48 protein-coding genes and 1 tRNA gene (2 of these 49 running past the window's edge) are annotated in these 57,371 nt (G+C 67.2%); 28 read left to right on the forward strand and 21 right to left on the reverse strand.

Annotation, left to right across the window (positions count from 1 at the left end; translation table 11 throughout):
* The 7 genes from MKD50_RS23630 to pgi form a co-directional block, all read left to right on the forward strand.
* Positions 1 to 851, forward strand: the 3' portion of a protein-coding gene (locus tag MKD50_RS23630; RefSeq protein WP_252668901.1) for an amidase. The gene continues 514 nt to the left of window position 1, outside the view; only the last 851 of its 1,365 coding nucleotides appear in the window; its start codon lies beyond the left edge, outside the window; it ends in the stop codon at positions 849 to 851.
* A 124-nt stretch (positions 852 to 975) separates the two neighbouring features.
* Positions 976 to 1,941, forward strand: a complete 966-nt coding sequence (locus tag MKD50_RS23635) for a TRAP transporter substrate-binding protein (protein WP_115706822.1) — start codon at positions 976 to 978, stop codon at positions 1,939 to 1,941.
* A gap of 87 nt (positions 1,942 to 2,028) precedes the next feature.
* A complete protein-coding gene (locus MKD50_RS23640) occupies positions 2,029 to 2,580 on the forward strand; it encodes a TRAP transporter small permease subunit (protein WP_115706821.1) in 552 nt (183 codons plus the stop codon).
* Positions 2,580 to 3,890, forward strand: a complete 1,311-nt coding sequence (locus tag MKD50_RS23645; RefSeq protein WP_115706820.1) for a TRAP transporter large permease — start codon at positions 2,580 to 2,582, stop codon at positions 3,888 to 3,890. The genes MKD50_RS23640 and MKD50_RS23645 overlap by 1 nt, the downstream gene beginning before the upstream one ends.
* Positions 3,891 to 3,936: 46 nt before the next feature.
* Positions 3,937 to 5,244 carry a D-amino acid dehydrogenase gene (locus tag MKD50_RS23650; RefSeq protein WP_240074453.1) on the forward strand — a complete coding sequence of 436 codons (1,308 nt, stop codon included), beginning with the start codon at positions 3,937 to 3,939 and terminating at the stop codon, positions 5,242 to 5,244.
* 7 nt (positions 5,245 to 5,251) lie between these two features.
* Positions 5,252 to 6,841 carry an NAD(P)H-hydrate dehydratase gene (locus MKD50_RS23655; protein WP_252668903.1) on the forward strand — a complete coding sequence of 530 codons (1,590 nt, stop codon included), beginning with the start codon at positions 5,252 to 5,254 and terminating at the stop codon, positions 6,839 to 6,841.
* 239 nt (positions 6,842 to 7,080) lie between these two features.
* Positions 7,081 to 8,724: a glucose-6-phosphate isomerase gene (pgi, locus tag MKD50_RS23660; protein ID WP_252668905.1), complete on the forward strand. Its 1,644-nt coding sequence runs from the start codon at positions 7,081 to 7,083 to the stop codon at positions 8,722 to 8,724.
* A gap of 3 nt (positions 8,725 to 8,727) precedes the next feature.
* Here pgi and MKD50_RS23665 read toward each other — a convergent pair whose 3' ends face one another.
* A complete protein-coding gene (locus MKD50_RS23665; protein ID WP_115706816.1) occupies positions 8,728 to 9,426 on the reverse strand; it encodes an ABC transporter ATP-binding protein in 699 nt (232 codons plus the stop codon).
* On the opposite strand from MKD50_RS23665, the gene MKD50_RS23670 reads away from it, so the two are divergent.
* The gene (locus MKD50_RS23670; RefSeq protein ID WP_252668907.1) at positions 9,425 to 10,111 is read left to right on the forward strand and encodes an arylesterase; all 687 of its coding nucleotides are present in this window, start codon (positions 9,425 to 9,427) and stop codon (positions 10,109 to 10,111) included. The genes MKD50_RS23665 and MKD50_RS23670 overlap by 2 nt on opposite strands.
* 72 nt (positions 10,112 to 10,183) lie before the next feature.
* Here the strand turns inward: MKD50_RS23670 and MKD50_RS23675 are convergent, their stop codons facing one another.
* Together MKD50_RS23675 and MKD50_RS23680 are read right to left on the reverse strand one after the other, a co-directional pair.
* Positions 10,184 to 12,118: a SurA N-terminal domain-containing protein gene (locus tag MKD50_RS23675; RefSeq protein ID WP_252668910.1), complete on the reverse strand. Its 1,935-nt coding sequence runs from the start codon at positions 12,116 to 12,118 to the stop codon at positions 10,184 to 10,186.
* Positions 12,119 to 12,418: 300 nt separating this feature from the next.
* Positions 12,419 to 12,495 (reverse strand) — tRNA-Asp (locus MKD50_RS23680).
* 388 nt (positions 12,496 to 12,883) lie between these two features.
* Here MKD50_RS23680 and MKD50_RS23685 point away from each other — a divergent pair.
* The 6 genes from MKD50_RS23685 to MKD50_RS23710 all read left to right on the forward strand — a co-directional run bounded on the left by MKD50_RS23685 (position 12,884) and on the right by MKD50_RS23710 (position 18,838).
* Positions 12,884 to 13,969 carry a LacI family DNA-binding transcriptional regulator gene (locus MKD50_RS23685; RefSeq protein WP_252668912.1) on the forward strand — a complete coding sequence of 362 codons (1,086 nt, stop codon included), beginning with the start codon at positions 12,884 to 12,886 and terminating at the stop codon, positions 13,967 to 13,969.
* A gap of 84 nt (positions 13,970 to 14,053) precedes the next feature.
* On the forward strand, positions 14,054 to 15,076 hold the full coding sequence (locus MKD50_RS23690) for an ABC transporter substrate-binding protein (protein ID WP_240074445.1): 1,023 nt from the start codon (positions 14,054 to 14,056) through the stop codon (positions 15,074 to 15,076).
* A 55-nt stretch (positions 15,077 to 15,131) separates the two neighbouring features.
* Positions 15,132 to 15,965, forward strand: a complete 834-nt coding sequence (locus MKD50_RS23695; RefSeq protein WP_062799089.1) for an ABC transporter permease — start codon at positions 15,132 to 15,134, stop codon at positions 15,963 to 15,965.
* Between the two features lie 8 nt (positions 15,966 to 15,973).
* Positions 15,974 to 16,894: an ABC transporter permease gene (locus MKD50_RS23700; RefSeq protein WP_115706810.1), complete on the forward strand. Its 921-nt coding sequence runs from the start codon at positions 15,974 to 15,976 to the stop codon at positions 16,892 to 16,894.
* Positions 16,887 to 17,972 (forward strand): ABC transporter ATP-binding protein, encoded by a 1,086-nt coding sequence (locus MKD50_RS23705; RefSeq protein ID WP_115706809.1) that lies wholly within the window; start codon positions 16,887 to 16,889, stop codon positions 17,970 to 17,972. Before MKD50_RS23700 ends, MKD50_RS23705 begins: the two co-directional genes overlap by 8 nt.
* Complete coding sequence (locus MKD50_RS23710; RefSeq protein WP_252668914.1) at positions 17,969 to 18,838, forward strand: phosphodiesterase; 870 nt, start codon at positions 17,969 to 17,971, stop codon at positions 18,836 to 18,838. Before MKD50_RS23705 ends, MKD50_RS23710 begins: the two co-directional genes overlap by 4 nt.
* A gap of 68 nt (positions 18,839 to 18,906) precedes the next feature.
* Here MKD50_RS23710 and MKD50_RS23715 read toward each other — a convergent pair whose 3' ends face one another.
* The 13 genes from MKD50_RS23715 to MKD50_RS23775 all read right to left on the reverse strand — a co-directional run bounded on the left by MKD50_RS23715 (position 18,907) and on the right by MKD50_RS23775 (position 35,250).
* A complete protein-coding gene (locus MKD50_RS23715) occupies positions 18,907 to 20,406 on the reverse strand; it encodes an aldehyde dehydrogenase (RefSeq protein WP_252668916.1) in 1,500 nt (499 codons plus the stop codon).
* Positions 20,403 to 21,305, reverse strand: a complete 903-nt coding sequence (locus tag MKD50_RS23720) for a DMT family transporter (RefSeq protein ID WP_252668918.1) — start codon at positions 21,303 to 21,305, stop codon at positions 20,403 to 20,405. Before MKD50_RS23720 ends, MKD50_RS23715 begins: the two co-directional genes overlap by 4 nt.
* A complete protein-coding gene (locus MKD50_RS23725; protein ID WP_252668920.1) occupies positions 21,302 to 22,549 on the reverse strand; it encodes a Zn-dependent hydrolase in 1,248 nt (415 codons plus the stop codon). The genes MKD50_RS23720 and MKD50_RS23725 overlap by 4 nt, the downstream gene beginning before the upstream one ends.
* A 31-nt stretch (positions 22,550 to 22,580) precedes the next feature.
* A complete protein-coding gene (locus tag MKD50_RS23730; protein WP_252668922.1) occupies positions 22,581 to 23,654 on the reverse strand; it encodes a histone deacetylase family protein in 1,074 nt (357 codons plus the stop codon).
* A 33-nt stretch (positions 23,655 to 23,687) separates the two neighbouring features.
* Complete coding sequence (locus MKD50_RS23735; RefSeq protein ID WP_115706803.1) at positions 23,688 to 25,400, reverse strand: thiamine pyrophosphate-binding protein; 1,713 nt, start codon at positions 25,398 to 25,400, stop codon at positions 23,688 to 23,690.
* Complete coding sequence (locus MKD50_RS23740; protein WP_252668924.1) at positions 25,397 to 25,729, reverse strand: cupin domain-containing protein; 333 nt, start codon at positions 25,727 to 25,729, stop codon at positions 25,397 to 25,399. Before MKD50_RS23740 ends, MKD50_RS23735 begins: the two co-directional genes overlap by 4 nt.
* Positions 25,726 to 27,195 (reverse strand): NADP-dependent succinate-semialdehyde dehydrogenase, encoded by a 1,470-nt coding sequence (gabD, locus tag MKD50_RS23745; RefSeq protein ID WP_252668926.1) that lies wholly within the window; start codon positions 27,193 to 27,195, stop codon positions 25,726 to 25,728. Before gabD ends, MKD50_RS23740 begins: the two co-directional genes overlap by 4 nt.
* A 35-nt stretch (positions 27,196 to 27,230) precedes the next feature.
* Positions 27,231 to 28,493 (reverse strand): 4-aminobutyrate--2-oxoglutarate transaminase, encoded by a 1,263-nt coding sequence (gabT, locus tag MKD50_RS23750; protein ID WP_252668928.1) that lies wholly within the window; start codon positions 28,491 to 28,493, stop codon positions 27,231 to 27,233.
* A gap of 52 nt (positions 28,494 to 28,545) precedes the next feature.
* Positions 28,546 to 30,183, reverse strand: coding sequence for an ABC transporter ATP-binding protein (locus MKD50_RS23755; protein ID WP_252668930.1), 1,638 nt, complete (start codon positions 30,181 to 30,183; stop codon positions 28,546 to 28,548).
* 31 nt (positions 30,184 to 30,214) lie between these two features.
* Positions 30,215 to 31,054, reverse strand: a complete 840-nt coding sequence (locus MKD50_RS23760) for an ABC transporter permease (RefSeq protein ID WP_115680127.1) — start codon at positions 31,052 to 31,054, stop codon at positions 30,215 to 30,217.
* Entirely contained in the window at positions 31,051 to 32,055 is a 1,005-nt protein-coding gene (locus tag MKD50_RS23765; RefSeq protein ID WP_252668932.1) for an ABC transporter permease, read from the reverse strand. Before MKD50_RS23765 ends, MKD50_RS23760 begins: the two co-directional genes overlap by 4 nt.
* Before the next feature lie 157 nt (positions 32,056 to 32,212).
* Entirely contained in the window at positions 32,213 to 33,817 is a 1,605-nt protein-coding gene (locus MKD50_RS23770; RefSeq protein ID WP_115706799.1) for an ABC transporter substrate-binding protein, read from the reverse strand.
* Positions 33,818 to 33,894: 77 nt separating this feature from the next.
* A complete protein-coding gene (locus MKD50_RS23775) occupies positions 33,895 to 35,250 on the reverse strand; it encodes an ArgE/DapE family deacylase (RefSeq protein WP_252668934.1) in 1,356 nt (451 codons plus the stop codon).
* Positions 35,251 to 35,409: 159 nt separating this feature from the next.
* On the opposite strand from MKD50_RS23775, the gene pdxR reads away from it, so the two are divergent.
* Both pdxR and MKD50_RS23785 read left to right on the forward strand, forming a co-directional pair.
* Positions 35,410 to 37,005, forward strand: a complete 1,596-nt coding sequence (pdxR, locus tag MKD50_RS23780; protein WP_172582633.1) for a MocR-like pyridoxine biosynthesis transcription factor PdxR — start codon at positions 35,410 to 35,412, stop codon at positions 37,003 to 37,005.
* A 133-nt stretch (positions 37,006 to 37,138) separates the two neighbouring features.
* Positions 37,139 to 38,572, forward strand: coding sequence for an FAD-binding oxidoreductase (locus tag MKD50_RS23785; protein ID WP_252668936.1), 1,434 nt, complete (start codon positions 37,139 to 37,141; stop codon positions 38,570 to 38,572).
* 249 nt (positions 38,573 to 38,821) lie between these two features.
* Here the strand turns inward: MKD50_RS23785 and ppk1 are convergent, their stop codons facing one another.
* Positions 38,822 to 40,945 carry a polyphosphate kinase 1 gene (gene ppk1 / locus MKD50_RS23790; RefSeq protein ID WP_252668938.1) on the reverse strand — a complete coding sequence of 708 codons (2,124 nt, stop codon included), beginning with the start codon at positions 40,943 to 40,945 and terminating at the stop codon, positions 38,822 to 38,824.
* A 137-nt stretch (positions 40,946 to 41,082) separates the two neighbouring features.
* Positions 41,083 to 42,033, reverse strand: coding sequence for a GlxA family transcriptional regulator (locus tag MKD50_RS23795; RefSeq protein ID WP_252668940.1), 951 nt, complete (start codon positions 42,031 to 42,033; stop codon positions 41,083 to 41,085).
* 175 nt (positions 42,034 to 42,208) lie between these two features.
* Here MKD50_RS23795 and MKD50_RS23800 point away from each other — a divergent pair, with 175 nt between their 5' ends.
* Positions 42,209 to 43,012 (forward strand): SDR family NAD(P)-dependent oxidoreductase, encoded by an 804-nt coding sequence (locus MKD50_RS23800; RefSeq protein WP_252668942.1) that lies wholly within the window; start codon positions 42,209 to 42,211, stop codon positions 43,010 to 43,012.
* 99 nt (positions 43,013 to 43,111) lie between these two features.
* Entirely contained in the window at positions 43,112 to 43,333 is a 222-nt protein-coding gene (locus tag MKD50_RS23805) for a DUF2798 domain-containing protein (protein ID WP_115706793.1), read from the forward strand.
* Here the strand turns inward: MKD50_RS23805 and MKD50_RS23810 are convergent.
* Complete coding sequence (locus MKD50_RS23810) at positions 43,330 to 44,730, reverse strand: aminotransferase-like domain-containing protein (protein ID WP_371925388.1); 1,401 nt, start codon at positions 44,728 to 44,730, stop codon at positions 43,330 to 43,332. The two genes, MKD50_RS23805 and MKD50_RS23810, sit on opposite strands and share 4 nt — an antisense overlap.
* Before the next feature lie 150 nt (positions 44,731 to 44,880).
* Between MKD50_RS23810 and cyoA the strand changes: the two genes are divergently transcribed.
* The 9 genes from cyoA to MKD50_RS23855 all read left to right on the forward strand — a co-directional run bounded on the left by cyoA (position 44,881) and on the right by MKD50_RS23855 (position 53,567).
* Entirely contained in the window at positions 44,881 to 45,891 is a 1,011-nt protein-coding gene (gene cyoA, locus MKD50_RS23815) for a ubiquinol oxidase subunit II (RefSeq protein ID WP_252668943.1), read from the forward strand.
* 1 nt (position 45,892) lies between these two features.
* Positions 45,893 to 47,869 (forward strand): cytochrome o ubiquinol oxidase subunit I, encoded by a 1,977-nt coding sequence (gene cyoB, locus MKD50_RS23820; RefSeq protein WP_252668944.1) that lies wholly within the window; start codon positions 45,893 to 45,895, stop codon positions 47,867 to 47,869.
* A gap of 3 nt (positions 47,870 to 47,872) precedes the next feature.
* Entirely contained in the window at positions 47,873 to 48,514 is a 642-nt protein-coding gene (cyoC, locus tag MKD50_RS23825; protein WP_252668945.1) for a cytochrome o ubiquinol oxidase subunit III, read from the forward strand.
* On the forward strand, positions 48,511 to 48,888 hold the full coding sequence (cyoD, locus tag MKD50_RS23830; RefSeq protein WP_115706788.1) for a cytochrome o ubiquinol oxidase subunit IV: 378 nt from the start codon (positions 48,511 to 48,513) through the stop codon (positions 48,886 to 48,888). Before cyoC ends, cyoD begins: the two co-directional genes overlap by 4 nt.
* A 26-nt stretch (positions 48,889 to 48,914) precedes the next feature.
* Positions 48,915 to 50,621, forward strand: coding sequence for a nitrite/sulfite reductase (locus MKD50_RS23835; RefSeq protein WP_252668946.1), 1,707 nt, complete (start codon positions 48,915 to 48,917; stop codon positions 50,619 to 50,621).
* A gap of 28 nt (positions 50,622 to 50,649) precedes the next feature.
* On the forward strand, positions 50,650 to 50,883 hold the full coding sequence (locus MKD50_RS23840) for a hypothetical protein (protein WP_252668947.1): 234 nt from the start codon (positions 50,650 to 50,652) through the stop codon (positions 50,881 to 50,883).
* Between the two features lie 154 nt (positions 50,884 to 51,037).
* Positions 51,038 to 51,883, forward strand: a complete 846-nt coding sequence (locus MKD50_RS23845; protein WP_252668948.1) for a MipA/OmpV family protein — start codon at positions 51,038 to 51,040, stop codon at positions 51,881 to 51,883.
* A gap of 124 nt (positions 51,884 to 52,007) precedes the next feature.
* The gene (locus MKD50_RS23850) at positions 52,008 to 52,799 is read left to right on the forward strand and encodes a transporter substrate-binding domain-containing protein (RefSeq protein WP_252668949.1); all 792 of its coding nucleotides are present in this window, start codon (positions 52,008 to 52,010) and stop codon (positions 52,797 to 52,799) included.
* Between the two features lie 309 nt (positions 52,800 to 53,108).
* On the forward strand, positions 53,109 to 53,567 hold the full coding sequence (locus MKD50_RS23855) for an Lrp/AsnC family transcriptional regulator (protein ID WP_240074431.1): 459 nt from the start codon (positions 53,109 to 53,111) through the stop codon (positions 53,565 to 53,567).
* 11 nt (positions 53,568 to 53,578) lie between these two features.
* Here MKD50_RS23855 and ftrA read toward each other — a convergent pair whose 3' ends face one another.
* Positions 53,579 to 54,619, reverse strand: coding sequence for a transcriptional regulator FtrA (gene ftrA / locus MKD50_RS23860; protein WP_336247204.1), 1,041 nt, complete (start codon positions 54,617 to 54,619; stop codon positions 53,579 to 53,581).
* A 235-nt stretch (positions 54,620 to 54,854) separates the two neighbouring features.
* On the opposite strand from ftrA, the gene MKD50_RS23865 reads away from it, so the two are divergent.
* Positions 54,855 to 55,202 (forward strand): DUF3088 domain-containing protein, encoded by a 348-nt coding sequence (locus MKD50_RS23865; RefSeq protein WP_252668950.1) that lies wholly within the window; start codon positions 54,855 to 54,857, stop codon positions 55,200 to 55,202.
* A gap of 188 nt (positions 55,203 to 55,390) precedes the next feature.
* Here the strand turns inward: MKD50_RS23865 and MKD50_RS23870 are convergent, their stop codons facing one another.
* Positions 55,391 to 57,371, reverse strand: partial view of a molybdopterin guanine dinucleotide-containing S/N-oxide reductase gene (locus tag MKD50_RS23870; protein WP_252668951.1) — the 3' portion only. 353 nt of this gene lie beyond the right edge of the window; only the last 1,981 of its 2,334 coding nucleotides appear in the window; its start codon lies off the right edge, out of view; the stop codon is at positions 55,391 to 55,393.

Raw genomic sequence — 57,371 nt, forward strand, 5'->3', positions numbered from 1 at the left:
CCGCGCTCGGCAGCGACACCGGCGGCTCGATCCGCATCCCGGCCGCGCTGTGCGGCATCACCGGCTTCAAGCCCACCGCGCGGCGCGTGCCGCTGGCCGGAGCCTTGCCGCTGTCGTACACGCTCGACACCGCCTGCGCCATGGCGCGCACGGTCGGCGACTGCATCGCGGTGGACAGCGTGATTGCAGACAGCGCGGTGCTGCCGCGCGTGACCGATCCCGCCGCAACGCGGCTGGCGATCCCGCGCCAGCTGCTGCTGGACGATCTCGACCCCGTGGTGGCGCGCGCCTTCGACCGCGCCCTGGGCCGGCTGTCGGCCGCCGGCGTGCGGCTGGAGCATGTCGACCTGCCCGAGCTCGGCGAACTGGCCGCGCTGAACGCGCACGGCGGCTTCAGCGCGGCCGAGGCCTATGCCATCCACCGCCACCTGCTGGCGGCCCGCCGCGACCGCTACGACCCGCGCGTGGCGTCGCGCATCGACCGCGGCGCCGGCATCAGCGCCGCCGACTATATCGACCTGGGCCGCGCCCGGCTGGACTGGATTGCCCGCATGGAAGCGCGGCTGGACGGCTTCGACGCGGTGGTCTGCCCCACCGTGCCGATGGTGGCGCCCGAGATGGCGCCGCTGCGCACCGATGACGCACAGTTCTTCCGGGTCAATGCCCTGCTGTTGCGCAATACCTCCGCTTTCAATTTCTTCGACGGCTGTTCGGTATCGATGCCGTGCCACGCGCCGGACGAGCTGCCGGTGGGCCTGATGCTGTCGCACGGGCCGATGCGCGACGCCAGCCTGCTCGGCACGGCGCTTGCTTTGGAACGCATCGTGCAGCCCTTAGCGCGCGCCGACTGAGCCCGCCGTCGCGCCGTTGATCTTGCGCCATGCGCCGGACCCGAGCCAGACCCGCGCGTGGCACCAGGTAGTACGCAACCCGCTGTACAACCGCGCCCCCGCGCGCACACCAGGAGAGATCGAGATGCGAGTCAAGGCAATGATCGCGGCCGCGCTGATGCTGGCCGCCGTGGCGGCACAGGCGGACACCAAGTGGGACCTGCCCACCGGCTACCCAGTCGCCAACCTGCACACCGAGAACCTGCAGCAATTGGCCAGCGACGTGGACAAGGCAACCGGCGGCAAGCTCAAGATCGTGCTGCATCCCAACGGATCGCTGCTCAAGGCCAACGAGATCAAGCGCGGCGTGCAGACCGGCCAGGTGCAGATGGGCGAGATCCTGATGTCGCTGCTGGCCAACGAGAATCCAATATTCGGCGTCGACGCGGTGCCGTTCCTGGCCACCAGCTATGCCGATGCCTACAGGCTGTGGCAGGCGTCGCGCCCGGTCACCGAGAAGGTGCTCGACAAGCAGGGGCTCAAGCTGCTGTACGCGGTAGCCTGGCCGCCGCAGGGCATCTACGCCAACAAGCCGATCAATTCGGCCGCCGACATGAAGGGCCTGAAGTGGCGCGCCTACAATCCCGCCACCTCGCGCATCGCCGAGCTGGTCGGCGCGCAGCCGGTCACGATCCAGGCCGCCGACCTGGCGCAGGCGCTCGCCACCGGCACCGTCAACTCGTTCATGTCGTCGGGCGCGACCGGCGTCGACACCAAGGTGTGGGAGAGCGTGAAGTACTTCTACGCCGTCGATGCCTGGTTGCCCAAGAACATGCTGGTGGTCAGCAAGAAGGCCTTCGCGGCGCTCGACAAACCCACACAGGATGCCTTGCTCAAGGCCGTCGCCGACGCCGAGAAGCGCGGCTGGCAGGTGTCGGAACAGAAGACCAGGGAGTACCTGGCCACGCTCGCCAAGAACGGCATGACGGTGCAGCAGCCGTCGCCGCAGCTCAAGGCCGACATGCAGAAGCTCGGCCAGACCATGGTGGACGACTGGGCCAAGAGCGCGGGCGCCGACGGCAAGGCCATCCTCGACGCCTACCGCAAGTAAGCCCGCGGGCCCACTAACTCCTGCGCCTGCAACGCGGCCGCGCCGGCCGCGTTGCAGGAAGCCCCTCCTTCCCCTGCGCTGCCCATCATGCCAACTGCCCCCTCTTCCAAGCGCTGGCTCGACCGCGTGCTGGACCTGTTCGCCGCGCTCGGCGCGCTGTGCATCCTCGCCGTCTGCGTGATCATGATCCTGATGTCGCTGTCGCGCGAAACCTCGGTGATCTTCAAGGGCGGCGACGACATCGTGGCCTGGCTGTGCGCCGCCTCCGCCTTCCTGGTGCTCGGCCAGACCTTCCAGCACGGCGGCATCGTGCGTGTGGAAATGCTGCTGTCGGCGCTCGGCCCGCGCCGGCGCTGGCTGCTGGAACTGGTCTCGCTGACCATCTGCCTGGTGTTCGCCGCCTATGCAACCTGGGCGCTGGGCAGCTTTGCCTGGCAGAGCTGGGAGATCGGCGATGTCTCGCAGGGCCAGATCGTGATCCCGTTGTGGATACCGCAGAGTTTCGCCGTGCTGGGCTGCGCGGGATTCCTGCTGGCGGTCGCCGACGAATGGCTGCGCGTGGTGCGGCGGCAGAAGCCGCGCTACCAGCTGGCCCAGGAAGCCAAGCTTGCCGCCGGCGATTTCGGGGAGACGGTCTGATGAGCACTGTCGTGGTTGCACTGATCCTGCTGCTGGTGCTGATCGTCTTCCTCGCGCTGGGGGCGTGGATTCCCGTGGCCATCGCGGTCACGTCGTGGCTCGGGCTGGTGGTGTTCTCGGACCGCGAGGCCCTGGTCAGCCTGGCCAATGCGTGGTGGTCGTCGAGCGCCTCGTACACGCTGGCGTCGCTGCCGCTGTTCGTGTGGATGGGCGAGATCCTGTTCCGCACCCGGCTGTCGGAGCAAATGTTCAGCGGGCTGTCGCCATGGCTGAGCTGGCTGCCGGGGCGGCTGATGCACGTCAACATCCTGGGCTGCGGCATCTTCGGCTCGGTGTCGGGCTCGTCGGCGGCCACCTGCGCCACCATCGCCAAGTCGGCGCTGCCCGAACTGACGCGGCGCGGCTACGACGAGCGCATCACGCTGGGCTCGCTGTCGTGCGCCGGCACGCTCGGCATCCTGATCCCGCCGTCGATCACGATGGTGGTGTACGCGGTCTCGGCGGACGTGTCGATCATCCGCGTGTTCCTGGCCGGCTTCATCCCGGGGCTGCTGCTGATGCTGCTGTTTTCCGGCTACATCGTGGTCTGGGCGCTGGCCAACCCGGACAAGACCCCGGCGTCGGAGCACTTCAACTGGCGCGCGCGGCTGGCGTCGATCCGGCAGCTGCTGCCATGCATCGTGCTGATCGCCTTCATCACCGCGATCATGGTGACCGGCTACTCCACCGCCACCGAAGCCGCGGCCTATGGCGTGGTCGCGTCGCTGGCGCTGGCCTGGGCCGGTGGCTCGCTCACGCGCGCGGCATTCTGGGACAGCCTGATGTCGGCCACGCGCCTGACCGCGATGATCATGTTCGTGCTGGGCGCGACCTCGTTCCTGTCGGTGACCATGAGCTTCACCGGCATCCCGCGCGCGCTGGCCGAGTGGGTGGCCGCGCTGCAGCTGTCGCCGTGGGCGCTGATCGCGGTGCTGACGGTGATCTACATCGTGCTCGGCACGGCGCTGGACGGCATCTCGATGATCGCCCTCACCACCGCCACGGTGCTGCCGATGGTGCAGGCGGCCGGCTTCGACCTGGTCTGGTTCGGCATCTTTATCGTGCTGCTGGTGGAGATCGCCGAAGTCACGCCGCCGGTCGGCTTCAACCTGTTCGTTTTGCAGAGCATGACAGGCAAGGACAGCAATTACATCGCGCGGGTCTCGCTGCCGTTCTTCATGATGATGGTGGTGGCGATCGCCATCGTCACGATCTGGCCCGGCGTGGTGACCTGGCTGCCCGACGCGGTAATGCAGCAGGAGGTCAAATAGCCTTGGCCGAGACGGCAACGGACACGCGAGGGAGGTTCGCGCAGCGATGCACGTGATCGTCATCGGCGCCGGCGCGATCGGCGTCAGTTCCGCGTGGTACCTGCGCCAGGCCGGCTTCGACGTGACCGTGCTCGAGCGCCGCGGCGCGCCGGCGCAGGAAGCCAGCTTCGGCAATGCCGGCGTGATCGCGCCCGGCTATGTCACGCCCTGGGCCGCGCCCGGCATGCCGGCCAAGATCCTGCGCACGCTCTTCGCGCGCGAGGCGCCGGTGCTGTTCCGCCCCGCCGCCGACCCGGCGATGTGGCGCTGGATCGCGCGCTGGCTGCGCGAATGCCGGCTCGAGCGCTACCGCGCCAACAAGCTGCGCATGCAGCGGCTGGCGTTCTACAGCCGCGCCTGCCTGCACCGGCTGCGCAGCGAGCTGGAGATCGACTACGAGCAGTCGCAGGGCTACCTCCAGCTGTTCCGCACCGCGCGCGACCTGGACCTGGCCGGCCCCGCCATCGCCCTGCTGCGCGAGAATAACGTGCCGCACCGGCTGGTCAGCGCCGCCGAATGCCGCCAGATCGAGCCGGGCCTGGCCGCCGGCACGCCGCTGGCTGGCGGGCTGCACCTGCCCGAGGATGAATCCGGCAACTGCCCGATGTTCGTGCGCGCGCTGCACCGGCATGCGCAGGCCGCGGGCGTGTCGTTCCGCTTCGACACGCAGGTGACGCACCTGCGGCCCGGCCAGGCCGGCAAGCTGGAGCTCGAGCTTTCGGACCCCGGCGGCCAGGGTGCGGCGGAAGTGCTCGGTGCCGAGCGCGTGCTGGTCGCCGCCGGCGCCGACAGTGCCGCGCTGCTGGGCCCGCTGGGCCTGCGCGTGCCGCTGTATCCGGTCAAGGGCTATTCGGTCACGGTGATGATCCGCGACGAACTGCAGGCCCCGCTGGGCGCGCTGATGGACGAGTCGTACAAGGTCGCGATGACGCGCATGGGCAATCGGCTGCGCGTGGCCGGCACGGCGGAACTGGGCTCGCGCCGGCTCGACCTGCGCCCCGCCGCGCTCAACACGCTGGTCAAGGTCGCGCGCGACTGGTTCCCGGTGGCCGGCAACTACCAGGAGGCCACGCAATGGGCCGGCGCCCGGCCGATGCTGCCCGACGGGCCGCCGCTGATCGGCCCCACCGCGGTGCCCGGGCTGTTCCTGAACCTCGGCCATGGTTCGACGGGCTGGGCGATGAGCTGTGGATCAGGCAAGATTGCGGCTGACCAGATCGCCGCCAGCGCTGGCGCTTGCGCCGGCCGCGGCGGTCCGGACATCGACATGGAAGGCCTGCTGCCCGACCGCTACGGGCTGGGGCCAGCCAATTGAGCCCGACATGACCCGCCCTGCCGCCACCGTCATCACGCCCACCGACCACGAACAAGACTGGCTTGCCCTCGATGCGGCCGCGCCGGCCCCGGTGCCGCTCTACCACGTGGCCGCGATCCGCCGCCTCGAGCACGCCGCGCTGGCGCAGCTGCCGGTCTTCACGCTGATGTCGCGCGCCGGCACGGCGGCGGCGCGCTGGCTCGCCTGCCGTGCGCCCGATGGCCCGCTGCTGTTCCTGGCGGGGCCCGGCAACAACGGCGGCGATGCGCTGGTCGCGGCCACGCAGCTGCACCGCGCCGGGCGCGCCGTGCAGGTCTGGCTCGCCGCCGATCCGCAACGCCTGCCCGCCGATGCCGCCACCGCGTGGCAGCAGGCGCAGGCCGCGGGCGTGCCCTCGAGCGTGATGGCGGAGGTGGATGCCGCGCACGACGCGCACTGGCCCGCCGGCACCGCCGCGATCATCGACGGCCTGCTAGGCATCGGCCTGAACCGCCCCGCCGACGGCCGCATGGCGTGGTGGATCGCCCAGCTCAACCGCACCGCGCTGCCGGTGTTTGCGCTGGACATCCCCAGCGGACTCTCTGCCGACACCGGCGCCGGCGCGCCCGCTGTGCGCGCCCAACGCACGCTGACCTTCATTGCCGCCAAGCCCGGCCTGCTGACACTGGACGGGCGCGACTGCGCCGGCGCGGTCGAGATCGCGCCGATCGGCCTGGACTATCCCCCACGCGAAACACCGCAGGGCCTGGTGAACGGCCCCGCGCTGTTCGGTGCCACGTTGCCGCGCCGCCGCCATGCCAGCAACAAGGGCACGCATGGCGCGCTGGCCGTGATCGGCGGCAACCTCGGCATGACCGGCGCGCCGCTGCTCGGCGCACGGGCGGCGCAATGGCTCGGCGCGGGCAAGGTGCATATCGGCTTCCTGGCGCAGCCGGCTCCGCTGGTCGATCCGCTGCATCCGGAGCTGATGCTGCATGCGCTCGACGCACTGGCGCTCGCGTCGATGTCGGCGCTGGTGATCGGGCCGGGCATGGGCACCGATGCCAACGCCCGCCAGCAGTTGGCGCGGCTGCTGCAGGCCACGACGCAGCCGCTGGTGCTGGATGCCGATGCGCTGAACCTGCTGGCCTCCGATCCCGCCTTGGCCGGTGCGCTGGCCACGCGCGGCGCGGCCACCGTGATGACGCCGCACCCGCTGGAAGCCGCGCGGCTGATGGGCGTGCCGGTGACCGAGATCCAGCGCGACCGCCCCGCCGCCGTCGCGGCGCTGGCCGCGCAATGGCAGGCGGTGGTGGTGCTGAAGGGATCGGGCAGCGTGATCGCCGCGCCCGACGGCAGCCCGTGGACGCTGAATCCGACCGGCAACGCGGCGCTGGCCAGCGCCGGCACCGGCGATGTGCTGGCCGGCATGCTGGGCGCGCTGCTGGCGCAAGGCATGGCGCCGCTGGCCGCGGCGCAGGCGGCAGTGTGGATCCACGGCCGTGCCGCCGATGTGCTGGTCGAACAAGGCACGGGTCCGGCAGGCGTCATGGCAAGTGAACTGTATGCGCCGGCACGCGGCGTATTCAACCAGTTGCTGAACGCAGCGCAAGCGTAAGGCAAGCACGCGATTCGCGTTCCGGCGCATACCGGCGGCGCGCGCCGCACCTGCCGTCAGACAACGACTGATACCGGCGCGGCGCCGCGGCTGTTATGTTGCAAGTGGTAACGATATGACGCCGCCGCAAGCCTCGATGCCGCGATCACCGGCGATATACTTACCGCTCCGTCTTGCAAGCCGGCAATGCCACGCGGCTCGCGCCCCGCAACCCCGCTAGTCCTGCACGCCAGTCCTGCATGCCCACTGACCTTCACGCCTGGAACGCCCTGCTGCGACACCATGACACCCTTCGCGACGCCCAGATGCGCGACTGGTTCGATCGCGAAGGCGCACAGCGCGTCGCGCAATGCTCGGTCGAGGCCGCCGGCCTCTATCTCGATTACTCGAAGAACCGCATCACGCCGCAGACCATGAGCCTGCTGATGCAGCTGGCGGCCGAGGCCGGCGTCACGCGGCGCCGCGACGCGATGTTCGCGGGCGAGCATATCAACACCACCGAAGACCGCGCGGCCCTGCACGTGGCGCTGCGCGCCACCGCCGGCGCTGGCTACAAGGTCGACGGCGAAGCCGTGGTGCCGGCCATCCAGCAGGTGCTGGCGCGCATGCGCGATTTCTCCGCGCGCGTGCGCAGCGGCGCCTGGAAGGGCGCGACCGGCGAGCGCATCACCGATGTCATCAACATCGGCATCGGCGGCTCCGACCTGGGGCCACGCATGGTGTGCCGGGCGCTGTCGCATCTCGCCGATGCGGATGGCAACACCGCGCCGCGCATGCACTTCGTCTCCAACGTCGACGGCACCGACCTGGCCGAGACCCTGGTGCGGCTGGATCCGCAGCGGACCCTGGTGATCGTCTGCTCCAAGACCTTCACCACGCTCGAGACCATGGCCAACGCGCACAGCGCGCGCGCGTGGTTTGTCGCCGGCGGCGTGCCTGAGCCGGACCTGGCCAAGCACTTCGTCGCGGTCTCGACCAACACCGAGGCGGTGCGCGAATTCGGCATCGACCCGGCCAATATGTTCGAGTTCTGGGACTGGATCGGCGGGCGCTTTTCGCTGTGGTCGTCGGTGGGCCTGTCGATCACGCTGGCGGTGGGCTTCGATGCCTTTGCCGACCTCCTCGCCGGCGGGCGCGCGATGGACGAGCATTTCCGCAGCGCGCCGCTGGAGCGCAACATGCCGGTGATCCTCGGCATGCTGGGCATCTGGTACCGCAATTTCTGGAACCTGCCCACCAGTTGCATGGCGCCCTACTCCACCTCGCTGGAGCTGTTCCCCGCCTTCCTGCAGCAGCTGGAGATGGAGAGCAACGGCAAGTCGGTGCAGCTCGATGGCCAGCCCATCCGCACGCATACCTCGCCGGTGGTGTGGGGCACGGCCGGCACCAACGGCCAGCACGCCTATTTCCAGCAGATCCACCAGGGCTCGCAGGTGGTGCCGGTGGATTTCGTCGCGCCGCTGGTGCCGCCGCGCCGGCTGCCCGGCCATCACGCCAAGCTGCTGGCCAATTGCTTCGCGCAGGCCGAGGCGCTGATGCGCGGACGCAGCGCCGACGAGCTGCGCGCCGGCGGGCTGAAGGACGAGGTGCGCATCGCGCATATGGTGTTCGACGGCAACCGCCCCAGCAACACGCTGCTGATGGAGGACCTGACGCCCAATGTGCTGGGCGCGCTGATTGCGCTGTACGAGCACCGCACCTTCGTGCAGGGCGTGGTGTGGCGCATCAACTCGTTCGACCAGTGGGGCGTCGAGCTGGGCAAGATCCTGGCGCGGCCGATCGAGGCCGAACTGGCCGGCACCGCCACCGGCCAGCACGATGCCTCCACCGCCGCGCTGATCGCGCGTGCCCGCGCGGTGCTGCAGGCGGGCGCGGCCAGCTAGCCGCTAGACCTCAAGGCCGAGCCATTCGTCGCTGGCCACGCGGCCGGCGTCGATGGTCAGCACGCGCCCGCAGCGCGACGCCACCGAGCGGTCGTGCGTGACCAGCACCAGCGTCGAGCCGGCATCGCGGTTCAGTTCGAACATCAGCGCGATCACCGCTTCGCCGGTGGCGGTATCGAGGCTGCCGGTCGGTTCATCGGCGAACAGGATGTCAGGGCGCGCGACGAAGGCGCGCGCCAGCGCCACGCGCTGCTGCTCGCCGCCCGACAGCGTGCGCGGGTAGTGGCCCAGGCGCGCGCCCAGGCCCACGCGCTGCAGCATGTCGACCGCGCGCTCGCGCACCTGCGCGGTTTCGCCGCGCAGCTCCAGCGGCAGCATCACGTTTTCCAGCGCGGTCAGGTGGCCCACCAGCTGGAACGACTGGAACACGAAGCCGACATGCCGGCCGCGCACCGCGGCGCGCTGGTCCTCGTCCAGCGCGTACAGGTCCTGGCCCTGCAGCCGCACCGTGCCGGTGCTGGGCAGGTCCAGCCCGGCCAGCAGCCCCAGCAGCGTCGACTTGCCGGATCCGGACGCGCCCACGATGGCGAGCGTTTCGCCCGGCGTGACGGAAAACGTCACGTCGTGCAAAATCGTCAGCGAACCGGTCGTGTCGGCCACGGTCTTTCCAAGGGATTCGACTGCAAGAATGGAAGAAGACATGGATATAGGGATCCGAGGGAAAAAGCGCAGGCTGCTGCTGGCAGCCGGCATGACGCTGGCGATTGCGGCTGCCGCAGCGGTGCGGGCCCAGGCTCCGGCCAAGACCGCGGCCCAGGCCAGCGCCCCCGCGCTGCTGGTATTGGGCGACAGCCTGTCGGCCGAATACGGCATCGCGCGCGGCGCGGGCTGGGTCAGGCTGCTGCAGGACCGGCTGCGGCAAGAGCGCTTCGATTATAGCGTCGTCAATGCGAGCATCAGCGGCGAGACCACCATCGGCGGCAAGACCCGCCTGCCCGAACTGCTCACGCGGCACCGCCCCGCCGTCGTGGTGATCGAGCTCGGCGCCAACGACGCGCTGCGCGGCTTGCCGCTGCAGTCCACCGAGGCCAACCTGCGCAACCTGGTCACCACGGCGCAGCAGGCCGGCGCCAGCGTATTGCTGATCGGCATGCGCATCCCGCCCAACTATGGCCAGGACTACACCGAAAAGTTCGTCTCGCTCTATCCCCGGCTGGCGGGCGAATACAAGGTGCGGCTGGTGCCCTTCTTCCTCGACCAGGTGATCGCGCGGCAGGACTGGTTCCAGCCTGACCGCATCCACCCGACCGCCGCGGCGCAGCCCGCATTGCTCGACACGGTGTGGCCGCAGCTCAAGCCACTGCTCAAGCGCAGCGCCGCGAAGTGACCATAAAAAAACCCCTGCCTGGCAGGGGTTTTTGTTCTCGGCATGGGCTGCGTAGCGCCGGCCTGGCGCGGATCACTCCGCGCCCTGCTCCTGCGTCGCGCCCGCCGGCGTCAGCAGCTTGACCTTGGAGCGCGCCTTCAGGCTTTCATAGAAGGCCTGCAGGTCGGTCTGGCCGGCCAGCTGCGCCAGCTGCTGCGCCTCGGCCTGGCGGCGGGCCGGATCGGCCTGCGCCGGCTGGCTGACCTTGGTGATGCGATAGACCGCATAGCCCTGCGCGCCCAGGTCGACACCGACCAGCGCCGGCAGCTTGGCGGCATCGGCGCGCATCACGGCTTCCACGGCCTGCGGCGTCATGCCCTCGGCCTTGGGGCGCGACACCGTCTGCGCCGGGCCAAAGCCCTCGGCACTGTCGGCCTGCTTCAGCGCGGCCAGGCGCGCCTCGCCATCCTTGCGCGCCAGTGCCGCCGCCTGCTGGGCGATATAGCCCTCGCGCACCTGCGCTTCCACCTCCTCGAACTTGCGCACGGTCGCCGGGCGGTACTCGACGATGCGCGCGGCCACCAGCGTGTTGGGGGCGACCTGCACCGCTTCGGTGTTGCGCTTGTTCTTGATCGCGTCGTCGCTGAACAGCGCCTTGAGCAGCTTCTCGTGGTTCAGCGGGCTCTGCGCGCCCAGCGCCGGATTCGGCTGGCGCGTGACGTGGTCGGCGGTCTGGATGGTCAGCTTGAACTTGTCGGCGGCGGGCTTGAGGCTGTCGGCCTGCTCGTAGACGGTATTGCCGAAGGCATCGGCCTGCTCGGCAAACTTCTTGTCGGCGAACTGCTTGCGCAGCTCCGCTTCCAGCTCGGTGCGCACGGCCTCGAGCGGCCTGGTTTCCGCGGGCTTGGTGCCGGTCAGCTTGATGATGTGGTAGCCGAAGTCGGTCTCGACCACGTCGCTGATCTGGCCTTCCTTGAGCGCGTACATGGCGTCCTCGAACGGCTTGACCAGCGCGCCGCGGCCCATGAAGCCGAGGTCGCCGCCCTTCTCGGCCGAACCCGGATCCTGCGAGTTCTTGCGCGCGACGTCGGCGAAGCTGTCCGGATGCTTGCGCACTTCTTCCAGCAGCTTGGTCGCCTTGTCCTTGGCCGCCTGGCGCTGCGCCGCCGGCGCCTCCTTCGGCGCGCTGATCAGGATGTGGCTGGCGCGGCGCTGCTCGTCGACGCGAAAGCGCGCGATATTGCTCTCGTAGTACGACTTCAGTTCTTCCGGCGTCACCGCCTGCGACGCGGCCAGCGCCTCGCCCGACAGCACCAGGTATTCCACCTTGGCCTGCTCCGGCACCGAGAAGTCCTGCTGGTGGCTGTCATAGTAGGCCTTCAGCGCGGCGGCGTCGGGCTGCACCTTGGCGGTGTAGCCAGCCGGCTTGAACAGCAGCGCCTGCACCTCGCGCTGCTGGTCGCGCACCGCCATCAGGCGCTCGATCAGCGACTTCGGTACGAACGCGGTGGCGGCAATCGACCCGCCCAGCTGCTGCGTGGCCAGCTCGAAACGCATGCGCGCATCGAACTGCTCGGGGGTCATCCCCTGCGACTGCAGCAGTTGCAGGTATGCCTTGTCGTCGATCTTGCCATCCTTGCCGCGCGGCAGCTGCGCGATCGCAGGCAGGTTGCTGATCTCTTCGAGCAGCCTGGCGTCCGACACCGTCAGGTGCTCGCTGGTCACCGCATTGGCCAGCACGCGCTGCTGGATCAGTTGCTCGAGCACGGTCTTGCGCGCCTCCGGGCCTTCGAACTGGCGCGGGTCATAGTTGGCGCCCAGGATCTGGCGCGCGCGCTCGCTCTGGTCGCGCACCACGTTGTCGACCTCCTGCACGCTGATGGCCCGGCCGTCGACCTTGGCGGCATCGTGCGAGCTGTCCATGAAGCGCGAATAGCTTTCCACGCCGAAGAATACGAACGACGGGAAAACAAGCACCAGCAGCAGCAAGAGCATCAGGCGCCGGTTGTTGCGTACGAAATCAAGCATGCGGATTCGGGTAGTGGATTGGCACGAAAGACAAACTCCGCGATTCTATCAGGAGCCGGTGGGCAAGCGCCCTTTGTGCAGGGTGGCGAACATGGCGCAGCGAAGCCAAGGCGCAAATGAAAAACGCCCGCGATGCGGGCGTTTCTTGATACTGGCGGAGTGGACGGGACTCGCCCACGTCCCGCGGGCCGCGGCTGCGCTGGCAAGCGCAGCCCTTCGATTCCCGCCGGAAGCCGCGCAGGCGGCTTCCTCCACTCCGCAAAAATGAAAAACGCCCGCGATGCGGGCGTTTCTTGATACTGGCGGAGTGGACGGGACTCGAACCCGCGACCCCCGGCGTGACAGGCCGGTATTCTAACCGACTGAACTACCACTCCTGTGTCGGTGCCTGCTGCAGCCCACTTTCGTACCTGCGCTGCAGCAGAGAGGCCGAACTATAGCGTATGTTCCCGGGCCAGCGCAATACGGGGCCACGTTTAAATTTGGTCCTCGTGCGGGCCTCCATCAAGTTAGCCGCGACCACTCAAGCGAGGGCTCCGTGGCGCATCCCTCGCCATTAGTGTCATCCCGCTGTCACTTGCGCCCCGCACAATTGCCCTCATGCGGCCTTCCAGGCCACTCGCATGGCCCCGCCGGCGGTTTTGCGGCGCACCGCACCAACGGTTGTCCTTGACACCCGTTTTTTTGCGGCTTGAATGAAAACGTTTTCATTTTTTTCTGCACCGACTCCTGCACAACTCCTGCACTGATTCCGATTCCTGCCCAATGCGCCGCAATGCCACCGCCCTCGCCGCTCCGCCCGCGCCATCCAATGGCGCGACCCTGGTGAATGTCGCCAAGGCCGCGAGCGTGTCGCTGGCGACTGCCTCGCGCGTGTTCAGCAATCCGGAGCTGGTCCGCCACGACACCGCCGAGCGCGTATTGCAGGCGGCGGGTGAGCTTGGCTTTCGCCCCAACCTGCTGGGTGCCAAGCTGCGGGCCCAGCGCTCGCGCATCGTGGGGGTCATGCTGCCGACGCTCGAGAATGCAGTGTTTGCCGAATGCTGGCGCGGCATCGAGGAGGCCGCGCTGGCGCAAGGCTATTCGCTGATGCTCGTGACCAGCCGCTACGACCCGGCCCGCGAACGCGAGCGGATCGAATACCTGCTGCGTCACCGCGTCGACGGCATGGTGCTGACGGTGGCCGATGCCGCCCGCAGCGCAGTGCTGGACCAGCTGGATGACGAAGGCGTGCCTTATGTCCTTGCGTACAACCAGGGAGCGCGCCGGGGCAAACGCTATTCGGTATCGGTGGACAATCGCGTCAGCGCGCGCGCCGGCGTCGAGACGCTGATCGCTGCCGGGCATCGGCGCATCTCGGTGGTATCGGGCGCCTTCGTCGCGTCGGACCGCGCCAGGCAGCGCCACATGGGTTACCAGGACGCGATGCGCGCGCATGGCCTGCCACCGTTGCCGCCGCTGTCCCTGCCCGCCCATACGCCCACGCACACGCCGGCGGAGGTCGAGCGCATCCGGCGCTTCGTCACAGCGCCATCCGCGCCCACCGCGCTGTTTTGTACCAACGACATGCTGGCGATCGGCGTGATTTCCATCCTGAAGCGCCTGGGACTGTCCGTGCCCGGCGATGTATCCGTGCTCGGCTACGACGGCATCGAACTCGGCCAGTTGCTGGAGCCGCCGCTGTCCACTGTGGCGCAGCCCAACAACGAGATCGGTGCCCGCGCGCTGGGCTGCCTGCTGGCGCGGCTGGAGCCTGCCAGCGCCGGGGCCGCGCCTGAGCCCCGCTGGCCGCGCGCGACGCTGCTGCCGCACGCGCTGCGCGAAGGCGCTACCGTCGGGCCACCGGCTTAGCGGCACGGCAACCGAAGCAGCACCGACATTGGCCTCGTCCCACGCCGTTTTCCACCACCGTCGTATCTAGAAAAGGAGTGCATCATGCAATCGACTTCGTCCTGGCTGCGCCGCTTGCGCTGGCTGCTGCCGACGGTTGGCGCGGTCGTATTCAGCCACGCCGCGGCCGCGCAAACGGCAATCTGCTACAACTGCCCGCCGGAATGGGCGGACTGGGCGGCGCAGATCCGCGCGATCAAGGAAAAAACCGGCGTCACGGTGCCGCACGACAACAAGAACTCGGGCCAGTCGCTGGCCCAGATCGTCGCGGAAAGGGCCAATCCGGTGGCCGACGTGGTGTATTACGGCGTGACCTTCGGCATCCAGGCCCAGAAGGAAGGCGTGACGGCTCCCTACAAGCCTGCCAACTGGAATGACATCCCCGACGGCCTGAAGGACCCGCAGGGCCACTGGTTTGCCATCCATTCGGGCACGCTGGGCCTGATGGTCAATGTCGACGCGTTGCGCGGCAAACCGGTGCCGCAGTCATGGGCCGACCTGCAGAAGCCCGAGTACAAGGGCATGGTTGGCTATCTCGACCCGGCCAGCGCCTTTGTCGGCTATGTGGGCGCGGTGGCGATCAACCAGGCGCTGGGCGGCTCGCTGGACAACTTCGGCCCGGCCCTCAAGTTCTTCAAGGACCTGCAGAAGAACCAGCCCATCGTGCCGAAGCAGACCGCGTACGCGCGCGTGCTGTCCGGCGAAATCCCGATCCTGCTGGACTACGACTTCAACGCCTATCGCGCGCGCTACAAGGATCGCGCCAACGTCGCCTTCGTGATTCCCAGGGAGGGCTCGCTGGTGGTGCCCTACGTCATGAGCATGGTCAACAAGGCACCGCACCCTGCGGAAGCCCGCAAGGTGCTGGACTTCGTGCTGTCCGACGCCGGCCAGTCGCTGTGGGCCAATGCCTATCTGCGCCCGGTACGGACCAAGGCCGTATCCAGGGAAGTGGAATCCCGCTTCCTGCCGGCCTCGGACTATGCGCGTGCGAAGACCATCGACTACGGCAAGATGGCCGAAGTGCAAAAGGCCTTCAGCGACCAGTACCTGAAGGAAGTGCGCTGACGTCGCGCCGGGGCGCGCGTCGGCCCCGGCCAGTCGCCTCAAGATGGAGAAACCCATGCGCCGTCGCACCACTGCGCCAACCGCCCGCACGCTGATCGTCTTCGCGCTGCCGGCGCTGATCGTGTTCCTGGCATTCTTCTGCCTGCCGATGGCCAAACTGCTGGCGGTCAGCGTGGCGGGGGAAAACGGCGCGGGAGTCTACTGGACCGTGCTGTCCAGCCCGCGCTATCTGCACAGCCTGCTGTCCACGGTGCTGTTGTCGGCCTCGGTGACGCTGGCCACGCTGGCAATCGCGGGCGTGGCGGGGACCTTCCTGCAGCGGCATCCGGTGCCGGGCAAGCCGGTGCTGGTCGCCATGCTGACCTTTCCGCTGGCCTTTCCCGGCGTGGTGATCGGGTTCATGGTCATCATGCTGGGCGGCCGCAACGGCCTGCTCGCATCGGTGGGCGACCTGCTCGCCGGCGAGCGCTGGACCTTTGCTTATGGCATGGCCGGGTTGTTTGTCGGCTACCTGTATTTCTCCATTCCACGCGTGATCCTGACCGTGATGGCGGCGGTCGAAAAACTCGACGCCTCGCTGGAGGAAGCGGCCCGCTCACTGGGCGCCGGCCGGTGGCGCGTGGTGCGCGACGTGATGCTGCCGGCGCTGATGCCTGCGCTGATCTCCAGCGGAGCGATCTGCTTCGCCACCAGCATGGGCGCGTTCGGCACCGCCTTCACCCTTGCTACGCAACTCGATGTGTTGCCGCTCACCATCTACAACGAGTTCACCAACTACGCCAACTTCGGCATGGCCGCCGCACTATCCATCCTGCTTGGGGTCGTGACCTGGGCGCTGCTGGCAGTGGCGCGTCATCTTTCCGGCAACGCGGTTGCCGCCACCGCGTAGGAGCAAGCATGAAGACCAACCGTCGCGGCTCCGCCTATTGGGCGCAACTCGCCCTGACGCTCGCCGTTTGCGCGTTCATGACCGTCCCCGTGGCGCTGTCGGTGCTGGCCGGCCTCACCAGCAATATCTTCGTCGGGCTGCAGAGCGGCCTGACCACGCGCTGGGTCGAGGAAGTGTGGGCGCTGTACCGCAACACCATCTTCCTGTCGCTATGGATCGCGCTGGCGTGCCTGGCCTGCACGCTGGTGCTTGGCGTTCCGGCCGCCTATTACATGGCGCTGCGCCGTAGCCGCGTGACCCGGCTGATCGAAGAATTGCTGATGTTGCCGGTGGCGATTCCCGGACTTGCGACGGCACTCGGCCTGATCCTGCTGTATGGAGGCCTGCCCTGGCTGCGCACCAGTTGGGTCTTCATCCTGATCGGGCATGTGCTGTTCACCCTGCCCTTCATGGTGCGCTCGGTGCTGGCCATCATGTCCGCCATCGACATCCGCACGCTCGAGGACGCCGCCGCCAGCCTCGGCGCGACACGCCTGCAGCGTTTTTTCACCGTGGTGCTGCCCAATTGCCGGCAAGGGATTCTCGCCGGCGCGCTGATGGTCGTGACGCTTTCGGTCGGCGAATTCAATCTGACATGGATGCTCCATACGCCCACCACGCAGACGCTTCCGGTCGGACTCGCCGACAGTTATGCCTCGATGCGCCTGGAGATCGGCTCTGCCTACACCATCGTGTTTTTCCTGATGATCATTCCGCTGCTGGTGATCATGCAAATCGTGTCCGCGCTGGGTGCGCGGGCCCAACGACATCCGGTACAGGACACGCCCATGCCGTTCGCCGGCACGGTCACCACTTCGCTGAACTCGCCAGCCGCATCGGACAGCACGCCGCAGTCCCAGCCACAGACGGAGGCCCCCCGCCATGCATGAGCCCACCACCATCGCCCTGCGTCAATGCGGCAAGACGTTCGCCGACGGCACGCGCGCGCTCGAGCCGCTGGATCTGGACATCGGTGCCGGCGAGACTGTCGTGCTGCTCGGTCCGTCCGGCTGCGGCAAGACCACCACGCTGCGGATGATCGCGGGGCTGGAATTTCCCGATACGGGCGGCGAGGTCCTGTTCGGCGGCGCGGCGGTCACGCATCTGCCGATCGAGCAGCGCGGCGTCGGCATGGTGTTCCAGAACTATGCCCTGTTCCCCAATATGACCGTGGCCGAGAATATCGGCTATGGCCTGCGCGTGCGCAAGGTCGACGCCCAGACCCGCCGGCGTCGGGTCGACGACATGCTCGCCATGATGCAGCTGGGCGCCTTCGCCAACCGGCGCGTCGACCAGCTGTCCGGGGGCCAGCGCCAGCGCGTGGCGCTGGCGCGCGCCATCGCCGTGCAGCCGCGTGTGCTGCTGCTGGACGAACCGCTGACGGCGCTCGATGCCAAGCTGCGTGATGCGCTGCGCGCCGACATCAACCAGCTGCTGCGCAGCCTGCGCATCACCACCGTGTATGTCACGCACGACCAGGCCGAGGCAATGGCGCTTGGCGACCGGATCATCGTGATGGACAAGGGGCACATCGCGCAAAGCGGCACGCCGCAGGACATCTACCGGCATCCGGCCAATGCCTTCGTCGCGGACTTCATCGGCACGATGAATCGCTTGCCGGCGGCTGCGGATCACCAGGTATGGCGCGTGCCTGGTGGCGCATTGCCGCGCGAGCCGCGGCACCTCGAGATGGCGCAGGTGGAGCTGATGTTCCGGCCCGAGGACGTAGCGCTGGCCGACGCACCCAATGCACCCGACGTCCATGTGGCCGGCAGTGTCATCACGGCCCTGTTCCTCGGCCATGCGACCCGGCTGCTGGTCGATGTCGGCGCACCTGCCCCGATCGTGCTCGATACCGCGCGACGCGACCGCTGGGTAGCCGGCGACCGCGTTGGCCTGCGCATCGATACCGGCCATCTGTTGACGGTGCCTGCTGCGCCCTCCGTGTCAGTAGGGAGCGCGGCATGATGCAGAGCGCCCCCCAGGCCACTCCCTACCTCGTCGCCCACATCACGGACCTGCATATCAAGGCGGGCGGCAGGCTCTCCTACCGGCGCGTGGATACCGCAGGCGCCCTGCGCCAGTGCATCGACACGCTGCTGGCGTTGCCTCAGCGCCCCGACGTTGCGGTGGTGACCGGCGACCTGGTCGACTTCGGCAGCGAGGATGAATATCGCTTTCTGCGAGGGATCCTGGAATCCTTGCCGATGCCGGTGCGGCTGATGCCGGGCAATCACGACAGCCGCGGCGCACTGCGCCGCGTCTTCGCAGACCACCCCGGTCACGCCTATCTGTTCGCCGCGGGCGATGCCGACGCCCCGGTCCATTACCGCATCGACGGTGGGCCCTTGACGCTGATCGCCTTCGACTGCACCGTCCCCGGCCATAGCGGCGGGCGCGTGGACCCGGATGCGCTGCCATGGCTGGAAGCCGCGCTGGCCGCCGCCCCGCAGCGCCCCACCCTGCTGATGCTGCATCACCCGCCTTTCCACACCGGCATCGGCCATATGGACCGGCAGGGCCTGGAAAACGCCGCGCTGCTCGAAGCCGTGGTGCGGCGCCATCCACAGGTGGAGCGAGTGCTGTGCGGCCATCTGCATCGGCATATCACCCGGCGCTTCGGCGGCACCATCGCCATGACCGCGCCCGGCCCGGCGCACCAGGTCGCGCTGGACCTCGACCCGCAGGCGGCTTCGCGCTTCCGCATGGAGCCGCCGGGCCTGCTGCTGCACTGGTGGCATCCCGTGCACGGACTGGTAACCCATGCCGTCGCAATCGGGGACCACGGACCTGCGTATCCGTTCTTCGATGCACAGGGGAAGCTGATCGACTGAGGCACCGCCCGGCAGCCGGCGCCATTGCCGGATTCACCCTCCATTTCCGACCCAGTGATTGCCGGGCCTTACTCCAGCCTGATCCACGTAGTCTTCAGATCGCTGTATTTGTCCAGCGCATGCAACGACTTGTCGCGCCCGGAACCCGATTGCTTGACTCCGCCAAACGGCACCGTGATATCGCCGTCCATATAGCAGTTGACCCACACCAGCCCGGCCCGCAGCCGACGCGAGACACGGTGTGCGCGTGACAGGTTGGCGGTCCACAACCCTGAGCCGAGCCCATAAGGCGAGTCGTTGGCCATGCGCACCACTTCCTCCTCGGTATCAAACATCGTCACGGCCAGCACCGGTCCAAAGATCTCCTCGCGCACGATGCTGAGCGACTGGCTCGGGCACTCGAAGATGGTCGGCTGCAGGAAATAGCCCCCGGTGTCCGTGCGGACGCGTTCGCCGCCCAGACGCAAGCTCGCCCCTTCGCGCTGCCCGCCGTCCACATAGGACATCACGCGGTCGAGCTGGCGCGCGTCGACGATAGCGCCCATGGCAGAGGCCGGGTCGAGCGGGTCGCCGGGCTGCATTTCCCGGGCATACGCCTCCAGCTTCTCCATGAACGGCTCATAGATAGCGCGCTGGACATAAAGACGCGAGCCGGCGATGCAGATCTCGCCCTGGTTGTTGAAGATGCCGATGGCAGCGGCCTGCGCGGCGCGCTCGAGGTCGGGGCAGTCGTCGAACACAATGTGCGGCGACTTGCCGCCGCATTCGAGACAGACACGCTTCAGGTTGGACTGGCCGGAATACTCCATGAAGCGCTTGCCGGTGGCCGTGGAGCCCGTGAAGGCGATGCAATCCACGTCGGGGTGCAGGCCAAGCGCCTGCCCGGCTTGTGGGCCCAGTCCGGGCACGACGCTGAACACGCCGGGGGGAATCCCGGCCTCCGCCGCCAGCTCGGCGAGCCGCAGCGCCGTCAGCGGCGACTGCTCGGCCGGCTTGAGGATGACGCTGTTGCCGGCAGCCAGCGCGGGCGCGACCTTCCAGCTGCCCATCAACAGCGGATAGTTCCATGGCACTACAGCCGCCACCACGCCAAGCGGCTCGCGCGTGATGGTGGCGAGCACGTTGCCGCCGGTGGGGGCGATTTCGTCGTAGATCTTGTCGATGGCTTCGGCGTACCACGCGAACGTGCGCGCCGCTTCCGGAATGTCGTAGGCCAGCGTGTCGCCGATGGGCTTGCCCATGTCCAGCGTTTCCAGCAGGGCCAGTTCCTCTCGGTGCGTTTCGATCAGCGCGGCCAGTCGCAGCAGCACGGCCTTGCGCTCGCGCGGCGGCAGTCCGGACCAGACGCCTTGTTCGAAGGCCTGGCGCGCCGCCGCGACGGCACGGTCGACGTCCGCCGCGCCGCATGCCGCCACCTTGGCCAGCACCGCGCCGGTGGCGGGGTTGATGGTGTCGAAGGTGGCGCCGTCGGCGGCGTCGGTCCATGCGCCGCCGATGCAGGCGCGACTTTGCGGGCGCAGCGCGGCTGCCCGGGCCTGCCAGTAAGACAGGTCGCGTGTTTCGCTCATGGGGTTCCTCGTTTGGTTGACAGGGCCGCGGGCGACGGCAGCGTCTGCGTCAGGCCCGCGACTACGATCAGGGCGATGCCGGCCAGCGCCAGCGCGTCGGGCCAGCGGCCGAACCACAGCGCGCTGTAGACCAGTGCCAGCAGCAGGTGGAAATAGTTCAGCGGTGCCAGCCGCGATGCCGGGGCGCGCTGCAGCGCCAGGATCAGCAGCACCTGCGCCGCCGCGCTCATCAGGCCCATGGCCAGGATCGCCAGCCAGTCGGCCAGGTCGGGCCAGACCGGCGGCGGGAAGAACGGCGCCGGCACGCCGGTGGCGACCATGCAGATCAGCGCGGCAAAACCGTACTGCACGCGCGCATCGACCTGCCTCGCCATGCGCCGCGTCAGCAGTTGCAGCATGGCGTAGGCCAGCGTGGCGGCCAGCATCAGCACGGTGCCAAGCCACGACACCGCGCCACCGGGGCGTACGATCAGCAGCATGCCGCAGAAGCCCGCGCCTACCGCCAGCCACTGGCGCGGGCCGACCTTCTCGCGCAGCATCCACGGAGACAGGCCCACCACCATCAGCGGCGCCATGAAATAGATGGCCGTGGCCTCGGCCAGCGGCATCCACAGCAGCGCGGTCATGAAGCAGGTGCCGACCACAGCGAGCATCAGACCTCGCAGCATCAGCAGGCCGCGGTGCGGGGTGTTCCAGAAGCGCAACTGGCCGGAGCTGGCTAGCATAGCCACCGCTACCGCAAGCGTGGCGCCGTAGCGCACAGCATTGAGAAACGGCGCGGGATATCGGCCGACCAGGTGCTTGGCGGTGGCGTCCACGGTAGCGAACAGCGTCACCACGCACAGGAACAGCAGCCCGCCACGCCACCAGTCCGACCCACCCCGCGCCGCGGCGGTCATGCGCCAGCCTGCGCGACCATTGCACCGAGCAGCACGTTGGCGCCGGCTTCCAGGTGCTCGGGGCTGGCATCTTCCACTTCGTTGTGGCTGATGCCGTCCTTGCAGGGCACGAAGATCATCGCGGTCGGGGTCACGCTCGCCATGTAGACGGCATCATGGCCAGCGCCAGTGACGATATTCTGCTGGCTGTAGCCGCGCGCGATGGCCTCGCGGCGCACGTGGTCGACCAGTTCCGGCGCGAACGGGGTTGGCGGGAAATACTGCACATCGTCAACCTTCACGTCGAAGGTGGCACCGGTGGTCTTGCCCTGTGCCAGCGCCTCGCACGCGGCGCGGAAGCGGGCATCCATCTCGGCCAGCTTGCCGGCGTCTTCATGGCGCAGGTCGACCGTGAACTTCACCGCCCCGGGGATCACGTTGCGCGAGCCGGGGTGGAGATTGACCACGCCCACCGTACCGCGGCCGTGCGGCGCGAAGTCGTGGGCGATGCGCACCACTTCCTGCATCACGTGGGTGGCGCCATAGAGCGCGTCACGGCGCAGCGGCATCGGCGTGGGGCCGGCGTGCGCTTCCATGCCGGTCACGGTCACGTCGTACCACCGCAGCCCGAGCGAACCGGTGACCACGCCGATCACGTTGTCCGCCGCTTCCAGCACCGGGCCCTGTTCGATATGCGCCTCGAAGTACGCTCCCACCGGGCGCCCGCCCACTTTGTCGGTGCCGGCATAGCCGATGGCCCGCAGTTCGTCCGCCACGCGCTTGCCTTCGGTATCGGTGGCGTCCAGCGCGGTCTGCAGCGGGAAGATGCCCGCGAACACGCCGGAACCCATCATCACCGGCACGAAGCGGGTGCCTTCCTCGTTGGTCCAGATGGCCAGTTCGAGCGGCGCTTCAGTGGTCACGCCATGGTCGTTGAGCGTGCGCATGACTTCCAGCCCGGCCAGCACGCCGAAGCAGCCGTCGAACTTGCCGCCGGTCGGCTGCGTATCGATATGGCTGCCGGTCATCACCGGCGGCAGCGCATGGTTGCGCCCGGCGCGGCGCCCGAAGATATTGCCGACGCGGTCCACCGTCACGGTCAGGCCCGCGTCGCGCATCCAGCCGCATACCAGGTCGCGGCCCTGGCCGTCGAGCGCGGTCAGCGCCAGTCGCGCATTGCCGCCCTTCGGCGTAGCGCCGATCCGCGCCAGGTCCATCAGCGATTGCCACAGGCGCTGGCCGTTGATGGCGATCTTGCTAGTCATTGCAGTTCTCCCAGTATTGGTGGTTGCGCTCTCATGCGGTCGCAGGCGCGAAACCTGCCAGGAATGCATCCAGCCCGCGCCCGATGGCCTCGACCTCGTAGCCGCCCTCCTGCACCACTACCGTCGGCAGGCCCAGCGCATGGATGCGTTCGCCGATGCCGCGGTAGCCATCCATGCTGACCTTCAGCACGCTGATGGGATCGTTCTCGTAGGTATCGAAGCCCAGTGCCAGCACCACCGCCTGCGGACGATAGTCGCGCAGCGCGTCCAGCGCGCCGTCCAGCGCCGACAGGAACTCGGCGTCGCCGCTGCCGTGCGGCAGCGGGAAGTTGAGGTTGTAGCCATAGCCCGCGCCATAGCCGCGCTCGTTCGCATAGCCGGTGTAGAACGGGTAGTAATCCGCAGGATCGGCATGCAGCGAAATCGTCATCACATCGGAGCGGTGATAGAAAATTTGCTGTGTGCCGTCCCCGTGATGCGCATCGACGTCGAGCACCGCCACCTTGCCGAAGCGGGCCAGCAGCGTCTGTGCCGCGATGGCCGAGTTGTTGACATAGCAGAAGCCTGCCGCGCGGTCGCTGTGGGCGTGGTGGCCGGAGGGGCGGCACAGCGCGTAGGCCATGCCGGCGCCGTCCTGCCGCTCGCACACATGGCGCGCCGCCGCCACCGCGCTGTGCGCGCCGCGCAGGATCGCGCGCCAGCTGTCCGGGCCGAGCGGGCAGCTGAGGTCGCCCAGGTAGTAGCCCGCCTGCGCGATCACCGAATCGGTCGGGCACTCAGGTCGGCGCGGCTCGCCGAGCTTGCCGTTGTGATACGGCGACAGGTTGGGCAGGACCTCGATGCCCGGCTCGAAGCCGGGGCGCGCCAGTTCCTGCCAGCGCGCGTGGGCGCTCGCGAGGAAGTCGAGATAGGCCGGACTGTGCACCGCCTCCAGCGGCGCGCGCCCGCAATCGGGCGGCGCCGCCAGTTCGATGCCGCGCGCGGCCAGCGCGCGCTGCAGTGCCGCCGCGCGGGCCGGCACGTCGGTCGGCGCGCACAGCCGGCCCGCGCGCATGAACTGGCGGGGCTCGTGCAGCAACTGATCATCCGAGAAGAAGGCACGCATGGTTTAGATCTTGTTATGAAGGGAATCCCCGGTTCAGCCAGCCGCCTGGCGCGCCAGTGCCGCCGCGCGGATACCGGACAGGGTCATGCCGGGCGCGATGCCGTCGGGGTCGTAACGCAGCTCCAGCAGCGCCGGCATGCTGTGCGTGCTGGCAAAGTCGAGCGCGCGGTCCAGCGCGGGGCCAAATTCGGCGTCGCTGGCCACCACTTCGCCGTAGCCGCGGTAGGCGCGCGCAAGCTCTGCGAACTCCGGGTTCTCAAAGCCCAGCGCGATGGTCCGGCCGGGGAACTCGCGTTCCTGGTGGGCGCGGATCGTGCCCCAGATGCCGTTGTTGAACACCAGCACCACGATGCCAAGGCGGTACTGCATGGCCACGCCCAGCTCCTGCAGGTTCATCTGGAAGCAGCCGTCGCCCGCATAGCAGACCACGGTGCGTTCCGGATGCTCCAGCTTGGCCGAGATGGCCGCCGGCAGGCCGTAGCCCATCGAACCCACGGTGGGCGCAAGGCTGGTGCCAACGCCCTTGTAGCGGTAATAGGTATGCGGAAAGACCGCGTAGTTGCCGGCGCCGACAGTGATGCAGGCGTCCTCGGGCAGGCGCTCGCGCACAAGGCAGGCGGCCTGGTTCAGGTTCAGCGGGCCTGGGGCGGGCAGCGCATTCTGGCTGTCGAGGTAATCGTGCCGTGCGCGCTCCACCAACGCCGCGCGGTTGTGTTCGCGCGACGGGCGCAGGCCATCCACCGCGGCCGCGAACGAGACGACGTCAGCGACGATGGGCACCTCCGCGCGGAACACGCGGCCCAGTTCCTCCGGATCGGGATACACATGCACCAGCCGCTGGCGCGGCAGCGGGCTTTCCACCACGGTATAGCCCTCGGTGGTGGCCTCGCCCATGCGGGTGCCGACGGCGATCAACAGGTCCGACTCGCGGATGCGGGTACGTAACGCCTCGCCCATGCCCCAGCCAACGTGGCCGGCGTAGTTGGGATGGTGGTTGTCGAAACACTCCAGCCTGCGCCACGCCAGCCCTACCGGCAAGCCGAAGCGTTCGGCGAAGCCTTCCATCTGCCGCATGGCCTCGGGGGTCCAGCCGGACCCACCAATCATCAGGAAGGGGCGCTCGGCCTGTTCCAGCATCGCGGCCAGCGACGCCAGCGCGTGCGGCGCCGGGGCCGAGTGGCTGCGCACGTAGCGCGGCATGTCGGCCACGGTGGCCTTGCCCCACAGCGTGTCCTCCGGCAGCGCCAGCACCACCGGGCCGGGCCGGCCGCTGGTCGCTACCGCGAAGGCACGTGCGATGAACTCGGGAATGCGGTCGGTGCGGTCGATCTGCGCGACCCACTTGGCCATCTGGCCGAACATGCGGCGGTAGTCGATTTCCTGGAAGGCTTCGCGCTCGTAGAAATCGTTGCCCACCTGCCCCACGAACAGGATCATCGGCGTGGAGTCCTGGAACGCGGTGTGCACGGCGATGCTGGCATTGGTGGCACCGGGGCCGCGCGTGACGAAGCAAACGCCGGGCTCGCCGGTCAGCTTGCCGTGGGCCTCGGCCATGTAGCCGGCGCCGCTTTCCTGCCGGCAGACGATCGGCGTGATCGCGTCCTGGTGGTCGTACAGCGCATCGATGCAAGGCAGGTAGCTCTCGCCGGGAACCAAGAATACGCGCCGCACGCCCTGGATGCGCAGCTGCTCGACAAGGATCTGCCCGCCATTGCGCTCGCGCAGCTTGGGGTTGGCTTGGCTCATTGGCAACTTCCTCCGCCGGCGGCACCGGCCGCCGGCTTGATCTCGATTTCCACGAACACGCATTCGCCTTCGTGGGCATTGATGACGTTGTGCTCGACGCCCGCAGGACGGTAGTAAGCCTGGCCGGCGACCAGCTGGCTGGTGACCTCGCCGGCCGGCGTCTGCAGTCGCAGCGCGCCAGTGGTCATCGGCACTACCACGTAGTCGTAGCCATGGCGATGCTGCCCGGTCTCGGCGCCGGGCGCGAAACGCCACTCGGTCACGACCACGCGCTCGTTGTCGACCTGCACCGTGCCGACGGCCTTGGGCCGGTCTTGCGGGGCGCTCATTGGCCCACCCCGCGGTCGACCCCGCCCATGCACAGGTATTTGATTTCCAGGTATTCGTCGAGGCCGTACTTCGAGCCCTCGCGGCCCAAGCCCGACTGCTTGACGCCGCCGAACGGCGCCACTTCGTTGGAGATCAGCCCGGTATTGATGCCGACCATGCCGTATTCCAGCGCCTCGGCCACGCGCCAGACCCGGCCGATATCGCGGCTGAAGAAGTAGGAGGCCAGGCCGAATTCGGTATCGTTGGCCATCGCGATCGCTTCCTCGTCGGTGGAAAAGCGGAACAGCGGCGCCAGCGGGCCGAAGGTTTCTTCCCGGGCCACGCGCATGGCGGGAGTCACGTCGGCCAGCACGGTTGGTTCGAAGAAGGTGCCGCCCAGCGCATGGCGCTTGCCGCCGGTGAGCAGGCGCGCGCCCTTGCCAAGCGCGTCGGCGATATGCGACTCGACCTTGGCCACTGCGTCCTCGTTGATCAGCGGTCCTTGCAGCACCCCGGGCTCGACGCCATAGCCGACCTTCAGCTGTGCCACCGCGGCCACCAGCTTTTCGGCAAAGGCGTCATAGACCTTGTCGTGGACATAGAGCCGGTTGGCGCAGACGCAGGTCTGGCCGGCGTTGCGGTACTTGGAGGCGATGGCCCCCTCCACCGCCGCGTCGAGGTCGGCATCATCGAACACGATGAACGGTGCGTTGCCGCCGAGTTCCAGCGAGAGCTTCTTGATGGTGTCGGCGGACTGCCGCATCAGGATGCGGCCCACCTCGGTCGAGCCGGTAAAGCTGAGCTTGCGTACCACGGGGTTAGCCGTGAGCTCGCCGCCGATGGCAATGGCGTCGCCGGTGATCACGCTGAACAGGCCCGCCGGCACTCCGGCACGCTCGGCCAGCACGGCCAGTGCCAGCGCCGACAGCGGCGTGTCTTCGGCCGGCTTGAGCACCATGGCGCAGCCCGCCGCCAGCGCCGGGCCGGCCTTGCGGGTGATCATGGCAAGCGGGAAGTTCCACGGCGTGATCGCCGCGCACACGCCCACCGGCTCCTTGACCACCACCAGGCGCTTGTCGTTGGCGGGCGTGGCCAGCACGTCGCCGCTGACGCGCTTGGCTTCCTCGGCGAACCATTCGAGGAACGAAGCCGCATAGACGACTTCGCCCTTCGCTTCCGCCAGCGGCTTGCCTTGCTCGGTGGTCATCAGCAGCGCAAGGTCGTCGGCATTGGCCAGCATCAGTTCGTACCAGGCGCGCAGCACCGCAGCACGCTCGCGCGCGGTCTTGCGGCGCCAGCCTGCCTGTGCCGCCTGCGCGGCGTCGATGGCGCGGCGCGTTTCGGCCGCGCCCATGCCGGGCACGGTGCCGATCAGGGCGCCGCTGGCGGGATTGGTGACGGTGAAGGTGGCGCCGCTGTCGGCGTCCTGCCAGTTGCCGGCGATATAGGCCTGCGCGCGCAGCAGGCCGGTGTCCTTGAGTTGCATGGGTAGTCTTTTCGGTATCGATGGATGTGGACCGGTCAGCGGGTCAGTGCCTCGGCCAGGATGTCCAGGCCCTCGTTCATCACCGCGTCCTCGATCGTCAGCGGGAACAGGAAGCGGATCACGTTGCCGTACACGCCGCACGACAGCAGCAGCAGGCCCTTTTCCAGCGCGCGGTTCTGCACCGTGCGCGTAAAGTCGGGATCGGGGCTGCCGTCGGCCTGGCGGAATTCCACCGCCACCATTGCGCCAACCCCGCGCACTTCGGCGATCTGCGGCACGCGCGGGCGCAGGCTTTGCAGGCGCGCCATCAAGCGCTGGCCCAGTTCGGCGCCGCGTTCGATCAGCTTTTCGCTTTCGAGCACGTCCAGTACTGCCAGCGCAGAAGCCACCGCCAGCGGGTTGCCGGCATACGTGCCACCCAGCCCGCCGGGCGCGGGCGCGTCCATCACTTCGGCGCGGCCGCACACGGCCGACAGCGGCATGCCGCCGGCCAGGCTCTTGGCCATGGTGGTCAGGTCCGGCGCCACGTCGTAGTGTTCCATCGCGAACAGCTTGCCGGTGCGGCCGAAGCCGGTCTGCACTTCGTCGGCGATCAGCAGGATGCCGTGCTCGTCGCAGACCGCGCGCAACGCGCGCACGAAGTCCGCCGGCGCTACGTTGAAGCCGCCCTCGCCCTGAACCGGTTCGAAGATGATCGCGGCGACGCGCTTGGGATCGATGTCCGCCTTGAACAAGTGCTGCAGCGCCTTGAGCGAGTCGTCGGTGCTGACGCCGTGCAGCGCGCACGGATACGGCGCGTGGTAGACCTCGCCCGGGAACGGCCCGAAGCCGGTCTTGTACGGCGCGACCTTTCCGGTCAGCGCCATGCCCATCATGGTGCGGCCGTGGAAGCCGCCGGAAAACGCGATCACGCCGGGACGGCCGGTGGCGGCGCGGGCGATCTTGATGGCGTTTTCCACCGCCTCGGCGCCAGTGGTGAAGAAAGCGGTCTTCTTGGCCGAGCGGCCCGGCGCACGACGGTTGATCTTCTCGGCCAGCTCGATATAGCTGGCGTAAGGAACGATCTGGTAGGCAGTGTGCGTGAAGCGCCCGAGCTGCTGCTCGACGGCCTCCACCAGACGCGGGTGGCGGTGGCCCGTGTTGAGCACGGCGATGCCTGCGGCGAAGTCGATGTAGCGCTTGCCCTCGACATCCCAGATTTCCGAATTCAGCGCGCGCTCGGCGTAGAAATTGCACATCACGCCCACGCCGCGCGGGGTGGCGGCGTCCTTGCGGCGAACCAGTTCGGCGTTCTTCATACTTCTCTCCAATTTGTCTTCGCGGTTGCGACGTGGTGGGTGCGCGCGCCGCTCAGGCGGCGGCGCGGATCAGTGTGGGATCCCATTCCTTGCCGGGAATCGCGCCGATCAGGCGCTGGGTATAGGCGTGCTGGGGTGCATCGAAGATCTGCCCTGGCGGACCGGACTCGACCACGCGGCCCTTGTGCATCACGATCACGTGGTGGCAAATTTGCGCGGCGACGCGCAGGTCATGGGTAATAAAGATCAGGCCAATATTCAGGCGCTTCTGCAGGTCGGCCAGCAGCTCCAGCACCTGCGCCTGCACCGAGACATCGAGCGCCGAGACCGACTCGTCGGCCACCAGCAGCTTCGGTTCGAGCGCCAGTGCCCGCGCGATGCCGATGCGCTGCCGCTGGCCGCCGGAGAACTGGTTGGGATAGCGATCGAACGCGGACGCCTCCAGCCCCACCAGTTGCAGCAGTTCACGCGCACGCGCCTGCGCGGCCGCCAGCGGCGCGCCATTGGCGACCGGGCCATCGGTGATGATGCGCCCCACCGTATGGCGTGGATTGAGCGAGGCAAACGGATCCTGGAAGATCATCTGCACGTCGCGGCGCAGCGGTCGGAACTGCCGCTCGGACAGTCGGGCGATGTCCTGGCCGTCGAACATCAGCGCCCCGCCATCGATATCCGTCAGGCGCAGCAGGCATTTGCCGATGGTCGACTTGCCCGAGCCGGACTCGCCGACGATGCCCAGCGTTTCGCTACGGCGCACCGTGAAGCTGACGCCATCCACCGCATGCACCACGCGCTTTTTGGTGAAGAGCCCGCCGCCGGTCACATAGGTCTTGCGCAGGTCGCGCACTTCCAGCACGGTTTCGCTCTCATTGCGCCCGCGCTCGCCGGCACGGCCATGCGGCACCGCGCCGATCAGGCGCCTGGTATAGGGATGCTGTGGGCGGTTCAAGACCTGGTCGGCGTTGCCCATCTCCACCAGCACGCCCTTCTCCATCACCGCCACGCGATCCGCGATCTCGGCCACCACGCCAAAGTCGTGGGTCACGAACATCACCCCCATGCCCTTCTCGGCCTGGATGCGGCGGATCAGGTCCAGGATCTGCGCCTGCGTGGTGACATCGAGTGCGGTGGTCGGCTCGTCGGCAATCAGCAGCGCCGGTTCGAGCGCGAGCGCCATGGCAATCACCACGCGCTGGCGCTGGCCGCCGGACAGGCGGAACGGATAGGCATGCATCAGCGTGGCGGGATCGGGCAGGCCGACGAACTCCAGCAGTTCGAGCACGCGGCGCGCACGCGCCTCGCCCGGACATGCGTTGTGCACGCGCATGACCTCGGCGATCTGGTCGCCCACGGTCATCACCGGGTTCAGCGCGGACAGCGGCTCCTGGAACACCATGGCCATGTCCTTGCCACGCATGCCGAGCAGCGTGGCTTCGTCCTGCGCCAGCAGGTCGCGGCCCCTGAACAGGATCTGGCCCTGCTCCGGCTTCAGGTAGGTTGGCAGCAGGCCCATGATGGCGTTGGCGCTCATCGACTTGCCCGAGCCCGATTCGCCGACGATGCAGAGGATCTCGCCGGCATGCAGGTCATAGGAGATATCGCGCACCGCGTAGGGCCGGTCCCCGCCCGCGGGCAGCGCGATCGACAGATCGCGGATCGACAGCAGGGGCGCTTGGTCGCTGGTCTTCATCACTTTGTCCTTTGCTAGTCCAGGCGGGCGCTCACTCGCCGCGGCGGCGCAGCTGCGGGTTCATGGCGTCGTTCAGGCCCTCGCCGATCAGGTTGATCGACAGCACCGTCAGCAGGATCGCCACGCCGGGCCACACGCTCATCCACCACGCTTCGCGGATCATGGTGCGCGCCGCGCCGATCATGAAGCCCCAGCTCATCATGTTGCGGTCGCCCAGGCCCAGGAAGGCCAGCGCCGACTCCGTCAGGATCGCGGTGGCGACCATGAAGGACGCCGAGACGATGATCGGCGACATCGCATTGGGCAGGATCTGCGTGGCGATGATGCGCACCGGCTTCTGCCCGATCACCACCGCGGCCTGCACGAATTCGCGCTGCTTGAGCGACAGGAATTCGCCGCGCACCAGGCGCGCCACCGGCGGCCACGACACCACCGAGATGGCGGCGACGATGGAATAGATCGACGGATTGAAGATCGCCACGATCACCACGGCCATCGCGAGTTGCGGAATGGTCTGGAAGAACTCGGTGATGCGCATCAGCGCATCGTCGACACGGCCGCCGCAATAGCCTGCGACCGCGCCCACGGCGATGCCGACGGCAAGCGCCACCGCGGTGGAGATCACGCCGACCAGCAGCGATACGCGGGCGCCGTACAGCATGCCGGCGGTGATGTCGCGGCCCAGCATGTCGGTGCCGAACGGCAGCGCCGGGTCGGTGAACGGCTGCACCAGCGGCTCGGCCACCATCAGCCACGGCGACTCTTCGTAGAAGACCGGCGCAAGCACGGCAAGTGCCAATACTCCCAACAGCACCAGCAGGCCGATCACCGCGCCATAGTTGCGGCAGTAACGTTGCAGGAAGGCTTTCATGCGGTGGCTCCCTTACCGCCCGCGGCGATGCGCGGGTCGATTAAGCGGTAGATCACGTCGGTCACCAGATTGAAGAACACCACCAGCGCCGAGGTCACGAAGAAGATGCCCAGCAGGAGCTGGTAGTCGCGCTGCAGCAGCGCATCGAACATCAACCGGCCGATGCCCGGCCACGAGAACACGGTTTCGGTCAGCACCGCGCCGCCGGCCATCTGGCCGAGCTGGATGCCGGCGAAGGTGATCACCGGCAGCAGCGCGTTGCGCAGCACATGCACGCGGATCACGCGGCCGGCCGGGACGCCCTTGGCGCGCGCGGTCTTCACATAGTCCATGCCCATCACCTCCAGCATGGAAGCGCGCGTCAGGCGCACGTACACGGCCATGAAGAAGCAGCCCAGCGACACCGTAGGCAGGATCATGTGCAGCGCCACGTCCTTGACGCGGGCCAGGCCGGTGTAGCCGGCGCCGATGGTCTCCATGCCGAAGGCCGGCAGCCAGCCCAGCACCACCGAAAACAGGATGATGGCCATCAGCGACAGCCAGAACAGCGGCGTCGCGTACAGCAGCAGCGCGCCCGACATCACCGCGCTGTCGATCCAGCGGCGGCGGTTCTCGTAGCGGGTGCGCGCCGCGATCACGCCAAGCAGCACGCCCAGCACGATGGAAAAGAGAAACGCCCCGCTCATCAGCAGGAAGGTCGCGGGCAGACGGTCGAGGATCAGGTCCAGCACTGGCAGGTGGTTGCGGTACGAGTAGCCCAGGTCAAGCTGCGCCACGCCCTTCAGATAGATGCCAAGCTGGGTCAGCACCGGCTTGTCGAGCCCGAACTGTTCGCGCAGTTGGTTGACGAAGGCGGCGTCGCCGGCACCGGCCTCGCCCGCCATCACGGTGGCAGGGTCGCCCGGCGCCATCCGGATCAGGAAGAAATTGATGACGACCACGCCAAGGACGACCACGACGGCCTTTCCGAGACGAGCGCCAAGAAAGGATAGAAAGTTCACGGCTTGCTCCACGCTGGCGGCCGGGCTGGCCACCGCGGCACTGGGATGCAGCTGGCCCTCGCCGTTCCCCCTGCGGGGCGCGGCGATGGCAGCGGATTTCAGGCTTCAGGGCTGCTGCCCGCGGCGGCTCAGGCGCGGGCATCGGCTCCGGTCTCGCTCAGTTCTTCTCGATCGAGACGTTATCGAAGGACTCGTTCAGGCCGATCGCGGTGGTCACGAGGTTCTTGACATGCTTGCGGTACAGCGTGGGGAACTCCACCTCGAACAGGTTGGCATTGGCCACGTCGGTAACCAGGATCTTCTGCAGCTCGCTGTACAGCTTCTGGCGCTCCGCGATGTCCATGGTCGAGCCGGCCTTGGCCCAAAGCTCATCCGCCTTCGGGTTGCTGTAGCCCTGCACGTTGGCGAACGGCGTGCCCTTGACGATATTGCGCGTCACGTAGAGCCGCTCGACGCCCAGCGCGGGATCGCCGTACTGGTAGGTGTAGGTGGTGGTCAGGTCGAATTCCCAGTTGCTGACGCGTGCCGACCAGGTGCCGGCATCGGCCGACTCGATGCTGACCTTGAAGCCGAGCTGCTCGAGCATCTGCTTGACGTACTCGTCCAGGCGGTCCCAGTTGGCGCCGTACGAGGTCGACAGGATCTTGACCGGGTACTTGCCCACGTCCACGCCCGACGCCTTGACCAGCTCGCGCGCCTTCTTCAGGTTGAAGTCGTACTCGGGCATGTTTTTGTCGAAGAACAGCGTGGTCGACGAGAACGGGCTGACCGCCGGCTTGCCCATGCCGAAGAAGATGTTGTTGACGATCATCTTGCGGTTGAGCACGTGCATCACCGCCTGGCGCACCTTCACGTTGTCGAACGGCGGCTTGCGCTCGTTGAGCAGCATGCTGGCCATCGGCGAGAACATTTCCCAGCCCCTGGTGGTGTACTCCACGTTGGGCAGCGCGCGCAGGCGCTTGACGTCGACGTTGTCGACATCGCCGCCGCGCAGCACTTGCACGTCGCCCTTCTCGAAGGCCACGGCGCGCGAAGCGGAATCCGGGATCACGTAGAACACCAGCTCATCCAGGTAGGGCTTGCCCGCCTTCCAGTAGTTGGGGTTCTTCGCCAGCTTGATATAGGCGCCCTTCTTCCACTCCTTGAACATGAAGGGTCCGGTGCCGACCGGCTTCTGGTTGGCCGGGTTGTTGCGGTAGTCGGTGCCGTCGTAGATGTGCTTGGGCATCATCGGCATGGTGCCGGTCTCGAACATCGAGATGAACGGCGGGAACGGCTCCTTGAGCTTGATCTCCACGGTGCTGTCGTTGACCGCGCGGATCGACGCCATGTACTTGTTGATGACCGCGCGCGTGCGCACGTGCACGTCGCGCAGCATCTTGTCAATCGAGAACACCACGTCGGCCGAGGTGAAGGGCTTGCCGTCATGCCACTTCACGCCCTTCTGCAGCTCGAAGGTGTAGGTCAGGCCGTCCGGCGAGACGGTCCACGACTTGGCCAGTTCCGGTTGCGGCTTCAGGTCGGGGCTGTAGGTCAGCAGGCCCTGGTAGATCTTGCCGGCGACATACTGGGTCGGCGCCTGCGAGTTCATCGCGCTCACCAGGATCGGCGGCTCGGGCTGGACGATACCGGACAGCGTTCCGCCCTTGGTCTGGGCCACGGCATGGCCAGTGGGCAGCGCCAGCGGCAGCAGCGAGAGGCCGGCGGCGGCAAAGGCCATCGACAGCACGCTCTTGGTCAGTCGCATCGTGAATCGGTTCATCGGGCAGTTCCTCAGTTGGCTCGTTTTTGGTGATGGCTTCGGGATGGCAGCACCGGTTGTGCTTGCGCGCGGCTTCTTCAGGCCGCGTCGCCGGCCGGTTCCACGCCGCACCAGTCCAGCAGGAACTGGGCCAGCGTCGTGGTCACTCGCACCATGCTTTCCAGCGACACCGATTCGTCGATGCCGTGGATATTGCGGGCCTCGGGCCCGTAGCAGGTCACCGGCGTGTCCAGGCCGATGCGAAAGTGCCGGGCATCGGTGGTTGCCGTGGTCGCCTCGCGGCGGATCGGCGTGCCATTGACCTTGCGGTGCGCTTCGCCCAGCGCCTGCATGCTGGGCACGTCGAGATCGAATTCGCAGCCGGGCGCGTGGAAGCCTTCATAGCGGATGCGCAGTTCGAGATTGCTGGCCAGGCGTTCCACCGTCGCGCGGATGCGCGCGGCCACCGTGGCCTTGGCCTCGTCGATATCCATATTGGGGAAGAAGCCGATGCGCACGCCCAGCGTGCAGGTGCATGGCACCGACGAGTTCCACTCGCCGCCCTGGATCTGGCCGAGATTGAAGTTGATCGGGTGGGCGTGGTCGCGGTACGCAGCCGGCCGGTGTTCCGGGCGGTTCCATTCCGCCTCCAGCTGGCGCAGGTCTTCCATCACCGCGATGCCGGCCTCGACCGGGTTGACGCCGCTGGTCATGTAGGCCGCATGCGCCGGCTTGCCGGTCAGCTCGATGAACATCCAGAACACGCCGACCTGCGCGCTCATCAGGCTCTCGCCCAGCGGCTCGGGAATGATCACGGTGTCGAAGGACGCCAGCTTGCCGGCACCGACCGCGCTGCGCAGCGCCGCCACGGTGGCAAGCGCGCCATTGCCGGTGTTCTCTTCTTCCAGCACCGCATTGAAGCCGACCGCCCCGGCCGGCTGCAGGCCCAGGCTGGCCAGCGCCTTGAACGCGGCCAGCGCGCATACGATGCCGCCCTTCATGTCGCCGGCGCCGCGGCCGTAGAGCCAGCCGTCCTTCACCACCGGCGCGAACGGCGACTGGCTCCACATCGATTCCGGACCGGTCGGCACCACGTCGAGATGGCCGTTGAACAACACCGAGCGCCCACCCGTGCGGCTGGGCCGGTGCGTCGCCAGCAGGTTGTAGCGGCCGCCATCCGGGCAGCACGCAGGCGAATACATCGGCAGGTGGCGGATGTCCTCGGTGCGCAGCGCGATGCGCTCGGAAGCCAGGCCCAGTTCTGCCAGCGCGCCTTCGATGAAGTCCGCCGCGGGCTGCTCTTCGCCCGATGGGCTTTTGGCGGCCACGAAACCGGACAGCGTCTCGACCATATAGGGCAGGAGTGCGCGCACGGCTTGCGAGAGTTCAGCGGTGGTGGGTACCGCAGCCTGTGTGGAGCACGGGCTGGCCGTGTGGGAATCGGGACCTGACATGAAAGCTCCTGGCGAGGGGGAACGCATGAAGGGGACGCAAAGCCAACGCATCGGGCGCCAATCACAAAAACTCCGCGATGACGCCGACCACGGATGGAAAATTAAACGATCGTTGGTACCATACATAGGTCCATATTCACGATATTTGCTGGAGCCACTTTGAAGGAAACGATTCTGTCCGAGTTGTTGCTGCAGCGGCTGGAGCGTCCGGCGGGGACGCAGGCGGACCGCAACGGGACGCATATGAACCGCCAGCTGTATGAGCTGATTCGGCAGGAAATCCTTGCTGGCTCTATCTCCGCGGGCAGCAAGCTGCCGGCATCACGGCTGCTCGCGACCGAGATTGGGGTTTCCCGCAATACCGTTCTGTACGCGTATGAGCAGTTGCTGGCGGAAGGCTATGTCACCGCATCGACGGGACGTGGCACCTTTGTCTCACAGACTTTTCCCGACCATAGTGCATTGCACAAGGCTGGTGCCCGGATTGGCACCACGCCTGTGCCCGCAGTGCAGCAAAATTCAAACCGCTTCGATCTGTCGCGGCGCGGCATGCATCTCGTGTCCAACGCCGGCGCGTCTGACCGGCAATGGGGCGCCTTCATGGCGGGCGTGCCCGATGTCTCGCTGTTCCCGCACGCGACCTGGGCCCGGCTGCTGAACAAGCACTGGCGCAACCCGCGCCCGGAATTGCTGACCTATGCCCACCACGGCGGCTATATGCCGTTGCGACGCGTGCTGGCCGAGCACCTGCGGCTGGCGCGCGCGGTGCGCTGCGAGCCCGAGCAGATCATCCTGACCACCGGCATCCACCAGGCCATCGACCTGATCGCGCGCCTGCTGGCCGACCCGGGGGACAAGGCGTGGATGGAAGACCCTGGCTACTGGGGCACGCGCAGCCTGCTGACCAATGCGGGCGTCGACGTAATTCCCGTGCCGGTGGATAACGAAGGCATCGCGCCCGACGCGGCGCGGCTGCAGGATCCGCCGCGCTTTATCTTCGCGACGCCCTCGCACCAGTACCCGCTCGGCACGGTGATGAGCCTGACGCGGCGGCGCATGCTGCTGGAATACGCGCGGCAGCGCGGCGCGTGGATCGTCGAGGACGACTACGACAGCGAGTTCCGCTTCGAAGGGCGGCCGCTGGCTTCGCTGCAGGGCCTGGACGAGCACGACCGGGTGATCTACATGGGCACCTTCTCCAAGACGCTTTTCCCCGGGCTGCGCATGGGCTTCATGGTGTTGCCCAAGCCGCTGGCGCCGCATTTCGCCACCGGCCTGTCGGAACTGTTCCGCGAGGGTCAGCTGATGCAGCAGGCGGTGCTCGCGGACTTTATCGAGGAAGGCCATTACGCCACGCACCTGCGCCGCATGCGCCAGCGCTATGCGCAGCGCCAGGGCCTGCTGCGCGAGGCCATTGCGAAGCGCTTCGGCCAGGACTGGCCGACCTCCACGCACGAGGCCGGGCTGCACCTGGTGATGCACCTGCCGCCCGGCGCCGACGATCTTGGCATCAGCATGGCGGCGCGCACGCAGGGGCTGTCAGCACGTCCGCTGTCGCGCTACTACAGCGATGAGCAGCGCGCGCGGCAGGGGCTGCTGCTGGGCTACGCCTGCGTGCCGGAGGGCGATATCGGGCCCGCCTTCCACAAGCTTGCCGAAGTCATCGAGCCTGCCCTGGAGCATCTGGCCCGCACGCGTCAGCCGCCACGCGAGTTCAGCGCGCGCATCAACAACGAAGCGTGGAGCGGTGCGTGAGATGGCGCCATCGTGCCGGCGCCGATTGGCTCTTATCATCGTGCACTGCCTTGCCCTAGCATTCTTCGCTGCGCCTGGGCGCTCTCCTTCGCTCCCGCAGCCCCACCGACTCCCTTAACCGGAAAGACCCACGATGGCTCCCGTGCAAGACCGCTCCGCCCTGCTGGCCGAACTGGCCGGCGTCCTCGATGCCGCCGGCCTGCAAGTTGGCGATGCCATCGAAACCCGCTTCCGCAAGGACTGGTACGCACCGCTGGACCCGCAGCCGCCGGTCGCGGTGGCACGGCCGCGCAGCACGGCCGAGGTGTCGGCGGTGCTGGCTATCTGCAACCGCCACCGGCAACCGGTGGTGCCACAGGGCGGCCTGACCGGCCTGGCGGGCGCCGCCACGCCTGCCGGCGACGAACTTGTCCTGTCGCTCGAGCGCATGCGCGGCGTGGAAGAAATCGATGCGCAGGCCGGCACCATGACCGTGCTGGCCGGCACCACCTTGCAGGCCGCGCAGGACGCCGCGCGCGCGGCGGACTGGCTGTTTCCGGTGGACCTGGGCGCGCGCGGCAGTTGCCAGATCGGCGGCAATATCGCCACCAACGCCGGCGGCAACCGCGTGATCCGCTACGGCATGATGCGCGAGCAGGTGCTCGGGCTGGAAGCGGTGCTGGCTGACGGCACCGTGGTCACCTCGCTCAACAAGATGCAGAAGAACAATGCCGGCTACGATCTGCGCCAGCTCTTTATCGGCAGCGAAGGCACGCTCGGCGTCATTACACGCGCTGTGCTGCGTCTCGCGCCGCTGCCCGGCAGCACCCAGACCGCACTATGCGCGCTGCGTAGCTATGAAGACGTGGTGGCGCTGCTGCGCCATGCGCAGCGCCGTCTATCGGGGCGTGTATCGGCCTTCGAGGCGATGTGGGCCGATTTCTATGAACTGGTGACAACGCGCGTGCCGGGCGTGCGCGACCCGCTGCCCGCCGGCTCACCGTTCTATGTGCTGGTCGACCTGCAGGGCAACGACGCCGAACAGGACGGCGCGGCCTTTGAATCGATGCTGGAAACGGCGATGGAAGCCGGCCTGATCACCGACGCTGCCGTTGCCACCAGCGAAAAGGAAGCCGAGAGCTTCTGGAAGCTGCGCGACGCCGTCGCCGAGTTCCCGGTGATGTGGGCGCCCAATGCGGCCTACGACGTGAGCGTACCGATCGGCCAGATCGGCCGCTTCGCCGAGAGCCTGCGCGCGGCGGTGCTGGCGCGCTGGCCGCATGCCGAACTGGTCAACTTCGGCCACGTGGGCGACAGCAACCTGCATGTCAGCGTCTATCTTCCCGGCGCGACGGCGGAGGACTTTCCCGAGCATGAGATCAGCGAGGTGCTCTACCCCAAGGTGCAAGAGTTCGATGGCAGCATTTCCGCCGAGCATGGCATCGGCACGCACAAGAAGGCGTTCCTTGGGCATTCGCGCGCGCCCGAGGCGCTGGAGTTGATGCGCTCGCTCAAACGGTCACTGGATCCCAACCTTATCTTGTGCCCGGGCCGGGTCATCGACGTGGACCAACAACTGCCAAGGTGAAGCAAGGACGCATGAATGGGTCAGCCTCTCTGCCCGAAGCGCTGCGCCGCTGCCGCCCGGACCCGCGCATCAGGCGACCCTCGCTGTAGACGCAAGTGCGGCACCAGGCCGCCGTCGAGCATCGAGGTCGTGTACGCGGCAGCGGTCCTCGCCTGTCGTGCCTTGGGGCGGCCTTGACCCATGGCTGGGGTCAGGGTCATGGTCGTTCCTTTTGCAGGGGCTGGGAGCGATACGCGGCAGGTGGCGCACTCAGGTCAGTGCAGCCAGCAGCATACGCTGCGCCGACTCGCCGTCCGGCACGGGCGGGCGCGCATAGTTTCCTTCAGGCGTCATCATCCACGCTTCGCGCCGGTCGGACAGGTACGGCTCCAGACCCTCGGAAAGGACCCGCTCCTTCAAGCGGGGATCGAGCACCGGAAAACTTATTTCGATGCGACGCGACAGGCTGTGTTCCATCCATTCCCCGCTCGACAGCATGACCTTGTCGGCGCCGCCGTCGTGGAAGCAGAAAATGCGCGAGTGCTCGAGAAACCGGCCCATCACCGATTTCACCGTGATGTGCTCGGACAGTCCGGCGACACCCGGACGCAGCGCGCAGGCGCCGCGGACGATCAGGTCGATGCGCACGCCCTGGCCTGACGCGTCGTACAGCGCCTGGATCAGCTCGGGCTCCAGCAGCGCATTCATCTTGGCGATGATGCGCGCCTTGCGCCCGGCGCGGGCGTGTTCGGCCTCGCCCCGGATCGCCGCCAGCAGCTGCTGCTTCAGCGTAAACGGCGATTGCCAGACATGGGTCATGCTTTGCGTCTGGCCGCGGCCGGTCAGCTGGCTGAAGACCTGAGCCACGTCCTGGGTCAGCGCTTCATCGCAGGTCAGCAAGCCGAAATCCGTATAACTGCGCGAGGTCTCGTGATGATAGTTGCCGGTGCCGAGATGCACATAGCGCCTGAGCCGTCCGTCCTCGCGCCGCACCACCATCAGGATCTTGGCGTGCGCCTTGAAGCCGACCACGCCATAGACCACATGCGCCCCCACTTCCTCTAGTTGCCCGGCCCAGCCGATGTTGGCCTCTTCATCGAAGCGCGCCATCAGCTCCACCACGGCCGTGACCTCCTTGCCATTGCGCGCCGCCTCGATCAGCGACGACAACAGCGCCGAGTCGTGCCCGGCCCGATACACCGTCTGGCTGATCGCCACCACGTCCGGATCCTGCGCCGCCTGCCTGACGAAATCGACCACCGGCGCAAACGACTGGAACGGATGGTGCAGCAGGATGTCGCCATCGCGCATGGCGCGGAAGATATCGGGCTGGTCCCGCAGCGCCTTCGGCAAGCCCGGCCGGAAAGGCAGGTATTTCAGTTCCGGCCGGTCGACCTGGTCCGGCACCTGCATCAGGCGGACCAGGTTGACCGGGCCATTGACCGCGAATACCTCGCCTGGCGCCAGGCCAAACTGCTCCTGCAGGAACGCCGTCATGGCGCGGGGGCAATTGTCGGCCACTTCCAGCCGCACCGCATCGCCAAGATGCCGGTGCGGCAGTTCGCCCTGCAGCGCCTCGCGCAGGTTCTTGACCTCTTCCTCGTCGACGAACAGCTCGCTGTTCCGCGTGACGCGGAACTGGTAGCAGCCGCGCACCGTCATGCCGCTGAACAGCTCGCCGACGTGGGCATGCAGGATCGAGGACAGGAACACGAAGCCGTGTTCGCATCCGGCGATCTCCGCTGGCAGTGCGATCACTCGCGGCAGCGCCCTGGGCGCCTGCACGATGGCATTGCCGGAGCTGCGGCCGAACGCATCTTTGCCTTCGAGCTCAACGGCGAAGTTCAGGCTCTTGTTCAGCACGCGCGGAAACGGATGCGCCGGATCCAGCCGGATCGGCGTCAGGACCGGCATCAGCTCGGCAAAGAAAAACTCGCGAATCCAGTCTTGCTGTACCGCGTTCCACGATGGCCGCCGCAGGAAGCAGATCCGCTCCCGGGCCATGGCGGGAATCAGCACGTCATTGAACAGCCGGTACTGTTGATCGACCAGTTCGCGCGCCCGCTGGTTGAGCGCGGCATAAACGGCCTGCGGCGTCAGCCCGTCCGGGCCGACCACCGGCGACGACAGCGCGCACTGTTCCTTCAATCCCGCCACGCGGATTTCGTAGAACTCGTCGAGATTGCTGCTGAAGGTGCACAAGGCCCGCAGGCGTTCGAGCAACGGCATGGCGGGATCGGCCGCCTGCTGCAGCACGCGGTGAAAGAATTCCAGCTGGCTGAGTTCGCGGTTGATGTAGCGCGCATTGCCGTTGGCCAGGGTGGCCGCGTCCGCCGGGTCGCGCCCGCTTGGATCCCGCGATTCGTCCTGCATGCCGCCAGATTCGTGTCTCATGATCCCGTGCCAAGAGAAACTGCTTTTCAAATTCTAGCTGGCGTATCGCGCATACCGGCACGATTCCGCTTCCGGCGTTCGCGAAAAACACCTCGGCTCGGAACACCCATATCCGGTCAATGTGACGGGTACACCAGCTAAGCCGTTTGCAAGGCACCGCCCCGCGCCATGCGGCGGATCGCCTGCGGCGGTTGCCCGAAGGCGCGCAGGAAGGCCCGCCGCATGCGCTCGGGATCGCCGAAACCGGTATCCCGGGCCACCACGTCGATGGGGTGGCGCCCGCTTTCCATCATCAGCCGCGCCGCCTCCACGCGCAGGCGCTCCACGGCTTTGGCCGGGCTCTGCCCGGTTTCATCGCGGAATGCGCGCGAGAACTGCCGGGCGCTGAGGTGCGCGGCATTCGCCAGCTGCTCCACCGAGAGGTCCTGCCCCAGGTTCTGCCGCGCGAAATCCAGCGCGCCACGAATGCGATCGGAGCGCGGCTCCAGGTCGAGCAGCGCCGAAAATTGCGACTGGCCGCCGGCGCGGCGATGGTAAACAACCAGGCTCTTGGCCACGCCGCGCGCGACGGCGGCGCCCGCGTCCTTCTCCACCAGTGCCAGCGCCAGGTCGATGCAGGCCGACATCCCGGCCGAGGTCCACACCGGACCGTCGATGATAAAGATGCGGTCCTCCTCCACGATGACGTCCGGGAAGCGGCGCCGCAACTCCTCGGCGTAATACCAGTGCGTGGTGGCACGGCGGCCGGCCAGCAAGCCCGCCTCCGCCAGGGTGAAGGCACCGGTACACGTGGCGCCGATGCGTCGTGAAGTGCGCGCCGCGCGCTGCAGGAACTTCACCAGCGCCGGCGGCGCAGGCAGGACGTCATTGTCTCCCACCACCAGCACGGTATCGAAGCGACGCCGGCCAAAGGGTGCGGTGCTGACGGCAAAGCCCCCGGAACTTGCCACCGGGCCGCCATGCTCGGACAGCAAGTGAACCCGATACAGCGGCTCGCCAAGCGCTCGGTTGGCGAACTCGAGCACCGTCGACACCGCAAGGTTCAGCGCCTGGAAGCCGGGATAGAGGGCAATAGCCACATGGTGCATGGTGAACTCCTGATGGCGGCGGCAGGCACATTTCCCGCCATGGCATAAAAGGTGGGATCTATGACATTGTTGCCATCGCCATTGTGCACCTAATCTTCGATGCACGCAGCGGCGATACGCACCGCCGGCTGCCACGGAACTTCTCACCGCCTTCCCACTGTTATGGAGCTTCAACGTGACAACCCACACCTACGCTGGCACTGCCCTGATCACCGGGGCTTCTTCGGGTATCGGGGCCATTTATGCGGATCGGCTCGCGCGCCGCGGCCATGACCTGATCCTGGTGGCACGCAGCCGCAGCCGCCTCGAGGCACTGGCGCGGCGCATCACCGACCAGACCGGCCGCTCAGTCGAAATCGTCACGGCTGACCTGAGCCAGGCAGCCGAATTACGCCATGTCGAGAACATCCTGAGGACGGACGCCAGCGTCACCACGCTGGTCAACAACGCGGGCTTCGGTGGCGCGTCGCCGTTGCTGGAGTCGGATGCAGACACCATGCAGGCGATGATCGAACTCAACGTCACGGCGCTGACCCGCCTCACCTACGCCGCTGCCCCGGGCTTCGTGGCGCGGGGCCAGGGCACGATTATCAATATTGCCTCGATCGTCGCGATCGCGCCCGAGGTGCTGAACGGCGTGTACGGCGGCTCCAAGGCCTTTGTGCTGGCGTTTACCCAGTCGCTGCAGCATGAGCTTGCCGGCCAGGGCGTGCGCGTCCAGGCGGTGCTGCCGGGGGCCACCCGCACGGCGTTCTGGGACGTTGCCGGGCAGCCTGTCGAGAACCTGCCGCAAGCGCTGGTGATGGACGGCGACGACCTGGTCGATGCGGCACTGGCGGGTCTGGACCAGGGCGAGGTGATCACGCTGCCGTCGTTGCCTGACGCCGGGGACTGGCAGGCCTTCGAGGCGGCACGCGCCGCGCTGGGGCCCAATCTTTCGCGTTCGCAGCCGGCCTCGCGGTACGGCATTGCGCGGTAATCGTCCGCGTCCGCAGCGCCCGCCGGGCCGAGCCATATGCGCCGCTCGCGCGGGCTGCGGAAACCTGCCGCCCAGGACTTTTATGACAGGAACTTCGCCATGAACGTAGAACTGAAACGGAAAATCGCCTTCGCGCTGTCGATGGGCGTGGTGACCACGGGGATCATTTCTTTCGCCCTGCTCGCTCTCAATGTGGGATTCACCGAAGACTTTGCGCTGACCTGGCTGCGTTCCTGGGGCGTCGGCTATGTGATCGTGATCCCCGCCATCCTGCTGGTCGGGCCGCGCCTGCAAGCGCGGGTCGAGCGCTGGGTCCGCTAGACGATCGTGATGGGATGCTGCCGCGGTCCGCGCTCCAGCAGCGCCGCCAGCCTGCGCAGCGCGTGCGCCAACTGGGCCCGGTCGTCCACGCCGCCCAGCGAAATCCGGATGGCATTGGGAGCGCCTGCGCCGTCCCAGAACACATCGGAAGGCGTGACCCGCAGGTCTTCCGCCAGCGCGGCGCTGGCCAGCTGCTGCGCGGACCAGTGGGACGGAAGACGGTGCCACACGTGGATGCCGCTGGGCGGCAACTGGCCCATCCCGCTCAGCCAGCGGCTGGCCAGGGCGCAGCGCGCCAGCGCTTCGGCGCGGATACCTTCGAGCAGCTGCATGGCCGAGCCGTCATGGATCCATTGCGTCGCCAGGGCCGCCGTCATGGGCGCGGGCATCAGCGCAAAGGCGCGTAGCGGCGCCAGCAGGTCGTCACCGCCGCGGCCTTCGGGCAACAGCACATAGGCGGTGCGCAAGCCCGGACTCAGCGCCTTGGACAGCGTCGCGACGTAGTACGCGCGGGCGGGAGCAAAGCGCGCCAGCGGCGGCGGTGCGGACGGCGTCAGCAGCCAGTAGGGATCGTCCTCGAGCAGCGCGATGTCGCAGCGCTCGGCCGCGCTGGCCAGCTCGGCCCTGCGCGAGGCCGGCATGGTGTGGGTGGTGGGGTTCTGCGCGGTCGGGTTGAGGTAGGCCAGCGTCGCGCCGTCGGCGCGGGCCGCGGCGAGCGCGTCGGGCAGCATCCCGTCGGCGTCGCACGGCGCGACCACCACGCGCCGGCCCAGTTGCGCCGCCGCGGCGCGGATGCCGGGATAGGCCAGCGGCTCGGTCACGATTGCCTCGCCGGGCCGGGTGCGGCTGAGGATCACCGCGGCCAGCGCGGCCTGCGCGCCGGGACACACCACCAGCCGCGCGGTGTCGACCGGCCCGAACATCGGCGCCAGCCAAAGCGCGCCGGCCGACCGGTCCGCAGCACTGCCGCCGCCAAGCTGATAGGTCATCAGCAACTGCGGGTCGCTGCGCAGCAGGACCTGGTTCAGGCCACGCCGCAACAGGTCCTGGAAATCCACGCCCGCCGGCGGCGGCGGCACGTTCATGCTCATGTCGACCACCCGCGCCAGTTCCGCGCGCGGCGCGGCGATAAAGGTGCCGAGCGCGCCGCGGGCTTCGATCAGCTGGCGCCGACGGGCCTCGTTATAGGCGCGCGTCACCGTGGTCAAATCCACGCCCAGCGTTTGCGCCAGGCTGCGCTGCGGCGGCACGCGGTCGCCGGCCACGAGCCGGCCGTCGCCGATGGCTTGCTCGATGTAATCGACGATCTGGAGGTAGCGGGCGACGCCGGAGGTGGTGATCCGCAGATCCCATCCGGCCGTGATCGCGCCATCTTGTATGGATCTTGTCGCCAAAATTTTCCTCGATGTATGGCCTTTGTCTTCGAATAGCATGCCAGACATTGCCGAAGGAATCCATACAAGCCACGCCCGCGCGGGGCTGACGCAGCACTTGAATCGGAGCGCGTGGCCGGATGCCTTCGGTAATCCGTAACCAAGGTGTCCGACATGCTCAAACCTACCGCCGGGCCGGCAAACCAGAAGCGACAAGGCCCGCTGCCCCGCCCGCCCTCCCGCCACAGTGCATCGCCAACCCGGCTGCACCGGATCGGCGTCTTGCTGCTCGCAGCCGGCCTGAGCGCCCTGCTCAGCGGCTGCAACCTAGAACTGCTCAACCCCAGGGGCAGCATCGGCGCGCAGGAGAAATCGCTGATCCTGATATCGCTGGTCGTGATGCTGATGGTCGTGATCCCGGTGATCTTCCTGACGCTGTGGTTTGCGTGGCGCTACCGCGAAAGCAACACGCGCGCGACCTACGCGCCCACATGGTCGCACTCGACCAGGATCGAGATTGTGGTGTGGGGCATCCCGTGCGTGATCGTGGCCTGCCTGGCCGTGCTGATCTGGGATTCGACGCACAAGCTCGACCCGTACCGCCCGCTGGAATCCGAGGTCAGGCCGCTGCAGGTCGACGTCATCGCGCTGAACTGGAAATGGCTGTTCGTCTATCCGGAGTACGGCGTCGCCTCGGTGAACCAGCTGGCCATCCCGGTCGGCACGCCGGTCAACTTCCGACTCACCGCGGAATCGATGATGAATGCCTTCTTCATTCCGCAGCTTGGCAGCATGGTCTACACCATGGCGGGCATGCAGACCCGCCTGCACCTGATCGCCGACACGCCGGGCGTCTACCTCGGCCAGTCCGCGGCCTACAGCGGCGCGGGCTTCTCGGACATGCATTTCAAGACCCTGGCGACCTCGCGCGAGGACTTCGACGCGTGGATCGGCAAGGCCCGCGCTTCGGGCCAGGCGCTCGATGCCAACACCTATCGCGCGCTGGAGCAGCCCAGCAACAAGGATCCGGTCACGCTGTACGCATCGGTGACGCCGAAGCTGTTCGACCAGGTGGTCGACAAGTACATGCAGGCCTACGGCGCGGTGTGCCGCGCGGACACTCCTGAATCTCTGCAGGCCTTCCAGCGCGTCCCCTCGGCGCTGCCCGGCCGCATGGAGCAATGACATGCTAGGAAAACTGAACCTCGAGGCCATCCCCTACCACGAGCCGATCATCATGGGGACGCTGGCCGTGGTGATCGTGCTGGGCGCCGCGCTGCTCGCCGCCATCACCCGCTACCGCAAGTGGAAATACCTGTGGACCGAATGGATCTGCTCGGTCGACCACAAGAAGGTCGGGGTGATGTACATCATCCTGGCCCTGGTCATGCTGCTGCGCGGCTTTGCCGACGCGATCCTGATGCGCACGCAGCAGGCCATCGCCTACGGCGACGCAGCGGGTTACCTGCCGCCTCACCACTACGACCAGATCTTCACCGCGCACGGCGTGATCATGATCTTCTACGTCGCCACCCCGCTGGTGGTGGGGCTGATGAACGTGATCGTGCCGCTGCAGATCGGCGCGCGCGACGTGGCCTTTCCGTTCGTCAACTCGCTCAGCTTCTGGCTGTCGGCCATGGGCGCGGTGCTGGTGATGCTGTCGATGTTCGTCGGCGACTTCGCCGCGACCGGCTGGGTGGCCTACCCGCCGTTGTCCGGGCTGGGCTACAGCCCGACCGTCGGCGTCGACTACTACATCTGGTCGTTGCAGATATCCGGGCTCGGCACCACGCTGACCGGCATCAACTTCATCGTCACCATCCTGCGCATGCGCGCGCCGGGCCTGACGCTGATGAAGATGCCGGTGTTCACCTGGACCGCGCTGATCACCAACATCCTGATCGTCGCCATCTTCCCGGTGCTGACCGCCACGCTGGCCCTGCTCACCGCCGACCGCTACCTCGGCATGCATTTCTTCACCAACGAGCTGGGCGGCAACGCCATGATGTACGTGAACCTGATCTGGATCTGGGGCCACCCCGAGGTCTATGTGCTGATCCTGCCCGCGTTCGGCGCGTTTTCGGAAATCATCGCCACGTTCTCGCGCAAGCCGCTGTTCGGCTACAAGTCGATGGTCTATGCGACCTCGTCGATCGGCGTGCTGTCGTTCTTCGTCTGGCTGCACCACTTCTTCACCATGGGCTCGGGCGCCAACGTCAATGCCTTCTTCGGCATCATGACGTCGATCATCTCGATCCCCACCGGCGTGAAGCTGTTCAACTGGCTGTTCACCATGTACCGCGGCCGGATCCGCTTCCATACCTCGACCATGTGGACCATCGGCTTCATGGTGACGTTCGCGGTCGGCGGCATGACCGGCGTGCTGCTGGCGGTGCCGGGCGCCGACTTCGTGCTGCACAACAGCCTGTTCCTGGTGGCCCACTTCCATAACGTCATCATCGGCGGCGTGCTGTTCGGCTGCCTGGCGGCGATCAGCTTCTGGTTCCCCAAGGTATTCGGCTTCAAGCTCAACGAGTTCTGGGGCAAGGTGTCGTTCTGGTGCTGGCTGACCGGCTTCTTCCTGGCCTTCATGCCGCTCTACGTACTGGGCTTCAAGGGCATGACCCGCCGGATGAACCACTACGCCAACGTCGACTGGCATCCCTACCTGGTGGTGGCGATGATCGGCGCCTTCGTCATCGGCGCCGGCATCCTGGCGATGATGGTGCAGCTGGCCGTCAGCATCCGCGACCGCAAGCACAACCGGGACCTGACCGGCGACCCGTGGGACGGCCGCAGCCTGGAATGGTCGACGGCATCGCCGGCGCCGTTCTACAACTTCGCCAAGGTGCCGCACATCACCTCGCTGGAACAGCACTGGGACGACAAGGAAGCCGGCCGCGCATGGCGCCAGCCGGCCCGCTACGAGGACATCCACATGCCACGCCCCACCGCGGCCGGCTTCCTGGTGTCGGTGTTCGGGCTGGTGTCCTGCTTCGCGCTGGTCTGGCACATGTGGCTGGTCGCCGTGGCCGGGCTGGTTGGCGCGATCGCCACCTTCGTGCTGCGCAGCTACGACCGCGATGTCGACTACTACGTGCCGGCCGCCGAAGTCGAGCGCATCGAGCGCGCCCGCTACGCCCAACTGCAGCAAGCTGCCTGAGCCATGAACCCGACGCTATCCCCTACCCTGCACCAGCCGGGCCCGGACGCCGCCCACGCGACCGCACACGCCGACCACGGCCATCATGATGCCGGCGCGCATACCACGCTGGGCTTCTGGCTCTACCTGATGAGCGACTGCCTGATCTTCGCGGTGCTGTTCGCCACCTTCGGCGTGCTGTCGGGCAACACGGCGGGCGGGCCCGGCGGGCAGCAGCTGTTCGAGCTGCCGTTCGTGTTCGCCGAGACCATGGTGCTGCTGCTCAGCAGCTACACCTTCGGCCTGGCCATGCTGCGGCAGGACGCGAATGCCGCGCCGCGCTTGATCCGCTGGCTGGCGGCCACCTTCGTGCTGGGCGCCGTGTTCGTCGCCATGGAGGTCTACGAGTTCGCCCACCTGCTGCACCAGGGCGCCGGCCCGGGCGTAAGCGCCTACCTGTCGGCGTTCTTCACGCTGGTCGGCACCCACGGCCTGCACGTCACCGCCGGCCTGTGCTGGCTCGCCGTGATGATCCATCAGATCCGGCGTTTCGGCCTCGATGACATCGTGCGCCGCCGGCTGGCGTGCCTGAGCCTGTTCTGGCACTTCTTGGACCTGGTCTGGATCTGCGTGTTTACCTTCGTCTACCTGCGGGAGTTCGCATGAAGCCATCCCATTTGCACCCGGTCCATCCCGGCGAGCACGCCATCCACGGCAGCGTGCGCAGCTACACCGTCGGCCTGCTGCTGTCCGCCGCGCTGACCGTGGCGTCGTTTGCCACGGTGATGACCGGCGCCTTGCAGAGCCACGCCGCGATCACGCTGGTGGTCGGCCTCTGCGTCGCGCAACTGCTGGTGCAGCTGGTGTACTTCCTGCACCTGGGCACCGGTCCCGGGCAACGCGGCAATACCGCCATCTTTGCCTGCACCGGCTTCCTGATCGTGATCGTCGTGGCCGGCTCGCTGTGGGTGATGCACAACGCCGACCTCAACATGATGCCGACCGACATGTCGATCGAACGGGCACGGGCCAAAGACTAGCGCTCGGGCGCGAGGAGACCTTCACCATGTATGTCTATGACGAGATCGACCAGAGGCTGGTCGACGAACGGGTCGTGCAGTTCACCGACCAGACCCGCCGCTTTCTGGACGGCGAGCTCGACGAGGAAGAGTTTCGCGTGCTGCGGCTGCAGAACGGGCTGTATATCCAGCGCCATGCGCCAATGCTGCGCGTGGCCATCCCCTACGGCATGCTGTCGTCGACGCAGCTGCGCAAGCTCGCCGAGATCGCGCGCCGCTGGGACCGTGGCTACGGGCACTTCAGCACGCGGCAGAACCTGCAGTTCAACTGGCCGCGCCTGGAAGACGCCCCCGCCATCCTCGCGGAACTCGCCACCGTGCAAATGCACGCCATCCAGACCAGCGGCAACTGCATCCGCAACACCACCACCGACCACTTCGCCGGCATCGCGCCCGACGAGCTGGTGAACCCGCTGGTATGGTGCGAGATCGTGCGGCAATGGTCGATGCTGCACCCCGAGTTCGCCTACCTGCCCCGCAAGTTCAAGATCGCGATCAGCGGCGCCACCACCGACCGGGCCGCGGTCGGCGTGCACGACATCGGGCTGCAGGCGGTCGAGGAAGATGGCCAGGTCGGCTTCCGCGTGTGGGTCGGCGGCGGCATGGGGCGCACGCCCATGGTCGGCAAGCTGATCAATCCCTTCGTGGCCTGGCAGGACCTGCTGACCTACCTGCAGGCCACGCTGCGCGTCTACAACCTGCATGGCAGGCGCGACAACAAGTACAAGGCGCGCATCAAGATCCTGGTGAAGGACCTCAGCCCCGAGGTCTTCCGCGAACAGGTTGCCGAGCAGTGGCAGCGCATCCGGGGCGGCCCGGATACCGTCACCGAAGACTTCGTCGCGTCGGTGGCGGCGCGCTTCACCGTGCCGCCTTATGACCCCGCCGCGGCACACGATGCCGATCAAAGCGCCCGGCTCGCGCAAACCGACCGCGCGTTCCGGCTCTGGCTGCGCAGCAACGTCCATGCGCACCGCGTAGCGGGCTACGCCGCGGTGACCGCTTCGCTCAAGGCAACCGGCCGCGCGCCAGGCGACATGACCGCCGACCAGATGGAGCTGATGGCCGACCTCGCCGAGCGCCACGGCTTTGGCGAGCTGCGCGTCTCGCACGAGCAGAACCTGATCCTCGCCGACGTGCGGCGCAGCGGCCTGCCCGCGCTGTGGCGCGCGCTGGATGCGGCGGGCCTCGCCACGCCCAATGTCGGCAGGATCACCAATATCATCGCCTGCCCTGGCGGTGACTTCTGCTCGCTCGCCAATGCGGTGTCGATTCCGCTGGCGCAGGCGATCCAGGAGCGGTTCGAGGATCTCGACCACGTGCATGACATCGGCGAGCTCGACCTGAATATCTCGGGCTGCATCAACTCATGCGGGCACCACCACGTCGGCCATATCGGCATCCTCGGCGTCGACAAGGCCGGCGAGGCCTGGTACCAGGTCACCCTCGGCGGCCGGCAGAACGGCGCCGACAGCCAGGACGGCGGCGGCGGCGCGGCGATCGGGCGCATCATCGGCCCGTCGTTCGCGCAGGAACAGGTGCCGGACGTGGTCGAGCGGCTGATCGGCACCTACCTCGCGCACCGCGACAGCGAAGCCGAGCGCTTCGTCGACGTGGTCGCGCGGATCGGCCTGGAACCGTTCCAGGCGGCCGTGTACCCGGACGGCGGCAAGCGCGGCGCGGCGGTGCGCTAGCCCTGTTGCCCCCGCGAGGAGATGACCGATGCTAGCCCTGCCCAGTGCCAGCCCCGAAGACCTATGGAGTGCGATCGCCGGCCTCTCCGCCGAGCAGCTGCACACCATCCTCGATATCGCCAATGCCTCGCCGGGGCCGACCGAGGACCTCGATTCGTTCAGGCGCCGCATTGCCGGCGTGTTCGCCAATGTCGCCGGCTTCGCCCCGGCGCCGCCGCCGGAACCGATCGTGCGGGAGATTTGGGAGAAATACCGAGGCTGAACGGGAACCGCGCAGCCAGCCACTCTGGTTATACTTGGCCTAGTTTTGCTCCTGTTCGGTTTTCCCCCGCAATTCCACCAAAGTTCTCCGGAGCCACGCCATGCGAACCGGGCATTGCGCCAGCCGATCACGGCATGCCTTGCCAGAGACGAGGTTGCGCAAACGCTACCGCGCGCTGCCGGCCTTTGCCGCGGCCTTCGCAACGGCCTGCGGGGCGCAGGATTTCGATGCCATCGAACGGCCGTTGTGGGAAGCCGGGCTCGGCGTCGGCGGCATCACCCTGCCGCACTACCGAGGCTCGGATGTACGCGCCAACCTGCTATTCCCGGTGCCCTACTTTGTCTACCGCGGCGAGCATCTGCGCGCGGACCGCAACGGAGTGCGCGGCAAGCTGTTCGATAGCGACCGGCTCGAGGCCAATGTCAGCCTCGGCATCTCGCTCCCGGTCAAAAGCAGCCAGGATGAAACCCGCCGCGGCATGCCGGATCTCAAGACCGCCGTGGAAATCGGGCCCTCGCTGGCAGTGACGCTTTGGCGTTCCGCCGAGGACCGTACCAGGCTCGATCTGCGGCTTCCCATACGGCTGGCCATCACCGTCGAATCGTCGCCCAAGGCGATCGGCTGGATCTTCTCGCCGAACCTGAACCTCGACGTTGCCAACGTCGGCGGCCTGCCCGGCTGGAACCTGGGCCTGATGGCGGGGCCACTGTTCTCGACCGCGCGCTACAACCAGTATTTCTACTCCGTCGAAGAACAATTCGCGACCGCGGCACGTCCGGCCTACAGCGCGCAGGGTGGCTATTCCGGCAGCATGGCGCTGGCTTCGCTGTCCAAGCGCTTTCGCCATGTCTGGTTCGGCGCCTTCGTCCGCTACGACCGGCTCGACGGCGCCAGCTTCGAGAACAGCCCGCTGGTGCGCCAGAAAGACGCGCTGGCCGCCGGACTGGCACTGAGCTGGATCTTCGGTCAGTCGTCGACATACGTACCAAGCCGGGAATAAGGCCGCGGCCGGCTCATGGCATATCGGCGCAAGACCAGCGCCGGGGCAGGCGCATGCGATATATTTCCGCATGCCGCCGTGGCCACATTTCCCCAACCCAACACAGAGAAAAACGAAAATGCCAATGACAAGGACGATCGTCAGCGCCGTTGCCCTGCTCTGCGCCGCCCCGGTGTTCTCGCAGCCGGCCACGCAGGCCGCCGGACTGTCACCCACCATGACCCGCGTCGCGCAATCGGGCGTGCTGCGCGTCTGCACCCCGGGCGACTACAAACCCTTCAGCTTCATGAAGTCGGAAGGCCAGTATGAAGGGCTCGACGTGGACCTGATGACGTCGCTGGCCAGTTCGCTCGGCGCCAAACCGCAATTCGTCAAGACCACCTGGGCCACGCTGATGCCGGACTTCGTCGGCGGCAAGTGCGATATCGGCGCCGGCGGCATCTCGGTGTCGCTGGAACGCCAGAAGCAGGCCTATTTCAGCGCGCCCTACATGGTCAATGGCAAGACACCGATCACGCGCTGCGAGAACGTGCAGCGCTTCCAGAACGTGGAGGCCATCAACCGGCCCGGCGTGCGCGTGATCGCCAATCCCGGTGGCAGCAACGAGCGCTTCGCCCGCACCCACCTGTCCCAGGCCAGGCTGACCATGCACAAGGACAACCTGACGATTTTCGACGAGGTCATCCAGGGCCGCGCCGACGTCTTCGTCACCGAGGCCGCCGAAGCCATCGTCCAGAGCAAGGCCCATCCCGAGCTGTGTGCGGTCAATCCCGACAAGCCGCTGCAGTACGCTGAGATGGGCTATCTGCTGCCGAATGGCGACGAGGTGTTCAAGCGGTACGTCGACCAGTGGCTGCACCTGGCCAGGGCCGGCGGGGAGTTCGATGCGCGCCGTGCGGTATGGCTGGGGAAGTAGCATTTTGCAGCGTGGCCTGCCATTTGGCAGCTCCGATGGCCGGCGCGACAGACTCGCGATCGGCTATTGAGGCGCTTTCCATCCGATCACGGACACAGGGCTGAGGCTCCAGCTGTCATAGTCCGTGGTCCGACGATGGGATCAACCCGGGCGTGGCGGCAGTGGAATCGGCGTGCCGCGGTCCATGCGGCTCACTTTGGCATGATATGAACGCAAATTGTCGTTCGCACCACTAGTCCGTTGAACCCCGGCTCCATATCCTGTGCTCGTGGACTTTACTCATGCCTCGGACACAGCCAGCTAATGGACATGGACCGCTACGATAAACAAATCCTTGCCATCCTGCAGGACGACGCCGCCGTCCCCGTAACGGAAATCGGGGACCGCGTCGGCCTGACCTCGACACCTTGCTGGCGCCGCATCCAAAAGCTGGAAGAGGCCGGCATTATTCGCAAGCGGGTTGCCTTGCTCGACGCAGACGCGTTGAATGCCGGGGTCACGGTCTTTGTCTCAGTGCGTACCAGCCAGCACAACCTGAAATGGATCAAGCTGTTCCATGGATTGGTGGCATCGATCCCGGAGGTGACCGAGCTTTACCGGATGGCGGGCGACACCGATTACCTGCTGCGCGTGGTAGTGCCAGATATCGCGGCCTATGATCGGGTCTATAAGAAACTGATCCAGGGCGCGGAGCTCGCCGATGTCAGCTCCAGCTTTGCAATGGAACAGATCAAGTACACCACTGCGCTACCCCTGGATTACGCGTAAGCCGGCACCGGTCATCCCGGAAGCGCAGCGGTGCTGAAACGCCGCCTGTAGTATCCGGGACTGGTTCCAAACCGGCTTCGGAAGTGATTGCGCAACGTGGCTGCAGCGCCGAACCCCACTTGCACCGCGATGTCATCCACGGACGCATCGGTCTCTTCGAGCAACACCCTCGCCCGGCTCAGGCGTTCTATCAGCAACCACTCTCCGGGCGGCATTCCCATCATGCTGACAAAGTGCCGCTGGAAGGTGCGGGCACTCATTGCAGCTTGCCTTGCCATCCTGGCAATCGGCCAGTCCTGGTCCAAGGTCGTGCGCACCGCGTCAGCCAAAGGCGCCAGCGAGGCGTTGCTGCGTCTAGAGACAGGTTCGGCAATGTACTGCGCTTGGCCGCCTTCGCGGTGTGGCGGCATGACGAGTCGGCGCGCGACCTGATTGGCTGCGCGCGGACCAAAGTCACGGCGGATCAGGTGCAGGCACAAATCGATTCCCGCTGCACTTCCGGCCGACGTCAGGACATCGTCGGCATCGACGTAGAGCACATCTGCCTCTACCCGGATTTCCGGATATCGCTCCGCTAGCATTGCCGCGTGCCGCCAGTGCGTAGTCGCGCGCTTGCCGTCGAGCAATCCTGCGGCGGCCAGGACAAAGGCACCCGTGCAGATCGACATGATTCTCGCCCCCCGCTTGTTCGCCTTTCGCAAGGCACGGCAGAGCTCGCTTGGCACTTCCGCTTCAATATCGCGCCAGCCCGGGATGATGATCGTCTTCGCCTTCGCCAGAAGTTCAAGGCCACCGTCAGCCTGGACCTGAATGCCGCCCGGCCCGCGCAACGTCCCGAGCTCTGCCGAACAGGTCGCAAAGCGATACCAAGCTTCCCCCATTTCCGGCCTGGGCATACCGAACACTTCAACGGCGCAGCCGAATTCGAAGAGGCTCAGGCCGTCGTAGACGACGACCGCGACAAGGCCCCCGTTGGCGCCCGATTGCGTTTCCTTCCTTGGCACGATGCAGGTAGTAATAGGTATTGATGCCATCTCGCCGGGATTTTGCATCAGCTGCCTCGCGTCTCGCAAGCGTTGAAACGCGGCAGTTGCAGCGCACCGCGAGGGTATCCGACGCACGCAGGCCCTGCGGATCACTATGCGGCGCACTTTGGCATGATCCAGACGGAAATTGTCGTTCGTGCCACTGGTTCATTCAACCCGCGATCCCTATCCTTGGCTCGGTGGATCGCGACCCGACGGGAGCAGAGTCCGCCAGAAACTTCAATCTACAGTGAGAGAGAAAGTGAAAGACAAGCTACTGATGCTCCGCCCCGGGTTTATGCAAGGCCTGGAAGGCCCCTTCTATTGCGGCGATGCCGTTGCCATCGAAGGCCTGCTTAGCTTTTTCCCGCAGTTGCGCAGCCAGATCGACGTCGAATACATCGATGCGCAGCGGCCTCGCAAAGCAATCGTCGACCTGATCGGCGAGGCAAACCAGTCCGCCCCCGTTCTGGTGCTCGGCGCCGGACGCAAGCCGGTCGACGACAGCGTGGAGATTCGCGTGCACGGTCAAACGCGATTCGTCGACTCCCCGGACCATATCCGTCGATACCTATCGACGCAGTATGGCGTAGCGCACTCAACTTCCTGACCGCCGCCCAAATCTGACGCTCGTGCGCGAAGCCGGGTGTGACAGGCAAGGCTTCGCGCCGCGCTCAACCAGTGCCCCGAGCGCGGCCACCACTGAGCGGCGGATGCTGGCGAGCTCGATCGGGGTGCCGAGTGACTTTTCTGCCCAGGACCCCATGCGCAGAGCGAAAATGGCACTCGCCATGCGTTTCAGCCAGGCAGCGGCGACGCCTGCGGCGGGTCGAAGGCACGAACCTCCGGCGCTTCTGCGTTGGACCACGGCGCGATCTCGACCAGCGCGGAATGCGCGCTGCACCCCTGGGCCAGGCGGGAGGTGCCGCGGTCCATCGTCAGGACGTTGGGATTGCCATGGCGTTCAAGCGTATCGTCGCTCGCATCGAACCAGGCACCGGTCGGCATTACCACAACGCCACGCATCAGTGCATCGTCCAGACGTGCCCCCGCCAGACATGCCCCGCGCTCGTTGAACACGCGTACGATGGCGTTCTGCGCGATGCCGCGCTCCGCCGCATCCAACGGGTGCATATGGATTGCCTGCCGGCCCCGGACCTTCATGGCCAAGGAGTGGCTACCCGCGTCCAGCTGCGAGTGCAGCTTATCCGCCGGCTGGGATGTGATGAGGTGCAAAGGCCAGCGCCGGGCTGCGGCATCGCCAAGCCATTCGGCAGGAGGCAGCCAGGACGGATGCGGAGGGCAATCCTGATAGCCGAACTCGCCAATGCGCCGGGAGTAGAGCTCGATCTTGCCGCTGGGTGTGCTCAGGGGACTGCCCTCGGGATCGGCACGGAAGTCCGAGAACAGCACGAACGGCGCGCCCGGCTCCGGCAAGCCGGTGTACCCCTTCTCCCAGAACTGTTCAAATCGCGGCGCGTCGAAGCCGGCCCCGGTCCAGCGTTCCACCATACTGTCGTAGATATGGCGAATCCAGGCGAATTCGTCGCGGCCTTCGGTGAACGCCAACTCGCAGCCGGCGCGCAATGCCAGGTCTCGATAGATGTCGAAGTCATTGCGGCTGCTGTACTGGGCTGGCAGCGCCTGATGCATCGCCAGCACGTACCGGTCTCTCGAGGAGCCGCCGATGTCGTTGCGCTCCAGCGTGGTCGTGGCCGGCAGGACAATGTCCGCGCGCCGCGCGGTTGGCGTCCACCAGCTGTCATGCACCACGATCGTCTCCGGCACTTGCCAGGCCCGTGCCAGCCGGTTGAGGTCCTGGTGGTGGTGGAACGGGTTGCCGCCGGCCCAGTACACCAGGCGTATATCCGGATAGGTGCCTTCACGGCCGTTGAAGTCGTAGCGCTCCCCGGGGTGCAGGAGCATGTCCGAAATACGCGCGACCGGGATGGCGCTGCGCGCGGGATTGGTACCCGCGCCCATCTCCGGCGCCGCGACGTCGGGACGGGGCGTGCCGGCACCGTTGATGGAGCCATGCCCGAACGCAAAGCCGCCGCCGGGCAGACCGATCTGCCCCAGCATCGAGGCCAGCGCGATGCTGGCCCAGTACGGCTGTTCGCCGTGATGGGCGCGCTGCAACGACCATGTGCAGTTCAACATCGTGCGCTGCCGGGCTGCTTCGGTGGCCAGTTCGATGATGGTCTCGGCAGGCACCGCACAGATCGACTCCGCCCAGCGGGCATCCTTGGCCAGGCCGTCGTTGCGGCCTAGCAAATATGCCGCGAATGCGTCAAAGCCTTCGCAATAGCGCGCCAGGAACGCCGTGGCATGCAGGCCACGCGTCAGCAGCGTGTGCGCCATGCCAAGCATCAGCGCGGTGTCAGTGTTGGGACGGATGGGCACCCAGCGGGCCTGCAGGCCGGCCGGGATGTCAGCGCGCGTCGGGCTGACTACGACAAACTTCACCCCTGATCGCTTTGCGCGTTCGATCCATTCCTGCGAACTGTGCGCGCCCGCGCCCCCGGAAGTGATCTGGGTGTTGCGTATCGGCAGGCCGCCAAAGGCGATGAACAGCTCCGTGTGTTCAAGAACGCTGCGCCAGTCGGTGACTCTCCCCGTGACCGGCTTGTAGGTGCCGATCACATGGGGCAACAGAAATTGCGCGGCGCCCCAGCTGTAATTGCCCGCTTGCGTGGTACAGCCCCCGCCTGCGAACAGAAAGCGGTGCGTCAGCGTGCGCGCATGATGCAGGCGTCCTGCGGAAGACCAGCCGTAAGAG

The sequence above is a fragment of the Cupriavidus mimosae genome, from assembly GCF_023952485.1.
Taxonomy (GTDB): domain Bacteria; phylum Pseudomonadota; class Gammaproteobacteria; order Burkholderiales; family Burkholderiaceae; genus Cupriavidus; species Cupriavidus taiwanensis_C.

What these genes read in the sequence shown, in the direction of transcription:
- MKD50_RS23720 (WP_252668918.1), bottom strand. Translation starts at nt 21,305, where the DNA reads ATGACCGCCGCGGCGCGGGGTGGGTCGGACTGGTGGCGTGGCGGGCTG.
- MKD50_RS23725 (WP_252668920.1), bottom strand. Translation starts at nt 22,549, where the DNA reads ATGACTAGCAAGATCGCCATCAACGGCCAGCGCCTGTGGCAATCGCTG.
- MKD50_RS23835 (WP_252668946.1), top strand. Translation starts at nt 48,915, where the DNA reads ATGTATGTCTATGACGAGATCGACCAGAGGCTGGTCGACGAACGGGTC.
- MKD50_RS23650 (WP_240074453.1), top strand. Translation starts at nt 3,937, where the DNA reads ATGCACGTGATCGTCATCGGCGCCGGCGCGATCGGCGTCAGTTCCGCG.
- MKD50_RS23645 (WP_115706820.1), top strand. Translation starts at nt 2,580, where the DNA reads ATGAGCACTGTCGTGGTTGCACTGATCCTGCTGCTGGTGCTGATCGTC.
- cyoA (WP_252668943.1), top strand. Translation starts at nt 44,881, where the DNA reads ATGCTCAAACCTACCGCCGGGCCGGCAAACCAGAAGCGACAAGGCCCG.
- MKD50_RS23685 (WP_252668912.1), top strand. Translation starts at nt 12,884, where the DNA reads ATGCGCCGCAATGCCACCGCCCTCGCCGCTCCGCCCGCGCCATCCAAT.
- gabD (WP_252668926.1), bottom strand. Translation starts at nt 27,195, where the DNA reads ATGCAACTCAAGGACACCGGCCTGCTGCGCGCGCAGGCCTATATCGCC.
- MKD50_RS23700 (WP_115706810.1), top strand. Translation starts at nt 15,974, where the DNA reads ATGAAGACCAACCGTCGCGGCTCCGCCTATTGGGCGCAACTCGCCCTG.
- MKD50_RS23740 (WP_252668924.1), bottom strand. Translation starts at nt 25,729, where the DNA reads ATGAGCGCCCCGCAAGACCGGCCCAAGGCCGTCGGCACGGTGCAGGTC.
- MKD50_RS23785 (WP_252668936.1), top strand. Translation starts at nt 37,139, where the DNA reads ATGGCTCCCGTGCAAGACCGCTCCGCCCTGCTGGCCGAACTGGCCGGC.
- MKD50_RS23855 (WP_240074431.1), top strand. Translation starts at nt 53,109, where the DNA reads ATGGACCGCTACGATAAACAAATCCTTGCCATCCTGCAGGACGACGCC.
- MKD50_RS23735 (WP_115706803.1), bottom strand. Translation starts at nt 25,400, where the DNA reads ATGAGCCAAGCCAACCCCAAGCTGCGCGAGCGCAATGGCGGGCAGATC.
- MKD50_RS23670 (WP_252668907.1), top strand. Translation starts at nt 9,425, where the DNA reads ATGGATATAGGGATCCGAGGGAAAAAGCGCAGGCTGCTGCTGGCAGCC.
- MKD50_RS23675 (WP_252668910.1), bottom strand. Translation starts at nt 12,118, where the DNA reads ATGCTTGATTTCGTACGCAACAACCGGCGCCTGATGCTCTTGCTGCTG.
- MKD50_RS23695 (WP_062799089.1), top strand. Translation starts at nt 15,132, where the DNA reads ATGCGCCGTCGCACCACTGCGCCAACCGCCCGCACGCTGATCGTCTTC.
- ppk1 (WP_252668938.1), bottom strand. Translation starts at nt 40,945, where the DNA reads ATGAGACACGAATCTGGCGGCATGCAGGACGAATCGCGGGATCCAAGC.
- MKD50_RS23640 (WP_115706821.1), top strand. Translation starts at nt 2,029, where the DNA reads ATGCCAACTGCCCCCTCTTCCAAGCGCTGGCTCGACCGCGTGCTGGAC.
- MKD50_RS23690 (WP_240074445.1), top strand. Translation starts at nt 14,054, where the DNA reads ATGCAATCGACTTCGTCCTGGCTGCGCCGCTTGCGCTGGCTGCTGCCG.
- ftrA (WP_336247204.1), bottom strand. Translation starts at nt 54,619, where the DNA reads ATGCAAAATCCCGGCGAGATGGCATCAATACCTATTACTACCTGCATC.
- MKD50_RS23635 (WP_115706822.1), top strand. Translation starts at nt 976, where the DNA reads ATGCGAGTCAAGGCAATGATCGCGGCCGCGCTGATGCTGGCCGCCGTG.
- MKD50_RS23730 (WP_252668922.1), bottom strand. Translation starts at nt 23,654, where the DNA reads ATGCGTGCCTTCTTCTCGGATGATCAGTTGCTGCACGAGCCCCGCCAG.
- MKD50_RS23795 (WP_252668940.1), bottom strand. Translation starts at nt 42,033, where the DNA reads ATGCACCATGTGGCTATTGCCCTCTATCCCGGCTTCCAGGCGCTGAAC.
- MKD50_RS23850 (WP_252668949.1), top strand. Translation starts at nt 52,008, where the DNA reads ATGACAAGGACGATCGTCAGCGCCGTTGCCCTGCTCTGCGCCGCCCCG.
- MKD50_RS23755 (WP_252668930.1), bottom strand. Translation starts at nt 30,183, where the DNA reads ATGAAGACCAGCGACCAAGCGCCCCTGCTGTCGATCCGCGATCTGTCG.
- gabT (WP_252668928.1), bottom strand. Translation starts at nt 28,493, where the DNA reads ATGAAGAACGCCGAACTGGTTCGCCGCAAGGACGCCGCCACCCCGCGC.
- cyoB (WP_252668944.1), top strand. Translation starts at nt 45,893, where the DNA reads ATGCTAGGAAAACTGAACCTCGAGGCCATCCCCTACCACGAGCCGATC.
- MKD50_RS23705 (WP_115706809.1), top strand. Translation starts at nt 16,887, where the DNA reads ATGCATGAGCCCACCACCATCGCCCTGCGTCAATGCGGCAAGACGTTC.
- MKD50_RS23760 (WP_115680127.1), bottom strand. Translation starts at nt 31,054, where the DNA reads ATGAAAGCCTTCCTGCAACGTTACTGCCGCAACTATGGCGCGGTGATC.
- pgi (WP_252668905.1), top strand. Translation starts at nt 7,081, where the DNA reads ATGCCCACTGACCTTCACGCCTGGAACGCCCTGCTGCGACACCATGAC.
- MKD50_RS23665 (WP_115706816.1), bottom strand. Translation starts at nt 9,426, where the DNA reads ATGTCTTCTTCCATTCTTGCAGTCGAATCCCTTGGAAAGACCGTGGCC.
- MKD50_RS23715 (WP_252668916.1), bottom strand. Translation starts at nt 20,406, where the DNA reads ATGAGCGAAACACGCGACCTGTCTTACTGGCAGGCCCGGGCAGCCGCG.
- MKD50_RS23775 (WP_252668934.1), bottom strand. Translation starts at nt 35,250, where the DNA reads ATGTCAGGTCCCGATTCCCACACGGCCAGCCCGTGCTCCACACAGGCT.
- cyoC (WP_252668945.1), top strand. Translation starts at nt 47,873, where the DNA reads ATGAACCCGACGCTATCCCCTACCCTGCACCAGCCGGGCCCGGACGCC.
- MKD50_RS23770 (WP_115706799.1), bottom strand. Translation starts at nt 33,817, where the DNA reads ATGAACCGATTCACGATGCGACTGACCAAGAGCGTGCTGTCGATGGCC.
- MKD50_RS23655 (WP_252668903.1), top strand. Translation starts at nt 5,252, where the DNA reads ATGACCCGCCCTGCCGCCACCGTCATCACGCCCACCGACCACGAACAA.
- MKD50_RS23710 (WP_252668914.1), top strand. Translation starts at nt 17,969, where the DNA reads ATGATGCAGAGCGCCCCCCAGGCCACTCCCTACCTCGTCGCCCACATC.
- cyoD (WP_115706788.1), top strand. Translation starts at nt 48,511, where the DNA reads ATGAAGCCATCCCATTTGCACCCGGTCCATCCCGGCGAGCACGCCATC.
- MKD50_RS23805 (WP_115706793.1), top strand. Translation starts at nt 43,112, where the DNA reads ATGAACGTAGAACTGAAACGGAAAATCGCCTTCGCGCTGTCGATGGGC.
- MKD50_RS23840 (WP_252668947.1), top strand. Translation starts at nt 50,650, where the DNA reads ATGCTAGCCCTGCCCAGTGCCAGCCCCGAAGACCTATGGAGTGCGATC.